Raw genomic sequence first — 57,671 nt, forward strand, 5'->3', positions numbered from 1 at the left:
CGCGCGTCGCTGCGCAGGCGCGGTCTCCTCGACGCCGACGGCCGGCTCACCGCCGCCGGCCGGGCCGAGGCCGCCGACCTGGCCGACCGCCGCGAACTGTGGCGGGCCTGGCTCGCCCACGGCGCCGAGGTCCGGCTGCCCGACGCCCGCGAGCCCGACCCGGTCGACCTGCGCGCCAGCCTCGGCGACGACGCCGTCGCCCAGTTGCGCGCCCTCGCCTCGGGGGAGAAGTCATGAGCGACGCGCTGGTGATCGTGCTGGTGGCCGGGCTGGTGGGCACGGCGGCCGGGCTGCTCGGGCCGTTCCTGGTGCTGCGCAGGATGGCCCTGCTCTCGGACGCGGTCAGCCACGCCGTGCTGCCCGGGATCGTGGCGGTGTGGCTGGTCGCCGAGACCCGCGCCCCGCTGCCGGTGGTGATCGGGGCGGCCGCGTTCGCGGTGATCTGCGTGCTCGGCATCGACGCGCTGCGGGCCACCGGCCTGGTCGCCTCGGACGCGGCCATCGCCCTGGTCTTCCCCGCGCTGTTCTCGCTGGGCGTGCTCGGGGTGACGCGGTTCGCCGAGGGCATCCACCTCGACCTCGACTCGACCATCTACGGCGAGCTGGCCTTCGTCCCGTTCGACACGATGTCGCTGCTCGGCGTCGAGGTGATCCGCCCCGCGGTCGTGCTGGCCGTCGTCGTGGCCGTGAACCTGGCCCTGGTGGCGCTGCTGTGGAAGGAGCTCAAGGCCACCACGTTCGACCCGCAGTTCGGCGCGGTCGTCGGGCTGCGCCCGCGGTTGCTGTCGCGGTTGCTGCTGCTCGCGGTGGCGGTGACGGCGGTGGCCGCGTTCCAGGCGGTCGGCGCGATCCTGGTGGTGACGATGCTGATCGTCCCGGCCGCCACCGCGTACCTGCTGACCGACAGCCTCAAGGTGATGGTCGGGCTGGCCGTCGGCGTGGGGTGGGTGGGCGCGGTCGCCGGCCACACCATCGCCCTCGCGGTGGACAGCAACATCGCCGGCGCGATGGGCCTGGTCTGCGCGGCCTGCTTCGTGTTGGCCCTGGTCGCCTCCCCCCGCTACGGTGTCCTCGCCCGGCGCCGCCGACGCCGCCGGGCGCCCGCGACCCCGTGAGCTCAGCGCCGCGCAGCGCGCCCAGCTCGGCAGTCCGCTCCACCAGGTCGACCGCCAGGCGCTGCGCGTCCGCGACGTTAGCCTGGGCGGGTGGTGTGGCCCGACACGGATTTCCCGGCCGATCCCTACCCCGGTCCCGTCCCGCCCGGCTCGTTCGCGCACGTCGACGGGATGGCCCACGAGATCGACGCGGACGGCCGAGTCGCCGGCCTCCCCCTGGACGACTGGCTCGCCGAGCGCGACGCCCCGCCGAGCGCCGCGCGCGTCCCGGTCCTGGCGTACGGCTCCAACCGCAACCCCAGCAAGATCACCTGGCTGCGTAGGGAACTCGGCCTGGGCGAGGACCCGGTGGTCGCGCTGCGGGTGCGCACCCGCGGGGTGGCCGCGGTGTGGGCGGCCGGCCTGCGCTTCCGCGACGGCCAGCGCCCCGCCGTGCTCGCCGCCGCGCCCGGCGCCGTCGAGTCGCACTCGCTGTGGCTGGCCACCGCCGAGCAGATCGCGGTGCTGGACCGCTGCGAGGGCCGCGACGACCGCTTCCGCCTCGCCCGCCTGCGCACCGGCACGGTCGAACTGGACGGCGGGGTGTTCGGCGCTGCCGGCATCGTCGAGGCGCCGTGGTGCTACCTCGGGCACTCCGCGATCCGCCACCCGCTGCTGGTCGACGGCGCCCCCGTGCGCTGCGCCGACGTGCCCCAGGCCGAGGCCGCCGGCCTGGACGGCGAGGCCGGCCCCGGCGACGGCCTGGACGCCGAGACCGTCGTCGGCACCCCGCACCCCGACGAGTGGCCGGCCGCCCTGTTCACCTACGGCCTGCTGCAGCCCGGGCAGTCCGGATGGCCGATGGTGGCCCCGCACGTCGACGGAGCCCCGTACCGGGCACGGCTACCAGGGCAGGTCCGCGACACCGGCCAGGGCTGGCCCGCCTGGCTCCCCGACGCCCCCGGCTCCACCCCCGGCACCCTCATCCCCCTGCGCGACCCGCAACGCCTGCTCCCCGCTCTGGACGAGTACGAGGGCCCCGACTACGAGCGCATCCGCGTGGCGGTCCCGGGGACCGGCACGATCTGCTGGGCGTACGCGTGGCGGGCCCCCGCGCGGTCGTTCCCCGTGCTGGCGGACGGCTGGCCACTGCGCTGACCCGCCCGGCGGACCCCCGTCGATAACCACGTGGTGGTTATAAACAAGGCCATTCGATCACGACAAGTTCGTTCTCGACGGCACCCTCAGCGGCGGAACTCGCCGGCGGTGACGGCGCGGACGAACGCCGACCACTCGGACGGGGCGAACACCAGCGCCGGGCCGGCGCCGTGGTCCTTGCTGTCGCGCACGCCCACCCGGCCGCTGTCCAGGAACGCGACCTCCACGCACGCGCCCTCGTTGTTGCTGTGGCTGCTCTTCCGCCATCGAGCGTCCGGCAGATCCGCGCTGTTCATCGCTCCAGCCTCCTGATGCCCGCCAAGAGGAGGCCCCTGCTGACGGAGCCGTCCTCGTCGCCAACCTCCTGGAGGATATGCCGGAACACCGCCTCGAAGCGCTCAACTTCCTGCTGTTTGTCCAGGTAGAGCGCACCTGTCACACCCTCGATGTAGACGATCGGCGGCTCGACCTCACGCCCACCGCGAGCCTTCGGGAATCGGAGAATGGTGAACGGTCCGGAAGTCACCCCTTCGTGGATTCCGATGGCGAACGGCACGACACGCAACTCGACGTTCGGCAGCTCACTCAGCTCGACCAGCCGCATGAGCTGATTTCGCATCACTCGCGGGCCACCGACAGCGCGATGCAGGATGGCCTCGTTGATCGCGACCGTCAGCGTGGGCCGAGCGGTCACCCGGGTCAGCACCGCCTGTCGTGCCACCCGCAGCCCGACCCGGCGCTCGATCTCGTTCGAGTCCAGATCCGGCTTGTAGGTGGCGAAGATCGTCCGGATGTAGTCGGCGGTCTGGAACAGCCCGGGCACCAACTCGGACTCGTAGAAGCGCATGTCGCTGGCCGCCGCCTCCAGGCCGATGTAGAGATCCAGCCAGTTCGGGATGACGTCCCCGTACGAGTGCCACCACCCCCGCCCCTTCGTCTCCTTGGCCAGCGCCTTCAGCGCCTCGGTCAGCTCCTCGGCCACCCCGTAGATCCGGCACATGGCCTCCACGTCGTGGCTGCGCATCGACGTCTGCCCGGTCTCGATCCGCCAGATCTTCGGCTCCGACCACTCCAGCGCCTCCGCCGCCGCCCGCACCGTCAGCCGGGCCCGGCCGCGCGCATCGCGCAGGTGCCGCCCGAGCTGTCGGCGCGGCACCGTCGAGCCGGTCGCCGCCGTGTCGGTCACCGCCGCTCACCTCGCATGTCCCGGAAACCTTTCATTCGATCTGAAAGACTCGTCCCGCGCGATCTGCAAGGAAATTGGTCCTTCCGAGCGACTGTCGATCGCGCATTCCCGGACAATTCTTGCACGCCCGTCACAGCCGGTGCTGAACTTCTCCACGCATCGCAACTGTCGCGATCGGACAGACCTCGGGAGGGGAACTCGTGACGGCCGGACCATCTGCCAGCTGGATCGCCGAACAGGGAATCGGAACCGCACACAACGTCCCGGACGCGCGCGTTCCAGGACCCTCGCGCTGCTATGCGGCGGGCCTGTGCGGCCGCGTCTTCCTCCCGGCCGCCCTCAGCGCCCCCCTCGGCCGCCCCTGCCCGCTGTGCACCGCGGCCGTCGAACTCGCCGCCCGCCGCACACCCGTACCCCGGCCGGCGCGGAGCGCCCCCACCCTCCGCGCCGGTCGGTCCTCCCGAGCCACGACGTGAACCGAGAAACGACGTGAGCCGCGACGAGGAACGCGCCGCCGAGGCCCGCCGCTCCTGCATCGAGGTCGCGGCCGACTTCGTCGCCGCCCAACCCGACGGCCCCCGGCGCGCGCTGGCCCTGCACAGCCGCCGCCCCGACGGCACCTGCGCCGGCTGCCGGACCACCCCCACCCCCTGGCCCTGCACGACCGCCACCATCGCCCGCCTCGCCGAACTCCCGTCGAAAACGACGTTGTCGTGATCAACAGGCCCTGTTGATCACGACAAGTTCGTTCTCGACGGGACCGGTCGTCCGCGGCGGACACGGCGGGGTGGACGAGAGCGCGCTCGATCGCCCTCCCGCGGCGGCCACGCTCGGCGGCCGAGCTGGACGAGAGCCGCGTTCGTACGGCGGGGCTGGACGAGAACCGCTCTCGTGCGGCCGGCCGCAGCGAGAGAGGCCGTCCTCGCAGGGCTGGCGTGTCCTGGCAGAGCCAGTGGGGACGTCGCAGCGCGCCGGCGGGCTGCGAGGCCACACCTGGTGCTGCGAGGCCACACCTGGTGCTGCGAGGAAACCGGCCGGCCCGACCTCGCAGCACTCGCGGAGAGTCGCAACTCCGGTCAGGTCGGCGCAGCGCTGGTGAGGGACGTCGCAGCGCTGGCAGGGTGGTCGCAGCACTGGTGGAGCGCACGCCAGCCGGAAGCGCGCCCACGCACGCCTGGTCGGCCTCGTCGCAGAGTCCTCATGGTCTTCGCAGGTGCTACGGCGCCTGCGAAGACCTCACCGCCCCTGCGAGGACGCCCCCGCCCCCGGGGCGGGAGCGTCCTCGCAGCGCCGGGTGAGTGCTCGCAGCGCTAGCGGGAGATGTCGCAGCGCTGGCGGGGACGGCGCAGCGCGCCGGCGGGCTGCGAACACACACCCGGCGTTGCGAGCACACCGCGAGGGCTGCGAGCCCGGCCGGCGAGGCGGCGCGCAGCGCCGCGAGCCGAGCCGAGCCAGTAGGCCCGGTAGCGCCCACAGCCCACCCCGAGTGCTCCCCTGCTTGAGCCGAGGTCCCCGCTGGAAGCCCCGCCGGAGGCGCGGTAAGCCGAAGCGTCACTGGGCGACGCGACCAGCCGGCGTACAGGCGCCTTCGGCCCTGTCATGTCCAGGCGAACAGTGGGTCCAGGCGGGTGGGGTCAAGTGCCTCCGCGGCGCGCGACCTCTGATCAAGCAGGGCCCCCTCGCAGGGGTGTGGGCGCGCTACGCGCGCCCCAGGCTCGCGCCTGCGGCGCTCACCCACGCCCGCTTCGCGGGCGACACGGCCGCACGAGCGCGGCTCTCGTCCAACCTCGCGGGTCCGCGGCCCCGCCGCCTCCGGGACGGTCAGGGTTCTGCGTAGAGCCAGTCGAGGAACCGGTAGTCCCGCGGGTCCCGGTCGCGCAGCAGCACGTTGCGCACCACCCGGAACAGCCCGTCGCAGTGCCACAGCTCGCCCCAGTCGTGCACCCGCGTCTGCACCAGCGTCGCCCGGGGGATGCGCTCCTGCTCGTACTCCCGCAGCGCCGCATCCCAGTCCCCGGGATGCGCCGCGACGCGGTCGGCCAGGCACTGGGCGTCCTCCAACGCCTGGCACGCCCCCTGCGCGAAGTACTGCAGCATCGCGTGCGCGGCGTCCCCGGTCAGCGCGAGCCGGCCGTCGACCCAGCGGCGGATCGGTGCCCGCTCCCGCACCGGCCACGTCCGCTCGCGGTCGAGGTGGGCCATGGCGTCGAGCACCTGCGCGCACGAGCCGGCGAAGGCCTCGTCGAGCTCCTCGGGCGTGCCCCGCGTCGTCGACGTCCGGAAGACCGCGACCTGGTTGAAGATCTCGCCGCGGCGCAGCGGGTACTGCACGAGGTGGCGGTCGGGTCCCACGTAGACGACGACGTCGTCGAGGGTCAGCCCGCTGGTGTCCAGCTGGGAGACCGGCAGCACGCCGCGGTAGGCCGTGTAGCCGGAATCGATGGCGTGGTCGTCGCCGAAGTAGCGGCGCGCCCCCGAGCGCAGCCCGTCGGCGGCGATGACGGCCCGGCCCCGGTCGCGGCGCCGGGAGCTCACCGCCTCGGCGTAGCCGGGGCCCTGCTCGACGTCGGTGACGGCGGCGGCGGTGACCAGGTCGACGCCGGCGGCCCGGCAGGCCTCCAGCAGGATCGAGTGCAGGTCGCCGCGGTGGATCACGATGTAGGGGGCGCCGTAGCGGCGCTCGGCGTCGACGAGGTCGAGGTGGGTGAGCTCGGCGCCGTCGACGGCGTCGCGCATGACGAGCCGGCGCGGCACGACCCCGCGGGCGACGACCTCGTCGAGCAGGCCCCACGAGCGCAGGATGCGGGTGGCGTTGGCGGCCATCTGCAGGCCGGCGCCGAGCTCGCCGAACCGGTCGGCCGCTTCGAGGACGCGCACCCGCCGGCCGGCGCGGGTGAGCGCGAGGGCCGTGGACAGGCCGCCGATGCCGCCACCCACGACCACGGCGTCGACATCGGGCATCGGCCACCACCTCGGTGCGGGTCCCACCGGTGATCGTCCCCACGGTACCGACAGCTTCGCCCGAACACAGCAGCAAGATCGCATCGCCGCTCGGCCGTCACGCCGGGTGCGGGGCAGCGAATAGGCTGCGGGCGTGTACTCCGCCGACGCCGGGACGTCGCCGCCCCCCTCGACCACCGTCCTCATCTCCGGGGCGGGCCCGGTCGGCCTCGCCGCCGCCGTCGAACTGGGGCTGCGCGGGGTCGAGTGCACGCTCGTCGAGCCGCGCGCCACGGTCTCCCGGTCGCGCCCCCGGGCCAAGACGATCAACGTCCGGACGATGGAGCACCTGCGCCGCTGGGGCCTGGCCGACCGGCTCCGCGCGGCCGCGCCGCTGCCCGTCTCCTTCTCCCAGGACGCCGTGTTCTGCACGTCGCTGAGCGGCCACGAGCTGTCGCGGTTCACCGGGATCTTCGGCATGGTCGCCGACGGCGACCGGTTCGCCGAGCTGGGCCAGCAGGCACCGCAGTACCTGCTGGAGGAATTGCTGCGCGAGGTCGTCGGCGAGATCCCGGCGTGCACCCTCGTCACCGGGCACTCGGTCGTGGACCTCGACCAGGACGCCGACGGCGTCCGCGTGGCCGTCGAGGGGCCCGACGGGGCCCGCAGCACCGCCGAGGCGCGGTACGTCATCGGCTGCGACGGCGCCCGCAGCGCCGTGCGCGACGCCATCGGCTCGGCCTACGTCGGCGAGCACGCGCTGCGCCCGAACTTCGGCATGGTCTTCCGCGCCCCCGAGCTGTGGGAGCACGTGCGGCACGGGCCCGCGGTGCACTACTGGACGGTCAACGAGCAGGCCCCCACGCTGATGGGTCCGCTCGACCGGGACGGCACCTGGTGGGTCATCGCGTTCGGCGTCGACCGGGAGTCGGGCCTGGCCGACCCGCAGCGCATCGTCGACGGCCTGGCCGGCGTCCCGGTGCCGGCCGAGGTGCTGTCGACGGACCCGTGGACGGCGCGGATGGAGCTGGTCGACCGGGCGCACCGGGGTCGGGTCTTCCTGGCCGGCGACGCCGCCCACCTCAACCCGCCCTTCGGCGGGCACGGCTTCAACACCGGCCTCGGCGACGCCGTCGACCTGGGCTGGAAGCTGGCCGCGGTGCTGGCCGGGTGGGGCGGGCCGGGCCTGCTGGACAGCTACGAGGCGGAGCGGCGGCCGATCCAGGAGAAGATCATCGAAGCGGCCGTGCGGAACATGCGGACGCTGTCGTCCGAGCTGCTCACCGACGACCTCGACGACGACGGCCCGGCGGGCGAGGCCGCCCGGCGGCAGGCCCACGAGCGCATCCAGGCGACCAAGGCGTCCGAGTTCCACGCCCTCGACCTCGTCCTCGACCTCGGCGTGCACGGCTCGCCGGTGGTGGCCGCCGACGCGGGCGGCGGCGACGGCCCGCGCGCGGGCGAGCGCCTCCCACACGCCTGGCTGGACGACGGGCGCTCGCTCTACGACGTCCTCGGGCCCGACCACACCCTGCTCGTGCGCGTCCCCGACGGGGCAGCCGACGCGCGGGCGGTCGCCGAGGCCTTCGCGTCGCGCGACGTGCCGCTGGCGGTCGTCGAGCACGTCGACGGCAAGCCCGGCCCGGCCCTGCTGCTGGTGCGCCCCGACCAGCACGTCGCGTGGCGGGGCGACACCGCCCCGGCCGACCCGGTGGCCCTCGCCGACCTGGTCAGCGGGCGCGGGTGAGCACCACGGCCACGGCCGTGGTGCTCACCCGCGCCATCAGTGCTTGAGCAGGCGGGCGACCTCGGTGCGCAGCTCCACGAACTGCGCGCTCCCCCGGGTGGTGATCTGGTCGCGCTCCGCGGGCAGGTCGACCGGCAGCGTGCGGACCACCCGCGCCGGCGACTTCGACAGCACGAGCACCCGGTCGGACAGGTAGACGCTCTCGTCGATGTCGTGCGTGACGAGCAGCACGGTCATCCCGTGCTCCGAGCGCACCCGGCGGACGAGGTCCTCGAGGTCGGCCCGGGTCTGCGCGTCCACCGAGGCGAACGGCTCGTCCATCAGCATCAGCGCCGGCCGGTAGGCCAGGGCCCGGGCGATCGAGACCCGCTGCTGCATGCCGCCGGAGAGTTGCCAGGGGTACTTGGCGCCCTGGCCCTCCAGACCGACGTCGGCCAGCGCCTCGGCGACCCGGGCCCTGCGCTCGGCCCGGCCGACCCGCGACCGCAGCGGGAAGGCGACGTTCTTCTCCACGCTCAGCCACGGGAACAGCGAGCGGCTGTAGTCCTGGAAGACCACCGCCAGGTCGTCCGGGACGCCCTTGACCCGGTCGCCGTGCAGCACGACGTCGCCGGAGGTCGGTTCGTGCAGGCCGGCGATGGCGCGCAGCAGCGTCGACTTCCCGCAGCCCGACGGCCCGACGATGCAGACCAGCTCGCCCGCGCCGATCTCGAAGCTCACGTCCTCGATGGCCGCGGCGACGCCGGGGTCGTCGCCGTAGCGGTGCGCCAGGCCGGAGACCCGCAGCATCGGGGTCGCCGCGCCCTCCTTCCGGAGCGCATCGGACGTCACTTCCGGCCCGGCTGCCACCGCAGCACCCGCCTCTCCACGACCAGCAGAACGCTGTTGAACAGGTAACCCAGCACGCCGAGCAGCACGACGACCGCCCACATGGCGGGGAAGTCGAACGAGCTCTTGGCGATGTTGAGCTGGTAGCCGAGCCCGTCGACGGCGCCGAGCAGCTCGGAGATCACCATCAGGATGAGCGCCAGCGACAGGCTGACCCGCAGCCCGGCGAACACCTTGGGCAGGGCCGCGGGCACCACCACGCCGAACACCCACTGGCGGCGCGGCAGGCGGAACGCCCGCGCGGTCGCGTACTGGGTGGGATCGACCGAACGGGCGCCGTCGACCGAGTTGAGGATCAGCGGCCAGATCACCCCGAAGACGATCGTGGCCACCTGCATGGGCGTGCCCAGGTTGAACACCAGCAGGAACACCGGGGCCAGCACGGGCGGCGGGATGGCCCGGAAGAACGCCAGCAGCGGGCCGACGTAGTCGAGGGCCTTCGCCGAGCGCCCCAGCGCGATGCCGAGCGTGACGCCGACGACGACCGCGATCAGCCAGGACCCGAACATCCGGCCCAGGCTGGGCAGCAGGTTGTCGATCGCGACGTCGGTCAGCAGCGGCCGGCCGGACTCGCCGACCAGCCACCCGTCCCAGACCTGCTGGGCGATCCGGCTGGGCGGCGGGAAGAACGCGCTGGCCGCCGACGCCGCGGCCACCTGCCAGACCGCGACGGCGGCCACGAACACGGCCCACCGCTGGGCGAAGCCGGCCAGCCAGCTCGTCGTCCTGCGGCGCCCGCGGGCCGGTGTGGCCCGCTCCCGCACCGCGTCGACCGTCGCGGTCACCGGCCCACCTCCTCGGACCAGCCGAGCCACTGCCGCTGCGCGCGCTCCAGGCCGAAGTTGACCACGTAGCCGATGATGCCGGCGGTCAGCGCCCCGGCCAGTACGACGTCCATCGCCCCGCCACCGCTGCGCGCGATGGTGATGAACTGCCCCAGCCCGCCGCCCTGGCCGCCGGTCAGCAGTTCGGTGGTGACGACGACGATGAGCGCGATGGCCGCCGAGAGCCGGATGCCGGTCATCACGAACGGCGCGGCCGAGGGCAGCGCGACCCGCCGCAGCACGGCCATGCGCTTGAGGCCGAACGAGCGGGCGGCCTCGATGCGCTGCGGCTCGATCTCGCCCAGTGCGTAGACGGTGTTGAACAGGATGGGCCAGACCGAGGCGTAGACGGCGAGGCTGATCTTCGAGCTGGGCCCGCTGCCCAGCAGCACGACCGCCAGCGGGATCAGCGCGACCGAGGGGATCGGGCGGAGGAACTCGACGAGCGTCTGCGTCGCCCGGCGCAGGAACTCCACCTGGCCCAGGACGAGGCCGACCGGCACCGCGATCGCGGTGGCCAGTCCGATCGCGATGAGCCAGGCCAGCAGCGTGGCGAGGACGTCGGCCCGGAACGCCGCGTCGGAGGCGACGAGCTCGCCGAGGCGAGCACCGACCTCCGACGGCGGCGGCAGGAACTCCCGTCTGACCAACCCGGTGCGGCTGACCAGCTCCCACAGCGCGAGGAAGCCGACCAGCCCCACCAGTCCACGCATCCAGCGCGGCATGCTCAGCCAGCCGCCGGGAGGCGGTCGAGGAGCGGAGCGACGTCGACCGGCGCGGGCAGCACCTCGAACTGCAGCATCAGGTCGGCCATCCGCTGCAACCGGGTGGCGTCCAGCGAGGTCAGGTAGTTCGGCAGCGAGATGAGCGCCGCCGTCGGGGCGTCGATCTTGGTGTAGGTCGGGAGGGTCTGCTCCACGATCGACCGGTCGGACAGGTCGGCGATCGCCTTGGTCAGCGCCCGCTGCACGGCGGCCAGCGTGTTCGGGTTCTCCTCGGCGAACTTCGCCGTGGTCACGCCACCCGAGTGCGGGATGTCGGCGGTGGGCCCGGAGGCGACGTCGAGCAGGTTGACCGCGCCCATCGCCTTGGAGGCGCCGGTGATGAACGGCTCCACCATGACCGCGGCGTCGACCTGGTTGTTCTGCAGGGCCGGCAGCATGTCCGGGAAGGCCATGTCGACGAGCTGCACCTGGTTGGCGTCCACGCCGTTGGTCTGCAGGGCCGACCGCACCAGGATCTCGTTGACGCTCTTCAGGGTGTTGATCGCGATCTTCTTGCCGACCAGGTCCTGCGGGGTCTTCACCGGCGAGTCCGGGCGGACCAGCATCACGAAGTTGTTCACGCCGGCAGCGGCGCCCGGGTAGACGATCTTGAACTCGCCGACGCCCTGGGCGGTCGTCCCGAGGACGGTCGGCCAGTTGTTGTACGCCATGTCCAGCTCGCCGTTGAGCAGCGGCGTCGTCGCGGCCAGACCACTGGGGAACGGCACCAGCTCGACGGTCAGGCCCTCCTCGGTGAAGTAGCCGGCGTTCTGCGCACGCGCGATGGCGACCGAGTCGGCGATCGGCAGGATGCCGAACTTGATGCTGGTCTTCTCCAGGCCGTTGGCGCCCTGCTCGCCTTCGGCGGGGGCATCGGAGCCCCCGAGGGCGCTGCAACCGGCGACCGCGACGAGCAGAGCGGCGGTGCCCATCGCGGCGAGACGGCTGCGGAACCGGCCGCGCGGCCTGCGGACGGGGGACACTGACATCGGGGGGCTCCTGTCACGCGGCCGGGTGGGAGCCGGCCTCTATCTCGGGTCTGGGACGCGGCCGGGCCGCGATCGTCGAACGGCAGCCTCGGTCGTCGGCCGGTCGACGCTGACTCGACCCCGGCGCGCACGAGGCGCCGGGAACATAACTGACCTCTTCTGGTGCAACGCCTGTTCGTACCGCAGAGTCACTGCGATCCACCAGACAGGCCGACGATCAGCACCTCGAATGGCGTAGTTGTGCCAGCCGTCCGACGCCCGACGAGCAACCGCAACCACTTGCCGAATGGCCCTTCGACCGGCTTCTCCAGGTGACTGTATGCTTCCGCGCCGTGCGTCCAGAAGAGTGATGCGTACTCCCCCCTACGCTGCGCTCGCTCTCCGATTACCGACCGAGAGGGCTACATGACGTGAGCATCCAGGCCGGATCTCCTCCTGGAGCCACAGGTGGCTACCCCTTGTCGGGCCGTCCCGGCAGCGGGTACCCGTCGGGCCCAGAGCAGCCCCCAGCAGCCCCGAGTGCGCCGCCGCGCCCCCCACGCAGCGGTAACACACAGTGGCGACTCCGGAACTGGCGCCTGCGCACGAAGCTGATCGTCGTGCTGCTCGTGCCGCTGGTCCTGGCCGGCGTGCTCGGCTGGCTGCGCGTCGCCGCGACCTCGCAGTCGGCCTCCGACCTGAACGCGCTGGTCGACCGGGTGGCCCTCGGTCAGCAGGTGTCCGAGCTCACGCACCAGCTGCAGAACGAGCGCAGCGAGGCCGCCAAGTTCGTCGCCTCCGACCGCCGCGAGTTCCGCCCCGACCTCGACGACCAGATGGCCCGGGTCGACCAGACCGTGGGCGTGGTGACGAACGCCTCACCGGACGACTTCGGCCCGGCGGCCTCCCGGCTGGCGCGCACCGCGCAGATCCGCCTGCAGAGCCTGCCGGCCCTGCGCGAGGCGGTGCTCGACACCCGCTACCCGACGGCGCAGGTCAACGCGTCCTACACGCAGCTCATCGACGCCCTGCGGGCGCTCGGCCGAGCCGTGTTCACCACCCCCGACCTGCAGCTGCGCGCCCAGGCCGACGACGTCGTCCTGCTCGGCGAGGTCAAGGAGCAGGTCCAGCGCCAGCACGCCGCGCTGCTGCCGCTGCTGGTCAACGAGGGGGGCACCACCGCCGACCAGCTGCAGGCCCGCTCGACCGACGCACAGCTCACCGCGGCGCTCGCCCAGTTCGCCGCCTCCGGCCAGCCCAGCTCCCGCGACCTGTACGCGCAGGTCGTCAGCGGCCCCGACGTCGACAACCGCGAGCGCATCGAGACCAGCGCCCTGACCGCGGTCACCATCGGCGCGCCGGTGGTCGACTCCGCGATCGAGTGGGACGACTCGGCCCAGGTCGTGGCCGACCTGGCGCGCGACGTCGAGAGCCGGCTGCAGGAGCAGCTGCGCACCGACGGCGCCGACCTGGCCACCGCCGCGAGCGCGGGGGCGCTGCGCGACGGTGTGATCGTCGCGGTCGCCGTGGTCATCGCGCTGGTCCTGCTGCTGCTGGTCGCGCAGGCGATCATCCGGCCGCTGCGCTCGCTGCGGAACGCGGCGTTCGACGTGGCGCAGACCCGCCTGCCGCAGGCGATCGAGCGCGCGCAGAACGCGGAGAGCCAGGACGTGGTCGCCATCGAGCCGATCGACGTCAACACCCGCGAGGAGATCGGCGAAGTGGCGCGGGCGTTCGACGCGGTCCACGCCGAGGCGGTCCGGCTGGCCTCCGAGCAGGCGCTGCTCCGCGCGAACGTCAACGACATCTTCGTCAACCTGTCCCGGCGCAGCCAGGGCCTGGTGAAGCGGCAGCTGACGCTGATCGACAAGCTGGAGAGCGACGAGCAGGACCCCGACCACCTCGGCGACCTGTTCCAGCTCGACCACCTCGCCACCCGCATGCGCCGGAACAACGAGAACCTGCTGGTCCTCGCGGGCGCGGCCGAGCTGCGCCCGCGCCGGCGCAAGCCCGTGCCCGCCGACGACGTCCTGCGCGCCGCGGTGTCGGAGGTCGAGGACTACCAGCGCATCGTCGTGCGCCGGGCGCCGAACGTCTCGGTGGCCGGCCCGATCGTGAACGACCTCGTCCACCTCGTCGCCGAGCTGCTGGACAACGCCACCTCGTTCTCCCCGCCCGCCTCGACGGTGGTGCTCTCGGCGACGATCGACAACGCCGACTCGCTGGTCGTGGAGATCAGCGACTCCGGCGTCGGGATCGACCCGCCGACCCTGGACATGATCAACCGCGAGCTCGCCAACCCGCCGACGGTCGACGTCGCGGTGTCGCGGCGCATGGGCCTGTTCGTGGTCGGCCGGCTGGCGCAGCGCAACGACGTGCGCGTCCGGCTGCAGCCCGCCTCCTCCGGCCAGGGCCTGGTGGCCGTGGTGTCGGTGCCCAGCATGTTCCTGCTGACCGCGGAGCAGGCCGCCGCGGCGGAGATGGGCACCTCGGAGATGCCGGCCCCCGAGCGCTCGTTCAACGGCGCCGACCACGGCGGGCGCCCGCAGACCGGTCCGCAGCCGCGCCAGCAGGCGCCCCGCCAGCAGGACTGGTCGCTCGGCGGGCCGGACCGCCAGGTCCCGCCGTCGCTGCCGCGGCCGTCGGCGCCGATGGTCCCGGCCCCGCGCCAGGGCAACGACCCGCGGGTGAACGAGTGGGTCGACTTCGAGGTGCCGGGCGCCCGCCAGGCCCCCGGGGCCCCCGACGGCCGCACCGACCAGTACCGGCCCGGCCCGCCGCCGCGCCAGGAGGAGCGGCGCACGGACCAGTACCGGCCGAGCCCGCAGCAGCAGGCCCCGCAGCAGCAGGCCCCCCAACAGTCGGCGCAGCAGTCGGCGCCGCACATGCCGCCGGTGCCGCAGGGTCCGCAGGCGCAGCCGCCGATGCCCCGCCAGCCGCAGTCCGGCACCGACCCGCTCACCGACCTGTTCGAGGCGGTGCAGAGCGGCCCGGCCGAGACCGAGCGCGAGGAGCCGATCTACGACGAGGTGCGCTCGTCGTGGTTCAAGATGCGGGTCGGCGGCGAGGACGGCGGGCCGGACCAGCCGCCCGCCGGCCAGCACGGCCCGACGCAGAACGGCCCCGCCCAGCAGGGTGGGCCCGGCAACGGCCGCGGCCCGGGCCGGAACGGCAACGGGCACGGCGGCAACGGCCAGGGTGACAACGGTCACGGCGGCAACAGCCAGGGCGGCAACGGCCGCACCGCCCGTCCCGCTCCCCCGACCGCCCTACCGGCCGCTCCCTCGGCCCCGGTGCCGACCGGCGCGTCGCAGAGCGGTGGGAACGGGTCGACGGACGACGCGCCCCCGGCCCCCGCCCCGGCGTTCGCGCCCGCCCCGTCCCGCGCCGCGAGCCGGACCCCCGCCCGCACCCCGGCGCCGAGCTTCGAGCCCAACCGGCCGGCCGAGACCCCCGCCGGGGTACAGGCCGCCGAGGAGGCCCCGCTGGACTGGGGCCCGGTGGAGAACGGCTGGCTCGCCGCCCGCCAGTTCTCCGAGCTGGTCAAGGAGCACCTCACCGAGAGCGGGCTGCCCAAGCGCAACCCGCGGTCGCGGCTGATCCCGGGCTCGCTCGGCGGCGGCACCCCGACGAACGGCGACGAGCGGCCCGAGCGGCCGCGCGACGCCGAGGCCGTCCGCGGGCGCCTGACGGAGTACCAGCGCGGCCTGCGCCACGGCCGCTACGCCCAGGCCGCCGGCGAGGAGCCCGACATGGCCGAGCAGCACGCCGGCGGCCAGCACGGCGGGGGCTCGCAATGACCGCCCCGAGGACGAACACCGCGACCGGGGGCAGTGGACGCCGCCGCAGACCGTCCGCATGCGGACGCCAGCCGCGATGACCGGGGAGCACGAGGGGGGTCGGCCCGGTGGCTGACGACTTCGACGATGACGCCGATGCCGTCCCCCTGGTGCGCCCGTACAGCCGCACCGGGGGCCGGACCCGCGCCAACATCGAGTTGGCGATCGAGACGCTGATCTCGACGACCGACGCCGGCCGGGCCCGCGTGGCCCACATGGACGGCGCCCACCAGCCGATCGCCGAGCTGTGCCTGCAGTCGCGGTCGGTCGCCGAGGTCTCGGCGCTGCTGCGCATCCCGCTGGGGGTGGCCAGGGTGCTGGTGTCGGACATGGTCGGCATGGGCCTGGTCGTCGTGCACCAGACCACCAGCAGCGCCGACGCCGACCCCGCCGGCCGCCCGAGCTTCAACCTCATGGAGCGCGTGCTCGCCGGCCTCCGAGCCCTCTGACCCACCCTCTCCCCTCCCCGCACCCCCGTCCCGTTTGTCGGGAAAGCCACCATCAGGACGTCGGGTGTCCTGATGGTGGCTTCCCGACGCCCCTCCGGGGGAGGGAGCCCGGAGGGCGGGGCGGAGCGCGAGGGGGTCAGGCCCCGGCGGCGACGGATGGGACGGGGGCGGTGGGGAGTGCGGTGGGGAGTGGGATCCGGTAGAGGCGGGCGGCGTTGCCGCCCAGGACGGCCGCGACCGCGGCGGCGTCCCACCGCGGGAAGCGGGCCACCAGCTCGCCCGGGAACCGGTAGGCGGCCAGCTCCCGCACCAGCCGGCCGGGCCGCACCATCGGGTAGCCGCTGCCGAACAGCAGCCGCCCCGCCCCGAACGCGGCCAGCAGCGCCCCGAACGCGTGCGCGAACCCCTGCGATCCGGTCCAGGGCAGGATCTCCGACAGCACGACGTGCACGTTCGGCATGACCGCCAGCTCGCACAGCCTGCGGGTGGGCAGGCAGCCCGCCCCCAGCACGAACCGGACCTGCGGCAGCGCCGCGGCCAGCTCGCAGAACTCCCCGGTGTCGAAGCCGGGCGGGGCCACCCTGGCCTCCGCGCTCGCCCGCACCGGCCGGGCCGCGCCGGCGCGCACCGGCTCGGCCCACCGCGGCACCACCGGCGGGCGCACCCGAACCGGCGCGCCCGGCGGCTCGGCGTGCCGCCACGGCGCCTGCCGGGTGGACGGGCCAACCCCGATGTGGACGACGTCCGCCCCGGCCGCCGCGCACCGGGCCAGCACCGTGCGCAGCCACGGGTCCCCGAGCGCGAGCCGCCCGGCCGGTCGGCCGCGCTCGCACAGGGTGATCCCGCGCAGGTCGAACCGGCGCACCCGCGGGGTCAGCCCGCGGGCCCCCGGCTGGCCGCCGCCGGGGTCCAGCTCGCCGGAGAGCACGAACCGGTCGGGCATCCAGCCGGCCATCTCGGCGTGCCACTCCAGCGGGCTGAAGCCCAGCACGAACAGCTCCCCGAGCACCACCGGCTGCAGCACGGCCCGGTCGACGTAGCCGTCGCCGAACACGTCCCGGTTGAGGCTCCGCTCGGAGACCCGCTCGACCTCGTGCGGCGGCACCCCGGCGCCGTCCAGCTCGCGGTGGCGGCGCAGCAGGTGGATCGCGTAGGACTCACCGGCGGGGGCCGCCTGGTTGTGCGGGCTGGCGTCCCAGATGTGCACCTGGGCGTCGACCACCGGGACGAGCCGGCCCCCGACGGTGTACACCGCTAGCCGACCTGCGGGCCCAGACCCAGCGACTGCGGGGTGCTGGAGTCCGGCGACGGTTGCGGGATGCCCTCGTCGAGCGGCCCGAACTCGGTCATCAGCGCCTTGTTCCAGGGCGTCTGCTCCTCGGCGACCAGCGAGTTCGTGGTCAGGATCAGCCCGGCCGACGAGGCGCCGTTCTGCAGCGCCGAGCGCACCACCCGCAGCGGGTCGATGATGCCCAGCTCGATCATGTTGCCGTAGCGGCCCTCCAGCGCGTCGAAGCCGTGGTCGACGCCCATCTCGGTGACCTGCTTGACGACCTCCGAGCCGTCGTGGCCGGCGTTGGTGGCGATCAGGTGCACCGGCTCGCTGAGCGCCCGGCGGACGATGTCGACGCCGATCTCGTAGTCGCCGGAGACGTCCATCTTGTCCAGCGCGGGCTCGGAGTGCAGCAGCGCCGACCCGCCGCCTGCCACGATCCCCTCGGCCATCGCGGCCCGGGTGGCCTGCAGGGAGTCGTCGACGCGGTGCCGGATCTCCTTGAGCTCGGCGTTGGTCGGCGCGCCCACGGTGATGATCGCGGCCTTGCCGGACAGCCGGGCGATGCGCTCGGTCAGCCAGTCCTCGTCGGTGCCCAGGCTGGCCCTGGCCATCTCGGCGCGCAGCTGGGTCAGCCGCCGCTCGACAGCGTCCTTGCCGCCCTGCCCGCCGATGATGACGGTGTGCTCGTTGGTCGCCCGCACCTGCGCGGCCCGGCCCAGGTGCTCGACGCCCATCTGCTCCAGCGCGAACGACGACGCCTTCGAGTGCACCTTGCCGCCGCACAGCGCGGCGATGTCCTCCAGCAGGTGCACCCGCTTCTCGCCGAAGCCGGGGGCCTGGATCGCGGTGACCTTGATGTGGCCGTTGACGTGGTTGTGCACCAGCATCTGCAGCGCGGTGCCCTCGACCTTCTCGGCCACGATGACCAGCGGCCGGGGGTCGCGCATGATCTTCTCGAGCACCGGCATCAGCTGGCGCACGTCGTTGATCTTCTCGGCGCTGAGCAGGATGTAGGGGTCGTCGAGCTGGGCGGTCATGCTGCCCGGGTCGGTGACCAGGTACGGCGAGACGTAGCCGTTGTCGAACTCGAAGTCCTCGACGAAGTCGACCGAGAGCCCGAAGACCGGCCCGTCGTCGACGTTGATCACGCCGTCGTCGCCGACGGTGTAGAGGGTGCGGGCCACGACCTCGCCGATGAGGTCGTCGTCGTTGGCCGAGATCGCCGCCACCCTGGCCAGCTGCTCCAGGTCGTCCACCGGGTGCGCGACCGTGGCCAGGTGCTCGACGATCGCCGCCACCGCCATGTCGATCCCGCGCTTGACCAGCACGGGGTTGCCGCCGGACGCGATGGCCCGGTTGCCCTCGCGGACGATCGCCTGGGCGAGCACGGTGGCCGTGGTGGTGCCGTCGCCGACGGTGTCGTTGGTCTTGATCGCGGCTTCCTTGACCACCTGCGCGCCCATGTTCTCGAACGCGTTGCGCAGGTGGATCTCGCGCGCGATGGTCACCCCGTCGTTGGTGACCTCCGGCGTGCCGGTGATCTTCTCCAGGATGACGTTGCGGCCCTTGGGTCCCAGCGTGGACTTGACCGCTTCGGCCAACTGGTCGACACCCGCCTTGAGCAGGTCGCGGGCTTCCTGTCCGAACTTCAGTTCCTTGGCCACGGGTCCTCCTGGGGACGTCATCGTCTGCTGCGCGGGAGTGGGACGAGCGAACGCGCCCGGCCGCCGCCGCACGCCGGTTTGCGCGGGCGACGGCCGGGGAACTGCGAGTGGGTGCGCTAGTCGCGCGAGACCTCGGGCGGGAGCATGTCGCCGATGAACTCGGCCGCTTCCTCCAGGTTGCCGAACATGACCGTCCGGTCATCCATGTGGATCATCTTCCCGTAGTGCGTGGACATGTTCTCCTCGAACTCGGAGGCGTCGTAGAAACCCTCCTCCTCGCCGAGCGCCTCGGAGATCTCGTCGTAGACGAAATCCATCCGGCCCACGCAGTCGACCCGGATCATCGACGGCAGGTGGGTCACCGTGACGTTCTCCTGGCGACTCATCACGTCGGCGACGACGACCCCGATCTGGTTGTTCATCAGGGTCACGCCGGCCTTGTTGGACGCCGTGCTGTCGGCCTTGAAAGGGCTCTCGGCGGTCTTGAACCGGGTCACTGCTTCAGCTCCTTCGGGGTCTCGAGTCCGAGGTCGGCGACGATCGCGGCGAACCGGTTCTTGGCCCGGTCCAGGCTGTCCTCGAAGCGCGGCGGCTTCGCGTCGGGCATGCTCCACAGCGGCTGCATGGCCCGCGCCGCTTCCAGGCACTGCGGCACCCAGTCGCTGAGCCAGCCCTGCATGAGCACCTTGTTGTGGTCGGCGAACTCCCGGTCCTGGGTGAGCGGGCCGAAGCAGGCCTGGGTCCAGCGCAGGTCCCGGGCGGAGAAGTCGTGCTCGGCCGCGCCGACCACGGTCGGGGTCACGTAGTCGCCGTTCTGCGCGGCCGCCTGCATCACCAGGTTGCTGCGGAACAGCTCGCCGATCAGCGGCTCGAACACCACGTTCGTGGCGAACACCGACTCGCCCCAGTCGTCGTCGACGGCGGTCAGCTTCTCGGTGACCTTGCGCGCGCCCTGCCACGCCGGGTCGTTGTTCCAGGCGTCCAGGTGCGCGGCGCCGTCGAAGCCGGGGATCTCCTCGGTCAGCGTCATGTTGTAGAGCGCCAGGTCCTGCGCGAACCGGATCTTGTGCATGCTGTTCACCGCCATCGCGGTGTTGTGCATGTTGGTCGGGCCGGAACGGTTGCAGGCGGCGAACACGTAGAGCCCGAGGATGTGCTCGATGTGCATCCAGGCGCCGACGTTGCGCTCGACGAAGCGCACCCAGTTCGGCGTCCACTGCTCGAACGACTTGCCCTCGCGGGCGTTGTCGATGTTCTGGTTGACCTGCCGGACGACGTTCGCGTTATAGCGGTAGAACGTCATCTCCCATTCCTCGTTGGGATCCCGGAACTCGTGCCAACCGTGCGCGGGCCACTGCTTCACCTGCATGCCGCCGCTGCCCGGTCCGCGCTGCGGCTCGGGCTCGTCCACGCCCCAGGCCTTCAGCTTGGTCCAGTGCAGCGGGTAGCCGGCCTCGCCGTTGGCGAAGCCGTAGATCCAGCCCTGGGACAGGTAGTGCCGGGGGTCGGGCTGGACGTCGACGGTGACGTCCTCGTAGTGGGTCTGCTTGCGCTTGGCCGGCTCGTAGTAGTTGTAGCGGCGGGCACCCGGCCCGGAGTCGGGGAACTCGCGGGCCCCCGCCTCGGCGTCGGTGAACTGCGGCTTGGGGACGCTCCGCTCCGGGCGTTCGGTGCCTGCAGTCGTCGCAGTCATGAGTCCTCGCCTTCCTGCTCACGCACTCCCTCGCTGTCGCTCGGTCGGCGCTTCGCGGTGCTCTGTGCCAATGGTTCGTTCGTAAACTCACTCACCGGTAGTGGTGAACTTGTCGTAGAAGATGTTGTCCTCGCGCACTCCGAGCCTGGTCAGAGCCGGTATGGCGGCGTCGACCATCGGGGGCGGGCCGCACACGTAGGCGTCGCGGCCGGCCAGGTCGGGCTCGCACCGGGCGAGCACGTCGGTGATCAGACCGACCTCGCCGGCCCAGTCGTCGGTGTCAAGGGGCTCGGACAGCGCCGGGACGAACCGGAACCCCGGCAGCCGCGCCTGCAGGGCCCGCAGTTCCTCCTCGAAGCACAGGTCGCGGCGCTGGCGGGCGCCGTAGTAGAAGACGGCCTGCCGGTCGACGCCGCGGTCGGCCATCGACCGCAGCAGGCCGAGCACCGGCGCCATGCCGGCGCCGCCGCCGACGAACACCAGCGGCGAGGTCCGGCTCTCGCGCAGCGTGAAGGTGCCGAACGGCCCCTCCACCTCAAGCCGGTCGCCGACCGCCACCTTCGTCGCGAGGAACTCGGAGAACAGGCCGTTCGGGTAGACCTTGATCACGAACTCGAAGACCCCGCCGTCCCGGTCGGGGACGTTGGCCATCGAGAACGAGCGGCTCTCCTCGGTGTCGGGGACGGTGATGTCCAGGTACTGCCCGGGGAAGAACTTGATCTCCGCGGGCTCCACCAGCTTCAGCACCAGGTGGCGCAGGTCGTGGGTGACCGGCTCGTTGGACACCACCTCGGCCACGCCCTTCCGCAGCGGCAGGCCCGACCGGATGATCTCCTCGTCGTAGTTGAGCAGCTCGATGACCAGGTCCTCGTAGGCGTGCGCCCGGCAGAGGAGCGTCGAGCCCTCCTCCTTCTCGTAGTCGGGCAGCGCGAACGTCGAGTACTTGTCGAGCTCGATGTCCTCGCCCTCGAGGACGAACGACTTGCAGGCCGCGCACTGCCCTTCCTTGCAACCGTGCATGAGCTGGACGCCCTGCTCGGCGGCGGCGCGCAGGATCGTCTGGTCCTCGTCGACCTCGATCTCGATGCCGACCGGCTCGAACCGGACGACGTGCTTCTCACCCATCGTGCTGACTCCCCGCCTCTCGCGACGGTCGTGGCTGGACGAGGGCATGGCGGGGGAAGGACCGACGATGGCGTCGTCGGCCCCTCCCCCTCGCCTGACCCGCGCTCAGGCGCTGGTGGGCGCCGGACGGCCGGCGGGGCCCTGCTGGTTGTAGTCGGCCACGTAGGCCGCCCGCTGGGCGTCGGTCATCTCGTTGAACAGGACGTTGGGGCTCTGCAGCGGCGGGCAGCGCCGCATGTGGTCCAGCGTCCACATCTTCTTGGGGTCGAGGTCCAGGTGCGGCTGGGCCGTCATCGTCTTGCCGTCGTCGCGGACGAAGCCCATGTCGGAGACCACGTCGGCCCAGTTCCAGCCGTGGTAGAGGGTCTCCCACTCGCGCTTGCCGACCAGCCGGCCCATGTTCGGGGTGTCCCGGCCCTGGTAGCTCGGGCGGAACGCCTCGACGTCGGTCCAGCGGCACACCTCGTGGCAGTAGGTGCGGTGCTGGCCGTCGACCTCGGCGGTGACCATGTCCTCACGGACCAGGCACGGGACCATGCAGGTCCAGCACCGGGCCGGGTAGACGTAGTCGACGTCCTCGAACACGATCGGGTTGTGCCCGTTGGGCGTGGCCAGCCGGTTGTAGTTCTCCCACCAGGCGCCGTACTTGTCGTACCAGCCCGGGTACTTGTACTCGAACCACTCGAAGTCCGTGTCGGTCATCGCGTCGATGCGCCAGTAGTTGGCCAGCCAACCGGTGGCGAAGAACTGCGCGACCTCGTGGACGTAGCCCTTCTCCCAGATCTGCTTCCACGACTCCTCGATCAAGTCGTGCGGGATGACCAGGCCGTACTTCTCCAGCGGCACCAGGTACGACCGGTAGTAGTCGTCGTAGATCCAGCGGCGCCACATCTCGGCGTAGGACTCGCGGTCCTTGCGCCGGTCCTTGGTGCCGTACTCGATGAACGTGCCGATGGCCGCGTCCACCACGCGGTGGTTGTTCCACCACGCGTAGCGCAGGTCGCGCTCGAGCAGCTGGCGGTTGTCCTCGTCCGACAGCGCCATCAGCAGCGTGGCGTAGCCGTTGGAGATGTGGCGCGACTCGTCGGACTGGACCGAGTGGAACACCGTGGGCAGCAGGTAGTCACCGTTCGCGGCGGCCTCGGCGGGCATCGCCACGAACAGGGTGTTGGTGAACGCCGTCTCGGCGACGATCGTCAGGTAGATGCTGGCCGCGGTGATCGCGTCACCGGTGATGAACCCCTCCGCGAACTGGCGGCCGATGGTGCCGCAGTAGTCGCCCTGGAAGTTGCGCAGGCTGTTGTTGAAGCCGGCCGGGTCGATGTAGTTGTTCATGTACAGGCGCTTGAGGTTCTGCTGGATCGTCGAGTGCCGGACCTCGTCGATCATCTGGATCGCCTGGCCGTTGTGCAGCTCCGGGTTCGGGACCACGTGGAACAGCATCGGCATCGAGCGCGCGGCGGAGATCTCCGGCAGCGGGATGATGGACAGGAACAGCTTCTGCCACTCCAGCCAGCGCTCCTGCACCTGGCGGAACATGTTGCCGCGGATGGCACCGTCGGAGGCACCGTAGACGCGGTGGTCCTTCTCCTCCTGCATGGGGAAGTACGACCGCAGGACCTGCTTGAGCGGGTCCTTCTTCGACGCCTTCCGGAAGGTGTAGTCGGTGCCGTACTTCATGTACGGCTCGTGGTACTGCGGCTCCCAGGCCAGTTCCTGGATCTTCTGATGAGCCTTGGCGAGACTCTGCCGACTCACGTCGTCTCCTCACTGCTGTGGTGTGCCGAGCACCGCTGCGCACGGCGCGGGCGCGCGGAACGGGCGCGTGGTCTGCCCCCTCCGGCTGCCGGTCCGGCGCGGGTGGGCCGGCGGTGGAGGTGGGACCCGAGACGGACGGGCGTCGGGCCGGTGCGCGGGCCGACCGGCGTCCGGATGTCTCGTGCCCCGAATCACACCGCCCCGCCGCAGCTCACGGGGTCTCAATATGAGACTCTGGGCCCCACTCTCGTGCCCTGTTCGGCGCGCTCGGCGGCCGGTACCGTTCTGGACAGCTGATTCCGCAGAGCCGCGGAGCGCCGGCTACGCCGAGGAGGGCAACCAGTTGGTCCGCCCGAACTACAGATCCCACGCCGGATCGTCGCAACGACCCGAGCTGGCCGTCGACGACCTCGTGCGTGCCCGGACCTCGTTCCTGGTGGACCACTCGGTCGAGGAGGGCACGGTCCGCGACACCATCCTCGCCTCCTGGACCAGGTCCCAGGAGTGGGACGTCGCCACCGACGACGTCGAGCTGTCCTGCGAGTACGACTCCGACCCCGACTCGCCACTCGTGCGCGCGGCCAAGCCCGTCATCGGCGACGTGGCCGACCAGCTGGCCACCGAGCCCGTCAGCGTCATCCTCACCGACGCCGAGGGCGTCGTGCTCGCCCGCCGCACCGGCGACTCCACGCTCAACCAGCACCTCGACAAGGTCTGGCTGGCCCCCGGCTTCTCCTACGCCGAGCGCTACATCGGCACCAACGGCATCGGCACCGCGCTGGAGGGCCGCGGCCCCGTCCAGGTCTACGGCCACGAGCACTACGTGGAGAACCTCGCCGACCTGGCCTGCGCCGGCGCCCCGATCTGGCACCCGGTCACCGGCAAGCTGATGGGCGTCGTCGACCTCACCTGCTGGCGCCCCGACGCCGGGCGCTTCATGGCCATGGCGGTCAGCCGCATCGCCCGCCAGATCGAGGGCGCGCTGCTCGACCAGTCCGGCCCCCGCGAGCTCGCCCTCCTGCACGACTACCTCACCGCGTGCCGGCGCGGGCGCGGCGCCGTCCTCGGCGTCAGCCCCGACCTGGTCATGATGAACGACCAGGCGCGCGAGCTGATCGACCCGTCCGACCAGGTCGCGCTCGTCGCCGGGGCCATCGAGGCGCTGAACTCGCCGAGCCGGCTCACCCTCGTCGACCTGCCCAGCGGCTCGGTCGCCCGCGTGCAGGGCCGCCCGAGCTGGACCGAGCGCGGCGGCGCGGGCGGCGTGCTGCACGTCCAGCTCGCCGCCCCCGACCCGAAGCCCGCCGCGCACACCCCGCACGCCCTCCCCCAGCCCGCGCTACCCGCGGCCGTCGGCTCCGGCCTGCGCTGGACGAAGTGCTGCCAGGCGGTCGACCGGCACTTCCAGAACCGCGAGTGGGTGGTCCTGGAGGGCGAGCCGGGCACCGGCAAGACCACCGTCGCCCGCGCCACCCACCAGGCCCGCACCCCCGCCGCGCACCTGCGCGTCCTCGACGCCGACGACTACGGCGCCCGCTGGATCGCCGACATCATCGAGGAGCTGGAGACCGGCGGCGGCACCCTGGTCATCACCCACGTCGACCGGCTGCCCGCCGAGGGCCGGCAGGCCCTCGGCGACGCCCTGGAGCCGCACCGCGAGTCCACCGACCCCGAGCGCCCCTGGGTCGTGGCCACCGTCGACTCCGGCCGCGGCCCCGCCGAGCTGCTGGAGCTGTTCCCCCGCACCGTCCCGGTGCCCCCGTTGCGCCACCACGTCGAGGACGTCGCCGAGCTGGTCCCGCACCTGCTGGCCCGCCTCACCCGCAGCCACGACCTGACCTGCTCGCCCGACGCGCTGCGCGTCCTGATGCGCAACCGCTGGCCCGGCAACGTCGAGCAGCTCTACCAGGTGCTGCGCAAGACCGTCGCCCGCCGCCGCTCCGGCGAGCTGGTCCCGGCCGACCTCCCGGCCGAGGCCCGCGCCGTCACCCGCCGCGTGCTGACGCCGCTGGAGGCCATCGAGTGCGACGCCATCGTCGACGCGCTGCTCGACAACGCCGGGAACAAGGCCGAGGCGGCGCGGCAGCTGGGGATGTCCCGGGCGACGATCTACCGCAAGATCCGCGGCTACGGCATCTCGGTGCCCGGTCCGGAGGCCGGCGGGCGGGGCTGACCCTGGTCGGCGGCCCGGGCATCGGCCAGCAGCCGCAGGCTCAGGGCCGCGGCCCACGTCCAGATGACCGCGCCGCCGGCGAGCATGAGCCGGAAGTCCTGGGCCGGGAACGCCGCGAACCCGAGGACGTAGTACGCGAGCGCGGCGACCACGCTGTAGGCCGCCCACCCTCGCCGTCCGGCGCGGGCGAACCGGCGAGCGAACACCAGGCAGGCCACGCTGAGGGCGACACCCATCCCGACCGGCGCGACGTTGTGCAGGAGGCCGTGCCAGCTGGTCTCGCCCAGGCCGGCGGGGGTTCCGGGCGGGAACCCGTCGGCCGGGTCGGTGCGGAACACCCCGGCCCAGATCAGCGCCACCCCGTAGACGCCCAGGAGGGCGGGCCCCCAGGTGCGCCCGGTCGATCCCGGGCGCAGCACCCGTGCCGTGCCGATCGCGGACGCGACCACGAGCAGGCCGCTGACCAGGAAGTTGACCGTCTGGATCCAGCCCTGCTCGCCCAGGCTCAGCATGCTGAGGGGGTGCCGGCGCGGATCGAACCCGTCGCGGGTCGTCGCCTGCGCCAGGATCAGCAGGACGAACAGCGGGCCGGCGACGACACCGCAGGCGAGCAGGATGCGGGTCGCGCGCGACGGTGCGGCCGCCGCGCGGGCAGCGGGTGGGGACGCGGGGTCGGAGGTGCGGGAGGCGTCTGCGGACATGGGTCGACTCCTGTCGTGGTCGTGCCGGGAAGGGGGTGCGCGGCTGCGCAGCGTGCGGACGCCCGTCGCGCCGTCGGGGCACGACGAAGCAGCCGGCGCGACGGGACACGGCTGACCGCGGCAGGACGCGACGGCACGCGCGGGGCGTCCGACGGGGACGCCGCGCGTCGACGAGGGCGGGGAAGGTCGGCCGGGGCCACGACGGGCCGGGCCGGAGCGGGAGGTGGGGCTCAGGTGGGCGGGCGGTCGCCGGCGACCGCCGTGGTCGGTGCGGGGCGCCGGCCAGCCGCCGGGCGGCTCAGCGGTAGAGCGATTCGCCGGTCTCCAGCAGGGTCTTCAGGTCGCTGAGGGTCTGGCTCCAGCCGCCGCCGGCGCCGGGGGTCCGGCCGGCGCCCTGCGCGGCCGTTCCCGGTGCGCCGGTGACGTCGTGGACGACGGTGAGCGTGCAGACCCCGTCGCCCTCGTCCTCGATCTCGTAGCTGAGCCGGGTGAAGCCCTCGTCCAGGAACAGCGCGCGCCAGGTCTGCACGAGCCGGCGCGGCGGGTCGGCCTCGACGACCTCGCCGTCGATCACGACGTCCGGGGCGCCGTGCTGCTTCATGGCGTCGCTGGCCAGGCCCCGGTAGGCGCCGCCGGGTCGCAGGTCGTACTCGACCGGCGACTGGTAGCCGAACCGGACCGTCCACTCCGGCCGGGTGATCGCATCCCAGATCGCCTGCGGGGTGGTCCTGATGTGCACCCGGTAGACCTGGACGTCCCCGGGGTCGTCGGTGGCCCGGGTGCCGGTCTCAGGGTGGGTCGATGAGGTCATGGCGCTGCTCCAGTTCGGTCTTGAGGTCGACGAGCGCCGTCACCGGCCGCTCGGTGTACTTGTCGATCCACCGGTCGTGGATCAGCTGGATCGGCACCGGGTTGAGGAAGTGGAACTTCTCCCGGCCCGACCGGCGCGTGACGACGAGCCCGGCCCCTTCGAGCACGCCCAGGTGCCTGCTGACCGCCTGCCGGCTCATCTGCAGGCCGGCCGTCAGCTCCCGCAGCGTCTGGCCGTCCCGGGCGTACAGCCGGTCCAACAGCTCGCGACGGCTCCCGTCGGCGAGTGCGTTGAAGACGGCGTCATCGTCTCGCACCGGGACGAGAATAGGCAACAAAAATGTTGCCTGTCAACGGCTCGGCCCCGCTCGCGTCATGCGCACCGGTGACACCTGCCCCGGTCGCCGATGACGGCCGGACCGGGCGCCCCGCGGCGAACGCCCGTTAGGGTCGGCCCATGTTGGAGATCGGGGGGCTCAGCAAGCGGTTCGGTCCCGTGCAAGCGCTCGACGGCGTCACCTTCTCGGTGCGGCCGGGCGAGGTGTTCGGATTCGTCGGCAGCAACGGCGCGGGCAAGACCACCACCATGCGGATCGTGCTCGGCGTGCTGTCCGCCGACGCCGGGGAGGTGCGCTGGCAGGGCCGGCCGGTGGACGCCGACCTGCGCCGGCGGATCGGCTACATGCCCGAGGAGCGCGGGCTGTACCCGAAGATGAAGGTGGGCGACCAGCTGCGCTACCTCGCCCAGCTGCACGGGCTGCCCGCCGCCGAGGCGCAGTCCGCGGTCGAGCGGTGGACCGAGCGGCTGGGGGTGTCCGGCCGCCTCGGCGACGAGGTGCAGAAGCTGTCGCTGGGCAACCAGCAGCGCGTGCAGCTGTCCGCGGCACTGGTGCACGACCCCGAGGTGCTGGTGCTCGACGAGCCGTTCTCCGGCCTCGACCCGACCGCCGTCGAGGTGATGAGCAGCGTCCTGCGTGACAAGGCGGGCACCGGCGTGCCGGTGATCTTCTCCAGCCACCAGCTCGAACTGGTCGAGCGGCTGTGCGACCGGATCGGCATCATCTCCGCCGGCCGGATGGTGGCCACGGGCAGCGTCGAGGAACTGCGCGCCCGCGACGGCCGGGTCGTGCTCGACGTCGAGGGCCCGCCGCCCGGGTGGGCCGACGGGCTCGCCGGGGTCGAGGTCCTCGACGCCCCCGGCCCGGCCACCCGGCTGCGGCTGCACCCGGACACCGACGACCAGCAGGTGCTCGCCGCCGCGGTCGCCGCCGGTCCCGTGCACGAGTTCCGGCGGTGGCGACCACCGCTCACCGAGCTGTACCGCGACGTCGTCGAGTCCTCCGTCCCGACGGCGGTGCCGGCATGAGCGAGCTGGCGAGCGGACCAATGACCACAGCACCTCTGCGCGAAGCGCCGAGCTCGCGCAGCGAGGGGGAACGATGAGCGCACCACTGACCGCGAGCCAGGCCGTCGCGCTGGTGGCCCGCCGCGAGTTCGTCACCCAGGTCAAGTCGCGCAGCTTCGTCATCGGCATCGTCTTCACCCTGGTGATCTTCGCCGTGGTGGCCGGCGTCGTCGTGTTCATCTCCTCGCAGACCGAGGAGCACACGCTCGGCATCACGCCGAGCGCGAGCGGCCTGCAGCCCACCCTGGAGCAGCTCGCCGCGCAGCAGGACGTCACCCTGCGGGTCGTCGACGTCGACGAGGACGCCGGGCGCGCCCAGGTCGCGGGCGACGAGCTCGACGCCCTGCTCAGCGGCGGCACCGCGGGCTACCAGCTGCTCTACCGCGACGCCGTCGACTCGTCCCTGACCCCCGTGGTCGCCGCCGCCGCGCAGCAGGCCGCGCTGAGCACCGCGCTCACCGACGCCGGCGTCGACCCGGCGACGGTGGCCGCCAGCGCCCAGGTGGACCCGACGACGATCGAGCCGGTCGACCCCGAGCGCGGCCAGCAGCTCGCGGTCGCGCTCGGTGGCACGTTCCTGCTGTTCATGGGCCTGCAGTACGCGGCGGGCGTGGCCGGCGGGGTCGTCGAGGAGAAGCAGAGCCGGGTCGTGGAGCTGCTGCTGGCCACCATCAAGCCCTGGCACCTGCTGACCGGCAAGGTCATCGGGATCGGCGCGGCCGGGCTGCTCACCATGGTCATCCTGGGGGCGATCGCCGGTGGCATCGGCGCCGCGGCCGGCCTGCTCACCCTGCCGACGGCGGCCGTCGGGATGCTGGTGATGGTGCTGGTCTGGTACCTGATCGGCTTCTTCCTGTTCGCCGCGGTCTACGCGGCGCTGGGCTCGACGGTCTCCCGGCAGGAGGAGCTGCAGCCGCTGATCGCGCCGATGGTCTTCCTGGTGATCATCCCGTTCATCCTGACGCTCAACCTGCTGCCCAGCGACCCCCGCAACCCGATCCTGGCGGTCCTGTCGTACGTGCCGTTCCTCTCCCAGACGGTCATGCCGGCGCGCTACGCGCTGGGTGTCGCGCCGTTGTGGGAGGTGGCGCTGTCGGCGCTGATCGCCGTGGCCGCGATCGCCGTGGTGGTCCGGGTCGCCGCGCGGATCTACCGCAACTCGATCCTGCGCACCGGCGCCCGGGTCAGCCTCCGCGAGGCCCTGCGCTCGCGCTGACCCGGTACCCCGTCGAGAACGACGTCATGGGATCGCCAAGGCCGAAGTCGATCCCACAGCGTCGTTCTCGACGGGACGGTCAGGTGGAGGTGCGGCGGCGGGGGGTCCACTCGGTGAAGCCGGCGGCGCGGGCGTCGGCCGCGGTGCGGAACCAGAACTCCGCGCGCGTGCGCCCGAAGTACGGGCTGTCCGGGCCGTGGAACAGCTCCGAGCCGGACTTGGCCTTGATCGTGTACTCCGGCCCGGGGGGCGAGCCGTCGGGCTCGGCGAGCGCGGCGGCCGTCGGGACCTCCAGGACCGCCCGCCGGGCCCGGCGTCCGCCCGGCGCGTCGACGACCGGGAGCTCCATCGTGGGCGACTCCACCGGAGCGGGCGCCAGCACCGGCTGGGGAGCGGCGGCGGCCGGGCGCGGCGGGGTCGCGTCCGGCATGAGCGGGGGGCGCCCCGGGGCGGGCGCGGGGATGGTGTCCCGCGCGGGCCGGGACCGCGCGACGTAGACCACCCCGCCCAGCAGCAGGAGCAGCAGCAGCCAACGCAGGCGGTGCGACGACGAGTCCTCTGCCATGGGCCCGAGACTAACCCGGCCGCGCACCGCCGCCGACCCGTCACCCGCGGACGGCGCGCCGGTTGCGGTCACCGGCGGGCGGCCTTGACCCGTTCGTAGCGCTCCAGCGCCTCCTGCCGCTCGACCTTGTGGTCGACCATCGGCTCCGGGTAGCCCGTCGGCGGCCCGTCGGGCAGCTCCCACGGCGTGTGCACGGCCCTGCCCGGCACGCCGCGCAGCTCGGGCACGAACCGGCGCACGTAGTCGCCGTCGGGGTCGAACCTCAGCCCCTGGGTGACCGGGTTGAACACCCGGAAGTACGGCGCGGCGTCGGTGCCCGTGCCCGCGGTCCACTGCCAGCCGTGCTGGTTGGAGGCCAGGTCACCGTCGACCAGCATGCCCATGAAGTGCCGCGCACCCCACCACCACGGCAGGTGCAGGTCCTTGACCAGGAAGCTGGCGGTGATCATGCGCACCCGGTTGTGCATCCAGGCCTGCTCGCGCAGCTGGCGCATCCCGGCGTCGACGATCGGGAAGCCGGTGCGCCCCTCCCGCCACCGGTCGAACGCGGCGACGGCATCGTCACCGGAGGCCGGCGGCAGCGCGTCGAAGGCCTTGTCGTAGTTCTCGCGCGCCGAATCGGGCCGGTGGAACAGCACGTCGGCGTAGAAGTCCCGCCAGGCGATCTCGCTGCGGTAGACCTCGCTCGACCTCCCCCGCTGCCGCGCCACGTCGGCCAGCAGGGTGCGGGGGTGCACCAGCCCGTACTTCAGGTACACCGACATCCGCGAGGTGCCCTCGACGTCGGGGCGGTTGCGGTCGTCGCCGTAGCGCTCGACCGCGTCGGACAGGAACGCCCGCCACTGCCGCAGCGCCGCCGCCTCGGACGCCCCCGGCAGCTCCGCGTCCACGGGCTCGTCGTCGGGGATCGGCACGGCCCGCGGGCCGCCGTCCCCGCCGGACGGGTCGAGCCAGTCGACGGTGTCCGCGGACGTCTCGGCCGGCTCCCGCCAACCGTGCTCCAGCCAGGCCCGGCGGAACGGCGTGAACACCCGGAACGGCTGGCCGTCGTCCTTGCGCACCCTCCCGGGCGCGACGGCGTAGGGCGAGCCGGTGCGCACGAGCTCGCGACCGGCGTCGGCCAGGCCCTTCGCCACGGCCTCGTCGCGGCGGCGACCGTACGGCCCGAAGTCCGCGGCGACGTGCACCGAGGCGGCGTCCACGGCGGCGGCGACCCGCGGCACGACGTCCGCGGGGTCGCCGCGCACGACGAGCAGCCGGCCGCCGAGCGACTCGTCGAGCGAGCGCAGCGCGCGGTACAGGAACGTGAGCCGCGCCCCGCCCGACGGCGTGACGAGCGCCGGGTCGAGCACGAACAGCGCCAGCGCGCGGTCGGCGGCGTCGGCCGCGGCGAGGAAGGTCGGCTGGTCGCCGACCCGCAGGTCCCGCCGGAACCAGACCACCGCCGACCGCGCGCCTTCCGCCATGTGGCGACGCTAGTGCGCCCGAACGGAGGGCGCGCGGCGAAGCGGGACGCTCGTCAGCGGTCGCCCATCGGCACGTACGGGCGCTCGGTCGGTCCGGTGTAGACCTGGCGCGGGCGACCGATCTTGGTGGTCGGGTCGTTGATCATCTCGCGCCAGTGCGCGATCCAGCCGGGCAGCCGGCCGAGCGCGAACAGCACCGTGAACATCTTGGTCGGGAAGCCCATCGCCCGGTAGATCACGCCGGTGTAGAAGTCGACGTTCGGGTAGAGCTTGCGCTCGATGAAGTAGTCGTCGGCGAGCGCCTTCTCCTCCAGCGCCTTGGCGATGTCCAGCAGCGGGTCGGTGACGCCGAGCTTGCCCAGGATCTCGTCGGCGCTCTGCTTGACGATCTTGGCGCGGGGGTCGTAGTTCTTGTAGACGCGGTGCCCGAAGCCCATCAGCCGGGCGCCCTTGTCCTCCTTGTTCTTGACCCGCTTCACGAACGACTCGACGTCGCCGTTCTCCTCGGCCTGGATCTTCTGCAGCATCTCCAGCACCGCCTGGTTCGCCCCGCCGTGCAGTGGGCCGAAGAGCGCGTTGATGCCCGCCGAGACGCTGGCGAACAAGTTGGCCTGCGACGAGCCGACCAGGCGCACCGTGGAGGTCGAGCAGTTCTGCTCGTGGTCGGCGTGCAGGATCAGCAGCGTGTCCAGCGCCTTGGCGAAGGCCGGGTCGACCTCGTAGGGCTCGGCCGGGAACCCGAAGGTCATCCGCAGGAAGTTCTCCACCAGGCCCAGCGAGTTGTCCGGGTAGAGGAACGGCTGGCCCACCGACTTCTTGTAGGCGTAGGCCGCGATGGTGGGCAGCTTGGCCAGCAGCCGGACGGTGGACAGCTCGACGGCGTCGTTGTTGAACGGGTCGAGGGCGTCCTGGTAGAAGGTCGACAGCGCGCTGACCGCGCTGGACAGCACCGGCATCGGGTGCGCGTCGCGCGGGAAGCCCTCGAAGAACCGCTTCAGGTCCTCGTGCAGCAGCGTGTGCCGGCTGATCTTGGTGCTGAAGTCGGCGAGCTGGTCCTCGCTGGGCAGCTCGCCGTAGATGAGCAGGTAGCTGGTCTCCAGGAAGGTGCTCTGCTCGGCCAGCTGGTCGATCGGGTAGCCGCGGTAGCGCAGGATGCCCGCGTCGCCGTCGATGTAGGTGATGTCGGACTTGCACGACGCCGTGTTGCCGAAGCCGGAGTCCAGTGTGACCAGCCCGGTGGCCGGCAGCAGTTTGCTGATGTCGAAGGCGGACGCTCCCTCGGTGGCGGGGCTGATCGCCATCTCGTGCTCGCCGCCGGGGTGGTGGAGCACGGCGGTCTTGGTGTCGTCGGCCATGTGGAGGTTCCCTCGCACTCGGTTCGTTGTCCCGTTTCCTCTGGTGACCTGCCACGCTAGTGCGCCCGAGGTGGGACGCGCCGGACGAGCCGTGTGATCTACGGCGTCGCGTCGCGACACGAACGGGTCCGCGGGCGGCGGCGCCGCGCCGCTCGCGTCACGACTTGTTCAGCCGCTCCGGGTCGACCTGGACGCGGCCGACGACGTAGTAGTTGACCGCCCACAGCACGACGCCGACGGCCAGCAGGACGCCGGCCACCGCGAACTGCTGCAGCGGGCGACCCGACAGCGGCGTGGCCAGGAAGCCGCACAGCACGATGCCCAGCCACGGCGTCCAGGCCGGCGCCCGGAAGTGCTCGTGCTCGACCTCGTCCTTGCGCAGCACCAGCACCGCGATGTTGACGATGGTGAACACGGCCAGCAGCAGCAGCGCGGTGGTCCCGCCCAGCAGCGAGATGTCGGCCGAGGCCACCAGGATGATGGCGATCACGCTGGTGAACAGGATCGACACCCACGGCGTGCGGCGGCTGGGGTGCACGGTGCCGAACTGGCGCGGCAGGATCCGCTCGTTGGCCATGCCGTAGAGCAGCCGGCTGGCCATCAGCATGTTGATCAGGGCCGAGTTGACCACCGCGAACAGCCCGATCACGGCGAACACGCCGAGGGGGAAGCCCGGCGCGCCCGCCTCCAGCACCCGGAACAGCGCGTCGCTCTTGGCCGCGGCCAGGTCCTCCGCCGGCACCAGCAGCGACGACAGCACGGCGACGACCACGTAGATCAGCCCGGCGATGCCCATCCCGAGCAGCATCGCCCGCGGGAAGATCCGCACCGGGTTCTGGCACTCCTCGGCCATGTTCACCGAGTCCTCGAAGCCGACCATCGCGAAGAACGCCAGTGAGGTGGCCGCGGTGACGGCCAGGAACGCCGTCGAGTCGCCGGTGTCGATCTCCACCAGGCGCGCCGGCTCCCCCTGCCCCTGCATGACGGCGTACACCCCGACGCCGATGATGAGCAGCAGGCCCGACAGCTCGATGCAGGTGAGCACCACGTTCGCCTTGACCGACTCGCCGACGCCCCGGAAGTTGATCAGCGCGAGGCCGGCGATGAACGCCGCCGCCACCGCCCACGTCGGCAGCTCGACGAACTGGCGCAGGTAGGTGTCGCCGAACGCCTTGGCCGCGGTGGCCGCCGAGGTCACCCCGGAGGCCATCACCGTGAAGGTGACCATGAAGGTCAGGAAGTTGATCCCGAACGCCTTGTGCGTGTACAGCGCCGCCCCGGCCGCCCGCGGGTACTTCCCGACCAGTTCCAGGTAGCTGAACGCGGTCAGGAACGCGACCACGAACGCCAGCAGGAACGGCAGCCACAGCGCCCCGCCGATCTCGGCGGCCACCGACCCGGTGAGCGCGTAGATGCCGGTGCCGAGGATGTCGCCGATCACGAAGAACAGCAGCAGCTTCGGGCCGATCGCCCGCTTGAGCTCCGGCTGCGCGGGTGCCGTGCTGGTGTCCGCCATGGACGAATGGTGAACCGCGTCACGTCATTCGTCATCTTCTGATCAGGTGGACGTCCACGCCCGGCGGACCGGCCGCTCAGGCGCGGCTGGCGACCGGCGCCCGGTACCTCCAGAACACCGGGAACGCCAGCACGACGGCCACCGACGCCACGACTACCGCCACCCCGCCGATGGTCGCCGCGAGCCCGGGGCCCGCCCAGTCGGCGGCCGGCCCGTGCCACAGGTCGGCCAGCCGCGGGCCGCCGGCCACCACGACGATGAACAGCCCCTGCATCCGCCCGCGCATCTCGTCGGTCGCCACGACCTGCAGCATCGAGTTGCGGAACATCGAGCTCACCAGGTCGCCCGCCCCGGCGACGGCCAGGAACAGCACCGCCAGCCACAGCGAGCCGGCCAGCCCGAACAGCGCGACGCCCAGGCCCCAGACGCCGATCGAGATCGTCACCGCGACGCCCTGGCGGCGCACGCCCGTCAACCGCCCGGAGAACACCCCGGCCAGCACCATCCCGATCGGGATCGCGGCGAACAGCAGGCCGTAGGCGAGCCCGCCGCCGGGCGGGTCGCCGAAGCTCTCCTGGGCGATCTGCGGGAACACCACGCGCGGCATCCCGAAGCCCATCGCCACGACATCGATCAGGAACGACACCAGCAGCACCTTGTGCATGAGGGCGTAGCGGAACCCCTCGGCCACCTCGCGCAGCCCGGCCCGGCGCCGCGCCCCGTCCTGCCCCGGGTCGGGCGGCATCACCGGCAGCCGCCACGTCGCCCACAGCGTGGCCAGCAGCAGGATCGCGTCGACCAGGTACAGCGTCGGGAGCCCGATGACCGGGATCAGCACCCCGGCCAGCAGCGGCCCGGCGATCGCCCCGGCCTGGAACACCGTCATGTTCAGCGCGTTCGCCGCCGGGATCTCCTCGGTCCGCAGGATCCGCGGCAGCACGGCGTTGCGGGTGGGCTGGTTGACCGCCAGGAACGCGGTCTGCACCGAGAACACCGACAGCACGACCCACACCCCACCGGCCCCGGTCGCCGCGGTGACCCACAGCGCCAGCGACGACAGCGCGATCCCGGTGCCGGTGACCAGCAGCAGCGTGCGCCGGTCGACGGCGTCGGCGATCGCCCCACCCCACAGCCCGAACACCACCAGCGGCACCAGCCCGAACAGCCCGGTCAGCCCGACGTACGCCGACGACCCGGTGAGCTCGTAGATCTGCGCCGGCACCGCCACGACCGACAGCTGCGCCCCGACGACGGTGACCATCCCGGCGACCCAGAGGCGGCGGTAGGCCGGCGTCTTCAGCGGCGTGGTGTCGGCGAGGGCCCCGCGCACCGCGCGGGCAACGCGGCGTGTGACGGGCTCGCTCGCACGGCCGGGGCCGGGGGGCGCGTCCGGGGGGACCTGGGTCGGGCGGGTGGGTTCCTCCGGGCCGGACGCTGTCACCCGGTCAGTGCTACCACCGCCGTTCGCGCGCGGCCTCCCGGTTAGCGGTGACATGCCCCGCATCCGTGCGGCGGAAACGGGCACTCGCGACGATCCGGGCGCAGCTCAGGGGGGCGGGCCCGGCGCGTCCCGGTCCGCCAGCTCGTCGGCCGCCCCCCGCCCGGCCTCCGCCACCTTGCCCAGGAAGTCGGCGATCACCTCCAGCTCCGCCGCGCCGTACCCCGCGCAGATCCCGTCGAGCGCCGACCGCATGCCGCCGTAGAGCCGGTAGACCTCGCCGACGCGGTCGCGCCGGACGCGGACGGAGACGCCGCGGCGGTCCGCGGCGTCGGGATCGCGCTCGCGGACCACCCAGCCGGCGCGCTGGAGCCGGTCGAGGATGCCGGTCATGGTCGCGGGGTGCACGCTCGCGAGCCGGGCCAGCTCGCTGGGGCCGACGGGGCCGTGCCGGGCGATGAGGTCGAGGCAGACGCGGTCGGCGTCGCGCAGCCCCAGCCGCCCGCTGACGACCTGGTCGAGGACCGAGAGCTGGGCGTTCGCGGCGCGCAGGCCGTCGCGGATGGCGCCGGCCAGCTCCCGGGACCGCCGATCCCGGCCAGATGATACGGAACTCATAATTTATGTACTCCATGCTACCGTTGCCGCGACACCACAACACTGCCCTCGGAGGGCAATCGTGACCGATCCCAGCCGCAGCACCGCACCCCGCGCCCGCACCATGCGCTTCCAGGGCGTCGTCAACCGCATCGTCCGGGGCCTGCTGGCCGCGCCCCTGCTCTCGCGCGTCGTCGGACAGCGCCTGATCAGCGTGCACGTCGTCGGCCGCAAGTCGGGCCGCCGGTTCACCGTGCCCGTCGCCTACACCCGCCACCACGGGGCGCTGCTGATCGGCACCTCCTTCGCCTGGGCGCGCAACCTGCGCACCGGCGAGCCCGTCGAGGTCCGGTACCTGGGCAAGCTCCGGACGGCCGACGTGCGCGTGCACACCGACGAGGCCGACGTCGTGCGCCGCTACGACGCCATCGCCCGCGACAACCGCCAGTTCGCCGCGTTCAACGGCATCGGCTTCGACGCCGACGGCGCACCCCGGGCCGAGGACCTGCACGCCGCACGGGCCAGCGGGGCCCGCGTCCTGGAGCTCACCGTGCCGAGCTGATCAGGGCGCCAGGCGCTTGACCGTCCAGGTGCGGTCCAGGTCGTCGCGCTCGAAGCGCAGCCGGTCGTGCATGCGGTCGGAGCGGCCCTGCCAGAACTCGACCGAGTCGGGCACGATCCGCCAGCCGCCCCAGTGGCCGGGCAGCGGCACCTCGTCCTGGCCCTCGAAGCGGTGGGTGATGGTGGCCAGCGCGTCGTCCAGGACGCGGCGGTCGCGCACCACCACCGACTGCGCCGACGCCCACGCCCCCAGCTGCGCGCCGCGCGGGCGGCTCGACCAGTAGGCCAGCGTCTCGGACGGGTCGACCATCTCGACCGTGCCGCGCACCGTCACCTGCCGGTGCTGGGCGTACCAGGGGAACGTCGCCGACGCGTAGCGCGTCGACCGGATGTCGTGGCTCTTGGCCGACGTGTAGTTCGTGAAGAAGGCGATGCCGCGGGCGTCGAAGCCCTTGCACAGCACGGTCCGCGACGACGGGCGCCCGTCGGTGCCGGCCGTGGCCAGGACCATGGCGTTGGGCTCCACCACCTCGGCGGCCACCGCCTCGGCGAACCAGGCGGCGAACTGCTCGTGCCAGGTGGCGGCCAGGTCGGCGACGTCGAGGCCGGCCGTCTCGTAGTCGACCCGCATCGCAGCCAGGCCCTGCTCCGCGCCCGGACTCCCCGTCGTGGTGCTGTCCACCCGGCCACGCTAGGCGGACGACCACGCAGCCGACAACGCCGGTGACCGATCCCACCCGCATGCCCCGTTGCCACGGACCAGCGGCGGGGGCAGATTGGCGCCAACCGCGTGCATCCTCTCGTCGCCCGTGGCCAGCCCCGATCCGTGCACCGGGACCCCGGCCGGAGACGGGCGATCCTCCGGTCGTGGTCGCCACCGGCGGCCCGGCCGGCGCCTGTCGGGGACCACGATGAGGAGGACACAGGTGTCCACTGCACCGACCACCGAGACCGCTGGGACGACGCCGGCCGCACCGGACGTACCGCCGCCCCCGCCCGGGTTCAAGTCGGGACTCGAGGGGCACGTCGCCTTCCGCACCGAGATCGCCGAGCCGGACAAGGACGGCGGCGCCCTGCGCTACCGCGGCGTCGACATCGAGGACCTCGTCGGCAAGGTCAGCTTCGGCAACGTGTGGGCCCTGCTGGTGGACGGCCGGTTCGGGCCGGGCCTGCCCCCGGCCGAGCCGTTCCCGATCCCGGTGCACACCGGCGACGTCCGGGTCGACGTGCAGGCGGCGCTGGCGATGCTCGCCCCGTACTGGGGCTACCGCCCGCTGCTCGACATCTCCGCCGACGAGGCCCGCGACCAGCTGGCCCGTGCCTCGGTGATGGCGCTGTCCTACGTGGCCCAGTCCGCGCGCGGGATCGGCGTGCCGGCCGTGCCGCAGAGCCGCATCGACGAGTGCTCGACCATCACCGAGCGGTTCATGACGCGCTGGCGCGGCGAGCCCGACCCGGCGCACGTGAAGGCCGTCGACGCGTACTGGGTGTCGGCCGCCGAGCACGGCATGAACGCCTCCACCTTCACCGCCCGCGTCATCGCCTCCACCGGCGCCGACGTGGCCGCCTCGATGTCCGGCGCGATCGGCGCCATGTCGGGCCCGTTGCACGGCGGCGCACCCGCCCGCGTGCTGCCGATGCTGGAGGAGACCGAGCGCACCGGCGACCCCGCCGGCCTCGTCCGCGGCATCCTCGACAACAAGCAGAAGCTGATGGGCTTCGGCCACCGCGTCTACCGCGCCGAGGACCCGCGCGCCCGCGTCCTGCGCCGCACCTGCCAGGAGCTGAACGCACCCCGCTACGAGGTGGCCGTCGCGCTGGAGCAGGCCGCGCTGGCGCTGCTGCGCGAGCGCCGCCCCGACCACCCCATCGAGACCAACGTCGAGTTCTGGGCCGCGGTCATCCTCGACTTCGCCGAGGTCCCGCCGCACATGATGCCGGCCATGTTCACCAGCGCCCGCACGGCCGGCTGGTCGGCGCACATCATGGAGCAGAAGCGGGAGAACAAGCTGGTCCGCCCGTCGGCCCAGTACATCGGCCCCGGCCCCCGCCGCCCCGAGCAGGTCGACGGCTGGACCGAGATCGCCCGCACCTGACCGCCCCGTCCCACCCGCCCCGTCGAGAACGAAGTTGTCGTGATCCACAAGCCCTGTTGACCACGACAACTTCGTTCTCGACGCGCAGGCCCGGGCGCGAGCGGGCGGAGACCCTAGGGCTTGCCGTCCGACTCGGCGCCGGCCCCGGCGGCCACGCCGGCGTCCTCGGGGTCGGGGTCGGAGGTCTCGGGGTCGGAGGTCTCCTCGGCGGCGGTCTCGTCGACGGCGACGGCCTCCGGGGCGGCGTCCCCGGTCAGTGAGCCCTTCGGGGCCAGCAGGAACGCCCCCAGGTACAGCGCCGCCGCCACCAGCAGCAGCCCCGGGAACCCGACGAGCAGCGCCGCGTACTCGATGCATCCGCCGACCATGGCGCCCAGCAGGTTCGCCCCGAAGGCGCCGGTGGCGTCGGAGGTCTCGGTGAAGCGCTTCGCGAACACCACGTTCGCCGCGAAGATCGGCAGGAACGCGATCACCACCGCGGCGACCAGGCGCACCGGGACGGGCAGCGCCAGCAGCCAGGACTCGGGGATCAGCCAGCTCAGGGCCAGTCCGCCGAACAGCACCGCGTACATGACCTTCAGCGGAGGCGTGCGGAACCGGCGGGTGATCTCGACGGCGGCCAGCACGGCGATCAGGACGCCGGCCGAGACGATCGAGTTGACCACCCAGGTGGTGCCGAACAGCAGTGCGAACCCGGCGATGGACTTGGTCTGCAGCAGCAGGAACCCGGCGCCGAGCAGGAACAGGTCGGCGTAGGGGCGCATCCGGCGGTAGGTGCCCACCGGGCGCTCGCCGCCGGGCTCGCGCCTGCCCCGCCCGACCAGCGCGACCGCGGCCACGCTGAAGGCCAGGATCAGCCCGATCGTGACCAGGTACAGCGACGGGATGGTGGCGCCGAACAGGTACAGGAACGGCCGCGAGTCGGTGGCCGGCGCCGGGGTGTTCTCGGTGGCGCCCGCCCACTCGGGGCCGCAGGACTGGTCGGCCGGGGTCAGACCGGTGGTGATGACGGCCTGGCCCAGCTCGCCGCCGACGACGTCGACGCAGGGCTTGTGCCCGAAGACCGTCTCCGCGGTGAGTGCGAGCCGGTCGATCAGCCAGCCCTCGCGGTAGTAGTTGTACATCGCCAGCGCGCCGCCGGGGTTGAGGTGCTCGCGGGCGGCGGCGAAGGACTCCTCGGTGAACAGGTAGCTCTCCAGGCGCAGCGAGCTGGCGCCCTGCACGAGGGTCAGGGAGTCGGGCAGCGCGAAGAGGATGCGGTCGTAGGTGCGGTCGGTGCGCGACAGGAACGCCCGGCCGTCGTCGACGTGCGTGGTCACCCGGGGGTCGTCGTAGGGGCGGTCCGGGTGCTTCTCGCGGCCGACCTGCAGCAGCCCCGGGTCGATCTCCACGGCGTCGACGTGGCGGGCGCCGTTGGCCAGCGCGATGGCCACGTCGGTCCCGCTGCCCGCGCCGATGATCAGGACGTCCTCGAAGTCCTGGCCGATCGCGCGCTCGTAGGGCAGCGCGTACTGCGGCTCGAACTGCACCCGGGCCGCGGCCGGGATGGCCTGCTGGTGGGGCACGCCGTTGGCGGAGATGTCGACGATCGGGATGCCGTTGGACTCGCGCTCGCTGGTCTGGATCTTGTAGTACGGCGACCACGAGGCGCCCGGGGTCATCGACTCGGCGCGCAGCTCGCCGACCATCAGCGCCGAGGGGATCACGACGAGTAGCGCGCCGATCGCCACCCCGGAGCGGGTCGGCGCCGGGATCAGCAGCACGCCGAACAGCACGGCGACGATCAGGCCCCACCACATCGGCGGCGCGCCCAGGAACGACAGCCCGGTGAACGCGACGATGCCGATCAGGCTGCCGATCAGGTCGAACCGGTAGGCCGTCAGCCGCGGCAGCTTGGTGAAGCACTTGCCGACCAGCTCGGCCGGTCCCGCGGTGATCACGGCGGCGGCGGCGAACACGATCGGCAGCACGACCCAGGTGGGCGGGCCGGTGGTGAACAGGCTGGTGAAGTAGATGACCGAGTCGTCCTGGCCGCGGTCGACCGTCACCGGGAACGTCACGATGAACAGCACGAGCACGCCGAGGGTGATCGGCGAGTAGAACGGCCGCACGGTGGCCCGGTCGGCGCGCAGGAAGCCCAGCCCGATCCCGAGGAACGACCCGAGCAGCACGAAGTTGGAGAAGTAGCTCAGGTGGACCACGTTGGACCCGGTCCAGCGGATCAGCGCCAGCTCCACGAACAGCATCAGCGCGCTGGAGAGGACCAGGCGGGTGCGCACCCCGATGAGCGGGTTCTTCGGTGGCGCGGGGCTCGTCGCGGGAGCGGACATGGCCCAGCAGCGTACGGGTGTCCATCGAACGACCGACGGCGGTTCCCACCGAGCGTTCGTCCCGGCCACGTCGTCGGCGCAGCACGCTGCTCTCATGACGGATGCAGCGATCAGCGTGCGGGGGCTGCGCAAGCGCTACCGGGGCTCGCGGCGGCCGGCCGTGGACGGCGTCGACCTCGACGTCGCGCGCGGCGAGGTGGTCGCCCTGCTGGGGCCGAACGGCGCCGGCAAGACGACGACGGTGGAGATCCTGGAGGGCCACCGCGACCGCGACGACGGCGAGGTGGCGGTGCTGGGCACCGATCCCGCCGATGGCGGGCGGACCTGGCGGGCCCGGATCGGGGTGGTCACCCAGTCGGCGACCGACCTGCTGGAGCTCACCCCGGCCGAGGCCGTGCGGCACTTCGCCCGCTACTACCCCGACCCCCGCGACCCGGACGAGGTGCTGGAGCTGGTCGGGCTGGCCGACGCGCCGCGCGCGGTCGTGAAGCTCTCCGGCGGGCAGCGGCGCAGGCTGGACGTGGCGCTGGGCATCGTGGGGCGCCCCGAGCTGCTGTTCCTCGACGAGCCCACCACGGGCTTCGACCCGCAGGCCCGCCGCGACTTCTGGCGGCTCGTGCGGGCGCTGGCCGCGGAGGGCACCACGATCCTGCTGACCACCCACTACCTGGAGGAGGCCGAGGTGCTCGCCGACCGGCTCACCGTGATCACCGACGGGGTGGTCGTCGCCGAGGGCAGTCCGGCCACGCTGGCCGGCCGACAGTCCCGACCGGCGCTGGTCGGCTGGCTGGAGGACGGCCGGCCGCGCACGGAGGCGACGGCGACGCCGTCCGCGCTGGTCGCCGCGTTGGGCCAGCACTTCGGCGGGGAGGTGCCGGGGCTGAGCGTGCGCCGGCCGAGCCTGGAGGACGTCTACCTGGAGCTGCTGTCGGCCGCGGCGCCCGAGCCGGCCCTGGCGACCGCCGGGGGTGCCCGATGACCGCGCTCGCCCCGCCCCGGCTGCCGACGATCCTGCCGCTCGGGCTGGCCCGCGGCGCCCTGGAGCTGCGCCGGTTCTTCCGCAGCCGGGAGACGGTGGTCTTCACCTTCGCCCTGCCGACCGTGCTGCTGGTGCTGCTCGGCTCGGTGTTCGGCGACCACGCCGAGGCCCAGGGCGTGACCTCGTCGCAGGTGCTGGCGGCCGGGATGATCGCCGCCGGGATCATGTCGACGACGTTCGTCAGCCTGGGCACCGACATCGCCGGCGACCGGGACGACGGCACGCTCAAGCGCCTGCGCGGCACGCCGATGCCGGCCGCGGCGTACTTCATCGGCAAGGTGGTTCTCGTCGCGGTGACGACGGTGGCCCAGATCGTGGTCATGCTGACCGTCGCCGTCGCGATGTTCGACCTCTCGCTGCCCGACACGGCGGGCGACTGGCTGACCTTCGCCTGGGTGTTCGCGCTCGGCGTCGTCGGCTGCTCGCTGCTGGGCATCGCGATCTCCAGCCTCGCCCGCACGGCGCGCAGCGCCAGCGCCGTCACCCAGCTGCCCTACCTGGCGCTGCAGTTCATCTCCGGGGTGTTCGTCAACCCGATCACCGCGCTGCCCACCGGGCTGGTCGTGACGGCCTCGTTCTTCCCGGTCAAGTGGATGGCGCAGGGCTTCCGCTCGGTGTTCCTGCCCGACAGCATGGCGGCGTACGAACCGGCCGGGACCTGGGAGCTGGACCGGGTCGCGCTGGTGCTGGGCGCCTGGTGCGTGATCGGGTTGGTGCTGTGCCTGACGACGTTCCGCTGGCGGCGCGGTCAGGACGGGTGACCCTGGTGGGAGCGGCATTGCGCGAGGAGCGGGCGGACAGCGGGAGCGTGCTGCTGAGCTTCTGGCTCTGGGACGCGTTCTTCGCCGGCGCGACGATCCTCACCGCCGTGCTCATCGCGCTGGAGGACCGGCCGCCCGCCGCCAAGGTCGGGTCCATCGCAATCGTCGTCGCGATCAGTCTGGCCTGGCCGGTGCGCGGGCGCCGGCTGGCCCTGGCCGTGCACGACCGGCCGGTCACCGCGGGCCGGCTGGCGTTCTGCGCCGTGCTGGGGATCGGGATGGTCGCCGCGGTCGCGCTGGCCGACTCGGCCAACTGGGCAGCGTTCGTCGTGTACTCGCAGCTGTTCTGGCTGCTGCCGCTCGGCCCGGCCATCGCCGGGGTCGCCGTGCTGACGTTCCTGGCCCCGGTCGCCGGGGCCCTCTCCCGCGGGCAGGGAGTGCTGTTCGACCTGCTCCCGCCGCAGGCGCTGTTCATGACCCTGTTCGGGATCCTGGTCGGCATCTTCATCACCCGCCTCGCCGACGAGAGCACCCGGCGCGCCGCGCTGATCGCCGAGCTGGAGGCCAGCCAGGCCCAGGTGGCGGAGCTGTCGCACGTGGCGGGGGCGGCGGCCGAGCGCGAGCGGCTGGCCGGCGAGATCCACGACACCCTCGCCCAGGGCTTCACCAGCATCGTCACGCTTCTGCAGGCCGCGCAGGCCCAGTTCGACGCCGACCCCGCCGCCGCCCGCCGGCACGTCGACCTGGCCGTGCGCGCCGCGCGGGAGAACCTCGGGGAGGCCCGCCAGCTGGTGGCGGCGGGCGCGCCCGGCGAGGCCGCCGCCCGCTCGCTGGCCGACGCCGTCGGGCGCACCGCCGACCGCTACGCCGAGGAGACCGGCTCCCCCGCGGCCCGCACCGTGCACGGCACGCCCCGCAAGGTCTCCGCCGAGACCGAGATCGTGCTGCTGCGCGCCGCCCAGGAGCTGCTGGCCAACGCCCGCCAGCACGCCGGCGCCGGGCGCGTCGAGGTCGACCTCGACTACACCGACCCCGACGCCGTCGCCCTCGCGGTGACCGACGACGGCCCCGGCTTCGACCCCGACGCCGTCGACGAGGGCAGTTTCGGGCTGCGGATACTGCGCGGGCGGGTCGAGCGGCTCGACGGCGAGGTCGACCTCGACCCCGGGCCCTCCGGCACGACCGTCACCGTCACCGTCCCCACCGCACCCACCCCCCAGGAGGTCAGGTGATCGACGTGCTGGTCGTCGACGACCACGTCATCGTCCGCCAGGGCCTGCGCGGCATGCTCGCCGCCGAACCCGACCTCGACGTCGTCGGCGAGGCGGGCTCCGGCCCGGAGGCCGTGGCCATGGTCGGCGCGCACGCCCCCGACGTGGTGCTCATGGACCTGCGGATGCCCGGCGGCGACGGCGTGGCCGCCACCACCGCCATCACCGAGCAGCACCCCGGCACCCACGTCGTCGTGCTCACCACCTACGACACCGACGCCGACATCCTGCGCGCGGTCGAGGCAGGCGCGGCGGGCTACCTGCTCAAGGACTGCTCGCAGGCCGAGCTGACCTCGGCGATCCGGGCCGCCGCCCGCGGCGAGACGGTGCTCACCCCGTCGGTCGCCGCGCGGCTGGTCAGCCGGATGCGCGGCCCGCAGCCGGAGTCGCTCTCGCCGCGCGAGGTGCAGGTGCTCGGGCTGGTCGCGGTGGGCCGCACCAACGCCGAGATCGGCCGCGAGCTGCACATCACCGAGGCGACCGTGAAGACGCACCTGCTGCGCACCTTCAGCAAGCTCGACGTGTCCGACCGCACGGCCGCGGTCACCGTCGCGCGCGAGCGGGGGCTGCTGAGCTGAACGAGGGCGCAGGAGGAGACTGGAGGCCGTGACCGCTTCGACCGCGACCGACCTCCAGATCCCCGCCGACCTCCTGCCCGCCGACGGCCGCTTCGGCTCCGGGCCCTCCAAGGTCCGGCCCGAGCAGCTCACCGCGCTGTCCGGGGCAGGCGCGGCGCTGATGGGCACCTCGCACCGGCAGAAGCCGGTGAAGTCGCTGGTGGGACGCCTGCGAGCGGGGTTGTCGGAGCTGTTCTCGCTGCCCGAGGGCCACCAGGTCGTGCTGGGCAACGGCGGGTCCACCGCGTTCTGGGACGTCGCCGCTTTCAGCCTCGTGCGCGAGCGCGCCCTGCACCTGACCTACGGCGAGTTCTCGGCGAAGTTCGCCGAGACCACCAAGGGCGCCCCCTTCCTGGCCGACCCGGTCGTCGTCGCGGCCGAGCCGGGCAGCGCGCCCGCCCCGCAGGCCGACCCGTCCTGCGACGTGCTCGCCTGGGCCCACAACGAGACCTCCACCGGCGTCGCGGCGCCCGCCGTGCGGCCCGCGGACGCGGTCGACGGGCAGCTCGTCGTCGTCGACGGCACCTCCGGCGCCGGCGGCCTCCCGCTCGACGCGAGCCAGGTCGACACCTACTACTTCGCCCCCCAGAAGGGCTTCGCCTCCGACGGCGGGCTGTGGATCGCGCTGATGAGCCCGGCCGCGCTGGAGCGCGTCGCCGAACTGGCCGCCGGCGACCGCTGGATCCCGCCGTTCCTGTCGCTGGCCACCGCGGTCGACAACTCGCTCAAGGACCAGACCTACAACACCCCGGCCGTGGCCACGCTGTTCCTGATGGCCGAGCAGGTCGACTGGATGCTCGGCCTCGGCGGGCTCGACGCCTGCGTCGCCCGCACCGCGGAGTCCTCCGGGCACCTGTACGCATGGGCGGAGGCCAGCGAGTACGCCACGCCGTTCGTCGTCGACCCGCAGCACCGCTCGCAGGTCGTGGGCACGATCGACTTCGCCGACCCGGTCGACGCCGCGGCCGTGGCGAAGGTCCTGCGCGCCAACGGCGTCGTCGACACCGAGCCCTACCGCAAGCTGGGCCGCAACCAGCTGCGCGTCGGCATGTACCCGGCCGTCGACCCGGCCGACGTGCGGGCCCTCACCGCCTGCATCGACTGGGTCGTCGAGCACCAGTCCTGACGCACGCCTCCCCCGCGCCGGAGTTCAGGAAAGCCACGATGCTGCCCCCAGAGTTCAGCATCGTGGCTTTCCTGAACCGGGGCCGGGGGCGGGTGGATCACGGTCCGGCATCATGGGGCGCGCTCCGGTGATCGACATGGAACGCTGCGCGCACGGAGGAGAGCCAGCCCGCCCGCACCGCCGGGCACCCCACGCGCCGGAACCGGCCTTTCGGGTCCGGCGCGCCTCCGTCGTGGGTTGCGATCCGGCAACTACCGTCACCCGGACGGGGAGAGACAGCGGGGAGGCCGACCGATGCGGGCGCTTCGGGTCGTCGGGATCCTCGAGCAGGACGGGGAGTTCTCCGTCGTGCTCGAGGACGCGGACCGGCGCGAGCGCTACACGGTCCCGGCGGACGAGAAGCTGCGTGCGGCCGCTCGTGGAGACCTGACCCGTCTCGGACAGATCGCGGTAGAGGTGGAGAGCCAGTTGCGCCCACGAGAGATCCAGGCCCGTATCCGCGCCGGAGCGTCCGTGGAGCAGGTCGCCGCGATGGCCGGGGTCCCGCTGCAGAAGATCGAGCGGTTCGCCTACCCGGTCCTGCTGGAGCGCTCGCGCACCGCCGAGGTCGCCCAGCGGGCCCACCCGGTCCGCGCCGACGGCCCCGACCCGCGCATGCTCGGCGACGTCGTCGCGCACACCTTCGGGCTGCGCGGCCAGGAGTACGCCGACTTCGAGTGGGACTCCTGGAAGGGCGAGGACGGCAAGTGGGTCGTCTGCCTGTCCTGGCACGCCGGCCACTCCGACATCCGCGCCCACTGGACGTTCCAGCCCGGGGCCAACGGCGGCACCGTCACCGCCGTGGACGAGAACGCGTTCGACCTGGTCGAGGGCCTGCCTGCGCGCCCGCTGCGGCCGGTGGGCCCGGTCATCGACATGGCCCGCCCCGACGACGCCGGCCCCGCGCCCGCTCCCGTGCCCGAGCTGCGCGCGGCCGCATCCGGGTCCGACCGGCGCGGCCCCGAGCCCGCCTACGACCGCGCCCCCACCCGCACGGCCCCCGAGCCGCGCCGCCCGGCGCCGCCCACGCAGCGCCAGGCCCCGGTGGAGCCGCGTCCCGAACCCCAGCCGGCCGGTCACGAGTACGGCCCCCCGCAGGGCTACGCGGACTCCCCCCGCACGCCCGAGCGCCCCGCCGAGCGCCCGGTCGAGCAGCGGCGCGCCCCGCAGCCCCCGGTGGAGCGCTACGAGCGCCCGGCCGCGCCGCCGGCCGCGCCCGAGCCGCCCACCGAGCCCGTCGACGTCGTCGAAGAGGCCGCCCCCGAGGAGGTCGTCGCCGAAGCCGTCGATGAGGTCGTCGAGGCCGCCCCCGAGGCGCCGGTCGAGGACGAGGTGGTCGCGCCGGTCGAGGAGCAGACCCCCGAGGCGCCCGCCGTCGCGGAGGAGCCCGAGCCCGTCGCCGCCGAGCCGGAGCCCGCCCCGGAGCCCACCCCGGCCCCGCGGCAGGAGGTGGCCCCGGCCGAGCCCGCGGCCGCCCAGGAAGCGCCGGCGCCCGAGCCCGAGCCCGAGCCCGAGCCCGAGCCCGAGCCCGAGAAGGCTCCCGCCGAGCCCGCGGCGGCCGCCGCCGCGGACAAGCCCAAGCCCCCGGCCCGTCGCACCAAGAAGGGCAAGCCGGTCATGCCCTCCTGGGACGAGGTCCTGCTCGGCGTCCGCGGCCAGCACTGACCGTCGACCACCCACCGTCGAGAACGAAGTTGTCGTGATCGACAGGGCTTGTTGATCACGACAACGTCGTTCTCGACGGAAGCTCGGCGGCGTCAGGCGAGCATGTCCAGCAGCAGCGCCACCCACGCGGCGACCAGGCCGGCGGCGGTCCCGATCGCCGGCCAGCGCCAGAACGGCACACGGCGCAGCAGGTAGAGCGACGGCGCCAGGCCGAGCGCGACGAGCAGGTTCGCCGGCACCCACAGCAGCCCGAACGCCTGGGCGAACGCCTTGCTCAGCGCCACGTCCGCGATCGTCACCATGATCGCGAAGAAGGCCGAGATCGTCAGACCGGTGGCCCACGGCGTCGGGCCCGGCGGGTGCGCGGCCAGCCGCGGGTCCGGGCCGCCGACCCGCACCGACTCCGTCTCCCCCGTGCTCGGGTCGGTGAACTCGACCGGTCGGCCCAGCACGTCGGCCACCCGGCCGGCCAGCTGCAGGCCCCTCCTGCGCACCAGCGCCTTCTCGTTCGGACCGCCCGAACGGGCCGTCAGCAGGGCTAGCGCCGACCACTCGCGGACGGCGGCCTGCAGCTCCGCTGGCAGCGGGGCGTCCCCCGGCTGCCGGTCCCCCAGTTCCAACCCCGTGCCCCCCGTGGGCCGCGCGTAGCACGGTCGACCCCGACCGTTGCGCTCGGCGCACAAGCCTACGGGTGTCCCACGGTGTGGAAAGCGACGGCCGCGGCGGTCGCCACATTGAGCGAATCGACGCCCGCCGCCATCGGGATGCGCACCCGCAGGTCGGCCGCGGCCATCGCCTCCGCGGACAGCCCGGGCCCCTCCGCGCCCAGCAGGAGCGCCACCCGCTGCCCGGCCAGCCCCGACCCGGACAGCGGCAGCGCATCCGGCGCCGGGGTCAGCGCGGCCACCCGCAGTCCGGCCGCGCGCAGCCCGTCCAGCGCGCCGGGCCACGGCCCGTCCAGCTCGGTGAACGGCACCCGCAGCACGTGCCCCATCGACACCCGCACGCTGCGCCGGTACAGCGGGTCGGAGCAGCGCGGCCCCAGCAGCACGCCGTCGACGCCGAGCGCGGCGGCGTTGCGGAACAGCGCGCCCAGGTTCTCGTGGTCGTTGACGCCCTCCAGCACGGCCAGCAGCCGCGCGTCGCGCACCAGGTCGTCGACCGCCGGCCGGGGCGCCCGGTCGGCCACCGCGAGGACGCCGCGGTTGAGGTGGAAGCCGACGGCCTCGGCCATCGTGGCGGCGTCGGTGACGTAGGCCGGGACGTCCAGCGCGTCGAGGTCGGCCCCGAGCTCGTCGAAGCGGCGGGCCACGCCCAGCAGCGACCGCACCGGGAACGGCGAGGCGATCAACCGCCGGACCACGACGACGCCCTCGGCGATCACCAGGCCGCGCCCACCCGGACGGTCAGGTCGGCGGTCGGCGGTGGTGAGGTCGCGGTAGTCGTCGAGGCGGGGGTCGGCCGCCTCGGCGACCGGGATGAGGGAGGCCACGAGCGGAGATCGTTCCAGGCCCCACCAGGGCGGGCGTCCCGGTCATCCGGTCGGCCGTAGCGGTTGGATCACGGTTGTGTCACGGTGGACAACCGCTCGGGGCTCGGCCGCTCCGCTGCTGTTCACCGCCCGTCGGTGACACGATCTCGGTGTCGCAGTGGGCGGCAGCGAAGGCCGGCCCCCGGCGGGTGTCGCCCGGGACCAGGGAGGGCAAGGCGCGTATGGGCCAGGACGTCGACCGACGCGCGTTCAGTCGACGGGACCGCCAGCACTACCGGGCGAAGGTGCAGAGCTGCCTCGACGCGCTCGCCGAGATGCTGCGCAGCCACCCGTTCGCCCACGACGAGCCGATGACCGGGATCGAGGTCGAGCTCAACCTGGTCGACGAGACGCTGTCCCCGTCGCTGTCCGGCAAGGCGGTCCTGGAGGCCATCGGCTCCGCCGACTTCCAGTCCGAGCTGGGCCGCTGGAACATGGAGCTCAACCTGCCCCCGCGCCCGCTGCCCGGCGACCAGTGGCGCCACCTGGAGCACCAGTTGCTCGACGAGCTCGCGGTGGCCGGGGCCAAGGCCCGCGACTGCGGCTCCCGGCTGGCCGTGATCGGCATCCTGCCCACCCTCCGCCGCGACGACCTGGTGCTCGACTCGCTCTCCGCCGACGAGCGCTACCGCATGCTGAACGAGCAGATGCTCAGCGTCCGCGGCGAGCCGATCCGCCTCGACATCACCGGCGACGACCCGTCGGGCCGCCACGCGCTGGCCCCCGACCGGCTCTCCGCCGACTTCGACTCCATCGCCCCCGAGGCTGCGTGCACCTCGATGCAGCTGCACCTGCAGGTCCACCCCGACGAGTTCGGCGGGTACTGGAACGCCGCCCAGTGCGTCTCCGGGGTGCAGCTCGCCGTGGGCGCGAACTCGCCGTTCCTGCTGGGCGCCCGGCTGTGGGCGGAGACCCGCATCCCGCTGTTCGAGCAGTCCTGCGACGTGCGCACCCCCGAGCTGCGCAACCAGGGCGTGCGCCCCCGGGTGTGGTTCGGCGAGCGCTGGATCACCTCGATCCTGGACCTGTTCGAGGAGAACACCCGCTACTTCCCGGCCCTGATGCCGGTCACCGAGGACACCGACCCGCAGGCCGACGTCGAGGCCGGGCGGGTGCCCGGCCTCGACGAGCTCAAGCTGCACAACGGCACGATCTGGCGCTGGAACCGCCCGGTCTACGACGTCGCCAACGGCGAGCCGCACGTGCGGGTGGAGAACCGGGTGCTGCCGGCCGGGCCGACGGCCGTCGACATGGTGGCCAACGCGCTGTTCTTCTACGGCCTGCTGCGCGCGCTGACCGACGCCGAGCGCCCGCTGTGGAGCACGATGTCGTTCGAGGCCGTGGAGGAGAACTTCACCACCGCCGCGCGCCACGGGCTGGAGGGGCCGCTGTACTGGCCGGGCTCGGGCTGGATCCGCCCCGACGAGCTGGTGCTGCGCAAGCTGCTGCCGCAGGCCGCCGAGGGCCTGACCCGCTTCGGCGTCACCGGCCCGGTCATCGACCGCTACCTCTCGGTCATCGAGCAGCGGTGCGCCCTGCGCCGCACGGGCGCCTCCTGGCAGGTCGACGCGGTGGCCGCGCTGGAGGCCAGGGGCGCCGACCGGCACCGCGCACTGCGCGGCATGCTCGACCGCTACCTGGAGTCCTCGGAGGCCAACGAGCCGGTGCACGCCTGGGCCCTCCCGGCCTGAGCCCCGTGCCGGTGCGGCTGCGCGGACACCCCGGCTTCCGCCGGTTCTGGGCCGCGAGCACCGTCTCCGACCTCGGCACGCGGGTCGGCACCGTGGCGCTCGGGGTGCTGGTCGTGGTCGACCTCGGGGGGTCGGCCGCCGACGTCGGCCTCGTGCAGGGCGCGACGATGCTGCCCCACCTCGTGGTCGGGTTGTTCGTGGGCGTGCTGGCCGACCGCGTCCGGCGCAAGCCGCTGCTCGTGGCCACCGACCTCGGCCGGGCGGTGGTGCTGGGTTCGGTCCCCGCGCTGTGGGCGGTCGGGTGGCTGGACGTGCCGGTGCTCGTCGCGATCATGGTGGTGTTCGGGCTGCTCTCGGTGCTCAACGCGGCCGCCCACCAGTCGTTCCTGCCCCGGCTGGTGCCCCGCGCGCTGCTGCACCGGGCCAACGTCCGGCTCGACCAGAGCGACGCCGTCGCCCAGACCTCCGGCCCGCTGGTCGGGGGCGGTCTGGTCGCGCTGGTCGGCGCCCCGGTCACGGTCCTGGTCGACGCGCTGAGCTACGCGGTGTCCGGGGTGCTCACCGCACTCGCGCCCGCGAGCGACCCGGTGCCGACCCCGACCTCCCGGTCCGTCCTCGCCGAGCTGCGCGAGGGGGTCGACTGGGTCTACCGGCACCCCACGCTGCGCCCGCTGGCGCTGTCCACGCACACGTGGTTCCTGTTCCACGCCGTCCTGAACGCCACCTACGTGCCCTACGCCCTGCTCGACCTGCGGCTGGACGCGGTGGGCCTCGGGGCGACGCTCGCGCTGGCCGGCGTCGGCGCGCTGGCCGGCAGCTCGGCCTCCGAGGCGGTGGGCCGGCGGATCGGGATCGCGGGGACGGTCGCCGCGTCCCACCTTGCGGAGGCGGCCGGCTTCGCGATCGTGGCGCTGGCCGGCGCCGCCGACGTGCCGGCGGTGCTGGTGCTCGCGGCCGGCGGCCAACTGCTCTACGGGTTCGGGATGGGCCTGGACAACCCGATCACGCTGTCCTACCGGCAGTCCGTCACGCCGGACCGGCTGCAGGGGCGGATGAACGCCACGATCCGCTCGGTCAACCGGGCCGCGGTGGTCGTCGGCGCGCCCCTCGGCGGGCTGCTCGCCGACGCGGCGGGCGCCCGCACCGCGCTCTGGGTGGGTGCCGCGGGGATCGCCGCGACGGGGGTGCTGCTGCTGTTCAGCGGCCTGCGGACCGCTGTCCACGACACCGGCGCACCACCGGAGGGCTGAGCCGGCGTTCGCGATCGCAAACTGATCGTCTCCGTTCGGCCCCGACGGGCCGGCGGGCGTACCTACAGTCGGTCCCGTTCCCGCCGGAGCCGGCCCGCAGACCCGGGCCGCCGGCCCGCCGCCAGCACCGCAGGCGCCCCACCGCTCGGTCGGGCGCGGCCCTCGCACGCCCGTCGACGGGAGAGACCCATGCCTCAGCGACCCGCACCGACCCCGATCGCCCCTCGGTGAGCGCCGTGTCCCGTTTCCGCCTGTTCGGCCGCCCGCCCGAGCCCACCTCCGACACCGCCGCGCCGCAGTGGTCGCCGACCTCGTCCGGCCCGCCCCCTCCCGTCCCCGGCCGGCCCGCCACCGGCGTGTTCCCCGCCGTGCCCGGCCCGTCCACCGGCCTGTTCACCGCCGTTCCGCCACCTGCCGGCTCGGACGGCGCCGCCAGCCCGTTCGGCGGTCCGCCCCCCGCGCCACCGCGCCCGCACGGGCCACGACGGCGCTACCCCGGCGACCCGCCCACGAACCCCTTCGGGTACCCGCCGGTGGCCGGGCCGGCCGCCGGATCGCGGACCGGCGCCGTCCCCGGCAGCGCCGGCCCCGCCCCCCACCCCGACCGCGCCGAGGCGACCGCCCTGGCCGGAGCCTTCGCCGCCGACTACCTGTCCTGGGACGAGGACGACCCGGCCCGCCGCGGCCGCGTCCTGGCCACCTACCTGCCGGCCACCGGCACCGACCCCGCCCGCCTGGGCTGGTCGGGCCGCGGCCGCCAGCGCGCCGAGTTCGTGCTGCCCGGGCGGGTCCGCCCGGACGGCGAAGGCCGCGTGCTCGTCGACGTCCGCGTGCGCGTCACGCCCTACCGGCCCGTCGGCCCGGAACGCCCGGCGGGCGCCGCCGAGCGCGACGCGGCCGGCGATGTCGGCGGCATCCCGGCCGCGGCCCCGGCCCCCACCGCACCCGGCTGGCGCAGCATGGCGTCCTGCTGGGTGCGGCTCACCGTGCCGGTCGTGCTGGACGGCGAGCGGCTGCTGGTGGACGCCTGGGAAGAGCTGATCGGCGCCGACCTCCCCCTTCCCGGCACCCCCGAGCCCCGGCCGGAGCCCGTCCCCGAGGACCACGCCCTCGACGACGACGAGCCGGTCGTCCAGCCCGCCGCCGGGGCGCTGCGATGACCGCCGCCACCCGCAGCCCCCTGGTCGCCGGGATCGACGCCGGCGTCGGCACCAGCACGCTGGCCGCGGCGCTGCACGCCCGCGACGGTGGGGTGCTCGCCGGTGAGGCCGACGTCGTCGTCTGCGCCGCCACCGAGGAGTCCCTGCGCGCGGCGGCCACGGTGGCCTGCCCCGGCTCCGGACCCCGCCCGGTGCTGGTCGTCACCGGCGGCCCGCCCGCGGCACCGGTGCCACCGGCCGTCCGCACCCGGTACTGCGCGGTGGTCGAACTGCCCCGCATCGACGACTGGGCCACCGCCGCTGCCGACGTGCTCGGCGTCCCCACCGACCGGCTGAGCCCGCCGCTGCGGTCCTACGCCGAAGCGCTGCAGACCCTCGTCTCGGCCCTGCTCGGCGGCGGGCTGCTGGCCGCGAGCGGCCCGCCGATGGTGATCCGCCCCCGGAAGGCCGAACCGTGGCGGGGAGCGGCCCTGCACGCGGTCGGCCTCCCCGACGACCTCACCGCACCCGCCCGCCCCCGCCGTCCCGCCGCCGCCCCGTCCCGCACCCCCGGCCGCCACCGCGCCGAACAGCCCCACCACCCCGCCCCGCCCGACGAGAACCGCTCCCGCCCCGACAGCGCAGAACGGCGCCAGACCCGCACCACCCGGCCGCCCCGTCGCCTCACCGACGCCCGCTCCGCGCCGAGCCGGCCCGTCCGCGCCGCCCGGGACGAGGACGACGAGGCCATCGAGGCGCGCAACATCGCCGCCGACCGCCGGCCCGCGGCCCGGGGACGGGCGGGGTGAGCCGTGTCCTCCCCCATCCGTGGTCCGCTCCTGGCCGTGCCGGCCCTCGTCGTCGCGCTGCTGGCGGCCGTGCTGCTCGGGCCGGTCCCGGCGGCGGCCGCACCCGCCGCCGGGACCGCGACCGACGTCGTGTCCGGCGTCGAGGCCACAGTCGTGCCGGCGCCCGCGCGCGACGCGCTGCCACTGATCACCGAGCTCACCGCGACCGCGTGCCCGGAGCTGCCGCCCGTGTGGGTGGTGGCCCAGGTGCAGGCCGAGTCGGGCTGGGACGCCGGGCTCACCGCCGACCGGTCCGGTGACCGCGCCGGGCTCCTGCAGCTCGACCAGCGCACCTGGACCGCAGCGGGCGGGGCGCCGTGGCCGGCCGACCCGCCACCGCCCGGCTCCGAGGTCACCACCGCGGCCTCCCACCTGCGGGTGGGCATCGGGTGGACCTGCGCGAACCTGCGCGCCGTCAGCGCCCACCTCGAGGAGACCGGCAAGCCCACCGCACCGCTGGACGCGATGCTGGTCTGCCACATCGCCGGGTGCGACCGGGTGACCGGGAGCGCGACCGGCGTCCCCGAGCCCGGTGAGGCCGAGTGCCCCCGGCGCTGCGCCCAGGTCGTGCACCGCTACCTGGCCGCGGTCCACGCCAACCTCGACCGCTTCGCCGCCGCGACCCCCGTCCCGGCCGCTCCCGCGCCCGACCCCGCCGCCGTCGCCGCGGTCACCCGCGGTCCCGCCGACCCGACCGCCTGGACCGGCGGCGCCACCGGCTGCACCCGCTCCGACCCGACCGGCGGCGACTGCCTCACCGGCGCCACCCGCCACGGCTTCGACGAGGTCGCCGACGCGTTCGGCGGCTGGGAGGACGGCCCGTCCATCCGTTCGGCCGGCTGCTGGGACGCGCACGCCTGGAACCCCCGCAGCGACCACCCGCGCGGGCGGGCGTGCGACCTGTTCGCCGGCGAGCAGGGGCGCTTCGCGAAGGGCGAGGACCTCGACGACGGCTGGCGGGTGGCGGGGTGGCTGCGCGCCAACGCCGACGCGCTGGAGGTCAAGTACCTGATCTGGCAGGGCCGCTACTGGGACCCGGGCGTACGCGACCAGGACGGCTGGGGCCGGCGCTACACCGGCGGCGGCGTCTACGACGTCCGCGACGCCACCGGCGGCCACTACGACCACGTCCACGTCAGCTTCCGGGAGTGACGCCCGTGCGCCGCATCCGCCCGACCCTCGCCGTCCTGGCCACCCTCGCCGCTGTGCTCGCCGTCCTCGGCGTGGCGCAGTTGGGCGGCGGCTCCGCCCGGCTGCCGCCCTCCGGCGAACCGCCGCCGGGCGGGGTGCTCAGCGCCGACGACCGCCAGGCGCTCGACGCCCGGCCCGTCGACCGCGGCGCACCGCCACCGCCGACCGACCCCGACGTCGACCCGGCCGACTCCGCCGCGGTCGCCCGCGCCTACCTGACCGCCGCCCACTCCGCCCACCCCGACGACGCCGGGCGCACCAACCTGCGTGCCACCGCGTACGCCGCGCCCGACAGCCCGCCGGCCGCCGTCGGCGTCCTGGTGCTGGACCCGCCGCCTGCCGGGACGGAACGCACCGCGTCGGTCACCGGGCTCGACCTGATCGCCGTCGCGCACGGCGAGGACCGGGCCCACGGGCACGGCGCCGGCCCCGAGGTCCGGCGCGGCTACCGGGCCGCGATCGAGACCACGACCGGGGCGCCGGGCGGGCCGGTCGTGCGCGAGCAGCTGGTCCGGCACGTCGTGCTGGCCCGCCAACCCGACGACACCTGGCTGGTCGCCGCCGAGTCGACCGCCACCCCCGACCTCTCCGCCGGAGAGCACCGACTGGAGCCGAGATGACACGCGACGACCTGATGCGCCGCGGCCTGGCGGCCGGGCTGACCCTGCTCGTGCTGATCGGCGGCCCCGCCGTCGCCATCGCCGCGACCGCGCAGTCGCCCCCCGAGGCCGTGCAGTCCCACGCCAAGCACGACGACCACTCCGACGACCACTCCGACGACCACTCCGACAAGCACTCCGACAAGCACTCCGACAAGCACTCCGACGACACCCGCGACTCCGACGACGAGACCGACGAGCGCTCCGCCGGGGACACCGACGGCACCGACGACGCCACGGCCGGCAGCGCCGAGGTGGCCGGGTTCTCCACCAGCGCGGCGGCCGCGCACGGCTGGGGCACACCGAACCGCGTCGACCGCTTCTCCGACGGCCTCGGCGAGGACTGGAACCTCTACGACGGCCCCGGACACCAGGGCAACGGCGTTCGGGCCCCGGACGCCGCGACCGTCGACGACGGCGTGCTCACCATCACCGGCAGCCCCGACGGCACCACGGCCGGCATGTCGTGGGGCGACGGCCAGAAGTACGGCCGCTGGGAGGGCCGCGTCCGCGCGCCGGAGGCCGACGACGCCTATCACGCGCTGCTGCTGCTGTGGCCGGACGCGGAGAACTTCCCGATCGGCGGCGAGATCGACTTCATGGAGATGCTCGACGGCGACCGGCAGACCACGAACATGTTCCTGCATTACGGCGAGGACAACTCGCAGATCAGCGGCGAGGTCGAGGTGGATGCCACGCAGTGGCACAACTGGGCGCTGGAGTGGACCCCGGAGTCGATCACCGCGTACCTGGACGGCGAGGAGTGGTTCCGCACCACCGAGCAGGACATCTTCCCGCCCGGCGCGATGCACCTGTGCATCCAGCTCGACTGGTTCCCCGACAGCGACGACGAGCGCTCGCGGACGTCGCGGATGGAGGTCGACTGGGTGATGCAGTACCCGATCGACGACGAGATCAGCAACGACACCGGCACGACCGACGACACCGACCGCAAGAGCGACGACGACCGCAAGAGCGACGACGACCATGGGGAGAAGGACGAGCACCGGAAGGACGAGCACGGCACCGACCACCACGACGACGACTACGACCACCGCGGCGGCCACGACCTCAACAGCGACGACCGCTGACCGGGGAGCGCCGGACGGCACCCGGCGCTGGACCCCGTTTGCGATCAACGGCACGGCTCCCGCCGGGAACGGCGACCCGCCCGGCGCGTCGGCGCCGGGCGGTGTCGTCCCGGCGACACCGCCGGGGCGCTGGCCGCACGCCCGTGCGGCT

The 57,671-nt window shown here is 73.7% G+C and carries 51 protein-coding genes; 25 read left to right on the forward strand and 26 right to left on the reverse strand.

Features of this window, described 5'->3' with window-relative positions:
* The 3 genes from KIK08_RS01660 to KIK08_RS40800 form a co-directional block, all read left to right on the forward strand.
* Nucleotides 1–237 (forward strand): hypothetical protein (locus KIK08_RS01660; protein WP_214401149.1); only part of this gene is annotated, 237 nt, incomplete at its 5' end.
* Nucleotides 234–1,115, forward strand: coding sequence for a metal ABC transporter permease (locus KIK08_RS01665; RefSeq protein ID WP_214401150.1), 882 nt, complete (start codon nt 234–236; stop codon nt 1,113–1,115). The genes KIK08_RS01660 and KIK08_RS01665, both read left to right, overlap by 4 nt.
* Nucleotides 1,116–1,205: 90 nt before the next feature.
* Nucleotides 1,206–2,252 carry a gamma-glutamylcyclotransferase gene (locus KIK08_RS40800; protein ID WP_308257326.1) on the forward strand — a complete coding sequence of 349 codons (1,047 nt, stop codon included), beginning with the start codon at nt 1,206–1,208 and terminating at the stop codon, nt 2,250–2,252.
* Between the two features lie 86 nt (nt 2,253–2,338).
* Here the strand turns inward: KIK08_RS40800 and KIK08_RS01675 are convergent, their stop codons facing one another.
* On the reverse strand, nt 2,339–2,548 hold the full coding sequence (locus tag KIK08_RS01675; RefSeq protein WP_214401151.1) for a DUF397 domain-containing protein: 210 nt from the start codon (nt 2,546–2,548) through the stop codon (nt 2,339–2,341).
* Complete coding sequence (locus KIK08_RS01680) at nt 2,545–3,438, reverse strand: helix-turn-helix domain-containing protein (protein WP_308257327.1); 894 nt, start codon at nt 3,436–3,438, stop codon at nt 2,545–2,547. The genes KIK08_RS01675 and KIK08_RS01680 overlap by 4 nt, the downstream gene beginning before the upstream one ends.
* 489 nt (nt 3,439–3,927) lie before the next feature.
* Here KIK08_RS01680 and KIK08_RS01685 point away from each other — a divergent pair, with 489 nt between their 5' ends.
* Nucleotides 3,928–4,155: a hypothetical protein gene (locus KIK08_RS01685; protein WP_214401152.1), complete on the forward strand. Its 228-nt coding sequence runs from the start codon at nt 3,928–3,930 to the stop codon at nt 4,153–4,155.
* Nucleotides 4,156–5,259: 1,104 nt separating this feature from the next.
* Here the strand turns inward: KIK08_RS01685 and KIK08_RS01690 are convergent.
* Entirely contained in the window at nt 5,260–6,399 is a 1,140-nt protein-coding gene (locus tag KIK08_RS01690) for an FAD-dependent oxidoreductase (RefSeq protein WP_214401153.1), read from the reverse strand.
* Nucleotides 6,400–6,532: 133 nt separating this feature from the next.
* Here KIK08_RS01690 and KIK08_RS01695 point away from each other — a divergent pair, with 133 nt between their 5' ends.
* Nucleotides 6,533–8,125 (forward strand): FAD-dependent monooxygenase, encoded by a 1,593-nt coding sequence (locus KIK08_RS01695; RefSeq protein WP_214401154.1) that lies wholly within the window; start codon nt 6,533–6,535, stop codon nt 8,123–8,125.
* A 36-nt stretch (nt 8,126–8,161) separates the two neighbouring features.
* On the opposite strand, the gene KIK08_RS01700 is transcribed toward KIK08_RS01695, so the two are convergent.
* The 4 genes from KIK08_RS01700 to KIK08_RS01715 are packed head-to-tail and all read right to left on the reverse strand — an operon-like array spanning nt 8,162 to nt 11,590.
* Nucleotides 8,162–8,914, reverse strand: coding sequence for an ABC transporter ATP-binding protein (locus KIK08_RS01700; protein ID WP_214401228.1), 753 nt, complete (start codon nt 8,912–8,914; stop codon nt 8,162–8,164).
* Nucleotides 8,915–8,952: 38 nt separating this feature from the next.
* A complete protein-coding gene (locus tag KIK08_RS01705) occupies nt 8,953–9,798 on the reverse strand; it encodes an ABC transporter permease (RefSeq protein ID WP_308257328.1) in 846 nt (281 codons plus the stop codon).
* Nucleotides 9,795–10,550, reverse strand: a complete 756-nt coding sequence (locus tag KIK08_RS01710; protein ID WP_250556111.1) for an ABC transporter permease — start codon at nt 10,548–10,550, stop codon at nt 9,795–9,797. The genes KIK08_RS01705 and KIK08_RS01710 overlap by 4 nt, the downstream gene beginning before the upstream one ends.
* Nucleotides 10,551–10,564: 14 nt before the next feature.
* Nucleotides 10,565–11,590, reverse strand: a complete 1,026-nt coding sequence (locus KIK08_RS01715; protein WP_214401156.1) for an ABC transporter substrate-binding protein — start codon at nt 11,588–11,590, stop codon at nt 10,565–10,567.
* Between the two features lie 599 nt (nt 11,591–12,189).
* Between KIK08_RS01715 and KIK08_RS01720 the strand changes: the two genes are divergently transcribed.
* Both KIK08_RS01720 and KIK08_RS01725 read left to right on the forward strand, forming a co-directional pair.
* Entirely contained in the window at nt 12,190–15,369 is a 3,180-nt protein-coding gene (locus KIK08_RS01720) for a sensor histidine kinase (RefSeq protein WP_214401157.1), read from the forward strand.
* Nucleotides 15,370–15,476: 107 nt separating this feature from the next.
* Nucleotides 15,477–15,857: a DUF742 domain-containing protein gene (locus KIK08_RS01725; RefSeq protein ID WP_214401158.1), complete on the forward strand. Its 381-nt coding sequence runs from the start codon at nt 15,477–15,479 to the stop codon at nt 15,855–15,857.
* A 136-nt stretch (nt 15,858–15,993) separates the two neighbouring features.
* Here the strand turns inward: KIK08_RS01725 and KIK08_RS01730 are convergent, their stop codons facing one another.
* The 6 genes from KIK08_RS01730 to KIK08_RS01755 form a co-directional block, all read right to left on the reverse strand.
* The gene (locus KIK08_RS01730; protein WP_214401159.1) at nt 15,994–17,109 is read right to left on the reverse strand and encodes an amidohydrolase family protein; all 1,116 of its coding nucleotides are present in this window, start codon (nt 17,107–17,109) and stop codon (nt 15,994–15,996) included.
* A gap of 2 nt (nt 17,110–17,111) precedes the next feature.
* Complete coding sequence (gene groL, locus KIK08_RS01735; protein WP_214401160.1) at nt 17,112–18,797, reverse strand: chaperonin GroEL; 1,686 nt, start codon at nt 18,795–18,797, stop codon at nt 17,112–17,114.
* Between the two features lie 116 nt (nt 18,798–18,913).
* A complete protein-coding gene (gene mimD, locus KIK08_RS01740) occupies nt 18,914–19,294 on the reverse strand; it encodes a propane 2-monooxygenase effector subunit MimD (protein WP_214401161.1) in 381 nt (126 codons plus the stop codon).
* Nucleotides 19,291–20,490 (reverse strand): aromatic/alkene monooxygenase hydroxylase subunit beta, encoded by a 1,200-nt coding sequence (locus KIK08_RS01745; protein WP_214401162.1) that lies wholly within the window; start codon nt 20,488–20,490, stop codon nt 19,291–19,293. Before KIK08_RS01745 ends, mimD begins: the two co-directional genes overlap by 4 nt.
* An 87-nt stretch (nt 20,491–20,577) precedes the next feature.
* The gene (locus tag KIK08_RS01750) at nt 20,578–21,615 is read right to left on the reverse strand and encodes an FAD-binding oxidoreductase (RefSeq protein WP_214401163.1); all 1,038 of its coding nucleotides are present in this window, start codon (nt 21,613–21,615) and stop codon (nt 20,578–20,580) included.
* 105 nt (nt 21,616–21,720) lie between these two features.
* Nucleotides 21,721–23,373, reverse strand: a complete 1,653-nt coding sequence (locus tag KIK08_RS01755) for a ferritin family protein (RefSeq protein ID WP_214401164.1) — start codon at nt 23,371–23,373, stop codon at nt 21,721–21,723.
* Nucleotides 23,374–23,716: 343 nt separating this feature from the next.
* On the opposite strand from KIK08_RS01755, the gene KIK08_RS01760 reads away from it, so the two are divergent.
* Nucleotides 23,717–25,546 (forward strand): sigma-54-dependent Fis family transcriptional regulator, encoded by a 1,830-nt coding sequence (locus tag KIK08_RS01760; RefSeq protein ID WP_250556112.1) that lies wholly within the window; start codon nt 23,717–23,719, stop codon nt 25,544–25,546.
* Here the strand turns inward: KIK08_RS01760 and KIK08_RS01765 are convergent.
* From KIK08_RS01765 to KIK08_RS01775, 3 genes are all read right to left on the reverse strand, one after another.
* Nucleotides 25,501–26,247 carry a DUF998 domain-containing protein gene (locus tag KIK08_RS01765; RefSeq protein WP_214401166.1) on the reverse strand — a complete coding sequence of 249 codons (747 nt, stop codon included), beginning with the start codon at nt 26,245–26,247 and terminating at the stop codon, nt 25,501–25,503. The genes KIK08_RS01760 and KIK08_RS01765 overlap by 46 nt on opposite strands.
* Nucleotides 26,248–26,545: 298 nt before the next feature.
* On the reverse strand, nt 26,546–27,058 hold the full coding sequence (locus KIK08_RS01770; RefSeq protein ID WP_214401167.1) for an SRPBCC domain-containing protein: 513 nt from the start codon (nt 27,056–27,058) through the stop codon (nt 26,546–26,548).
* Nucleotides 27,036–27,374 carry an ArsR/SmtB family transcription factor gene (locus KIK08_RS01775; protein ID WP_214401168.1) on the reverse strand — a complete coding sequence of 113 codons (339 nt, stop codon included), beginning with the start codon at nt 27,372–27,374 and terminating at the stop codon, nt 27,036–27,038. The genes KIK08_RS01770 and KIK08_RS01775 overlap by 23 nt, the downstream gene beginning before the upstream one ends.
* A 140-nt stretch (nt 27,375–27,514) precedes the next feature.
* Here KIK08_RS01775 and KIK08_RS01780 point away from each other — a divergent pair, with 140 nt between their 5' ends.
* Complete coding sequence (locus KIK08_RS01780; RefSeq protein WP_214401169.1) at nt 27,515–28,423, forward strand: ABC transporter ATP-binding protein; 909 nt, start codon at nt 27,515–27,517, stop codon at nt 28,421–28,423.
* 73 nt (nt 28,424–28,496) lie between these two features.
* Entirely contained in the window at nt 28,497–29,678 is a 1,182-nt protein-coding gene (locus tag KIK08_RS01785; protein WP_214401170.1) for an ABC transporter permease, read from the forward strand.
* Between the two features lie 79 nt (nt 29,679–29,757).
* On the opposite strand, the gene KIK08_RS01790 is transcribed toward KIK08_RS01785, so the two are convergent.
* From KIK08_RS01790 to KIK08_RS01815, 6 genes are all read right to left on the reverse strand, one after another.
* The gene (locus tag KIK08_RS01790) at nt 29,758–30,243 is read right to left on the reverse strand and encodes a sunset domain-containing protein (RefSeq protein ID WP_214401171.1); all 486 of its coding nucleotides are present in this window, start codon (nt 30,241–30,243) and stop codon (nt 29,758–29,760) included.
* Nucleotides 30,244–30,311: 68 nt separating this feature from the next.
* The gene (locus KIK08_RS01795) at nt 30,312–31,709 is read right to left on the reverse strand and encodes a cryptochrome/photolyase family protein (RefSeq protein WP_214401172.1); all 1,398 of its coding nucleotides are present in this window, start codon (nt 31,707–31,709) and stop codon (nt 30,312–30,314) included.
* A 53-nt stretch (nt 31,710–31,762) separates the two neighbouring features.
* A complete protein-coding gene (locus KIK08_RS01800) occupies nt 31,763–33,064 on the reverse strand; it encodes a citrate synthase (RefSeq protein WP_214401173.1) in 1,302 nt (433 codons plus the stop codon).
* 157 nt (nt 33,065–33,221) lie between these two features.
* Nucleotides 33,222–34,580, reverse strand: a complete 1,359-nt coding sequence (locus KIK08_RS01805; RefSeq protein WP_214401174.1) for an APC family permease — start codon at nt 34,578–34,580, stop codon at nt 33,222–33,224.
* Nucleotides 34,581–34,656: 76 nt separating this feature from the next.
* Nucleotides 34,657–35,910 carry an MFS transporter gene (locus tag KIK08_RS01810; RefSeq protein WP_308257329.1) on the reverse strand — a complete coding sequence of 418 codons (1,254 nt, stop codon included), beginning with the start codon at nt 35,908–35,910 and terminating at the stop codon, nt 34,657–34,659.
* Nucleotides 35,911–36,126: 216 nt separating this feature from the next.
* Nucleotides 36,127–36,636 (reverse strand): MarR family transcriptional regulator, encoded by a 510-nt coding sequence (locus KIK08_RS01815; RefSeq protein WP_214401176.1) that lies wholly within the window; start codon nt 36,634–36,636, stop codon nt 36,127–36,129.
* A gap of 61 nt (nt 36,637–36,697) precedes the next feature.
* Between KIK08_RS01815 and KIK08_RS01820 the strand changes: the two genes are divergently transcribed.
* Nucleotides 36,698–37,177 (forward strand): PNPOx family protein, encoded by a 480-nt coding sequence (locus KIK08_RS01820; RefSeq protein WP_214401177.1) that lies wholly within the window; start codon nt 36,698–36,700, stop codon nt 37,175–37,177.
* Here KIK08_RS01820 and pdxH read toward each other — a convergent pair whose 3' ends face one another.
* The gene (pdxH, locus tag KIK08_RS01825) at nt 37,178–37,858 is read right to left on the reverse strand and encodes a pyridoxamine 5'-phosphate oxidase (RefSeq protein WP_308257330.1); all 681 of its coding nucleotides are present in this window, start codon (nt 37,856–37,858) and stop codon (nt 37,178–37,180) included.
* Nucleotides 37,859–38,102: 244 nt separating this feature from the next.
* Here pdxH and KIK08_RS01830 point away from each other — a divergent pair, with 244 nt between their 5' ends.
* Nucleotides 38,103–39,272 (forward strand): citrate synthase 2, encoded by a 1,170-nt coding sequence (locus KIK08_RS01830; RefSeq protein ID WP_308257332.1) that lies wholly within the window; start codon nt 38,103–38,105, stop codon nt 39,270–39,272.
* Nucleotides 39,273–39,385: 113 nt separating this feature from the next.
* On the opposite strand, the gene KIK08_RS01835 is transcribed toward KIK08_RS01830, so the two are convergent.
* Nucleotides 39,386–41,602: a spermine/spermidine synthase domain-containing protein gene (locus KIK08_RS01835; protein WP_214401179.1), complete on the reverse strand. Its 2,217-nt coding sequence runs from the start codon at nt 41,600–41,602 to the stop codon at nt 39,386–39,388.
* 94 nt (nt 41,603–41,696) lie between these two features.
* Between KIK08_RS01835 and KIK08_RS01840 the strand changes: the two genes are divergently transcribed.
* The 6 genes from KIK08_RS01840 (at nt 41,697) to sepH (ending at nt 48,120) form a co-directional block, all read left to right on the forward strand.
* Nucleotides 41,697–42,581 (forward strand): ABC transporter ATP-binding protein, encoded by an 885-nt coding sequence (locus KIK08_RS01840; protein WP_214401180.1) that lies wholly within the window; start codon nt 41,697–41,699, stop codon nt 42,579–42,581.
* The gene (locus tag KIK08_RS01845) at nt 42,578–43,402 is read left to right on the forward strand and encodes an ABC transporter permease (RefSeq protein WP_214401181.1); all 825 of its coding nucleotides are present in this window, start codon (nt 42,578–42,580) and stop codon (nt 43,400–43,402) included. Before KIK08_RS01840 ends, KIK08_RS01845 begins: the two co-directional genes overlap by 4 nt.
* A complete protein-coding gene (locus tag KIK08_RS01850; RefSeq protein WP_214401182.1) occupies nt 43,399–44,634 on the forward strand; it encodes a sensor histidine kinase in 1,236 nt (411 codons plus the stop codon). Before KIK08_RS01845 ends, KIK08_RS01850 begins: the two co-directional genes overlap by 4 nt.
* Nucleotides 44,631–45,251 (forward strand): response regulator, encoded by a 621-nt coding sequence (locus KIK08_RS01855; RefSeq protein ID WP_214401183.1) that lies wholly within the window; start codon nt 44,631–44,633, stop codon nt 45,249–45,251. Before KIK08_RS01850 ends, KIK08_RS01855 begins: the two co-directional genes overlap by 4 nt.
* Nucleotides 45,252–45,279: 28 nt before the next feature.
* On the forward strand, nt 45,280–46,416 hold the full coding sequence (gene serC, locus KIK08_RS01860; RefSeq protein WP_214401184.1) for a phosphoserine transaminase: 1,137 nt from the start codon (nt 45,280–45,282) through the stop codon (nt 46,414–46,416).
* A gap of 294 nt (nt 46,417–46,710) precedes the next feature.
* Nucleotides 46,711–48,120: a septation protein SepH gene (gene sepH, locus KIK08_RS39430; RefSeq protein WP_250556113.1), complete on the forward strand. Its 1,410-nt coding sequence runs from the start codon at nt 46,711–46,713 to the stop codon at nt 48,118–48,120.
* 92 nt (nt 48,121–48,212) lie between these two features.
* On the opposite strand, the gene KIK08_RS01870 is transcribed toward sepH, so the two are convergent.
* Together KIK08_RS01870 and KIK08_RS01875 are read right to left on the reverse strand one after the other, a co-directional pair.
* On the reverse strand, nt 48,213–48,740 hold the full coding sequence (locus KIK08_RS01870; protein WP_214401185.1) for a DUF2537 domain-containing protein: 528 nt from the start codon (nt 48,738–48,740) through the stop codon (nt 48,213–48,215).
* 65 nt (nt 48,741–48,805) lie between these two features.
* Nucleotides 48,806–49,612 carry a TrmH family RNA methyltransferase gene (locus tag KIK08_RS01875; RefSeq protein ID WP_214401186.1) on the reverse strand — a complete coding sequence of 269 codons (807 nt, stop codon included), beginning with the start codon at nt 49,610–49,612 and terminating at the stop codon, nt 48,806–48,808.
* A 221-nt stretch (nt 49,613–49,833) separates the two neighbouring features.
* On the opposite strand from KIK08_RS01875, the gene KIK08_RS01880 reads away from it, so the two are divergent.
* The 7 genes from KIK08_RS01880 to KIK08_RS01910 all read left to right on the forward strand — a co-directional run bounded on the left by KIK08_RS01880 (nt 49,834) and on the right by KIK08_RS01910 (nt 57,520).
* Nucleotides 49,834–51,342: a glutamate-cysteine ligase family protein gene (locus tag KIK08_RS01880; RefSeq protein ID WP_214401187.1), complete on the forward strand. Its 1,509-nt coding sequence runs from the start codon at nt 49,834–49,836 to the stop codon at nt 51,340–51,342.
* A gap of 11 nt (nt 51,343–51,353) precedes the next feature.
* A complete protein-coding gene (locus tag KIK08_RS01885) occupies nt 51,354–52,592 on the forward strand; it encodes an MFS transporter (RefSeq protein WP_214401188.1) in 1,239 nt (412 codons plus the stop codon).
* A gap of 227 nt (nt 52,593–52,819) precedes the next feature.
* The gene (locus KIK08_RS01890; RefSeq protein WP_214401189.1) at nt 52,820–53,752 is read left to right on the forward strand and encodes a hypothetical protein; all 933 of its coding nucleotides are present in this window, start codon (nt 52,820–52,822) and stop codon (nt 53,750–53,752) included.
* Complete coding sequence (locus tag KIK08_RS01895) at nt 53,749–54,540, forward strand: P-loop NTPase family protein (RefSeq protein WP_214401190.1); 792 nt, start codon at nt 53,749–53,751, stop codon at nt 54,538–54,540. The genes KIK08_RS01890 and KIK08_RS01895 overlap by 4 nt, the downstream gene beginning before the upstream one ends.
* Nucleotides 54,541–54,543: 3 nt before the next feature.
* Nucleotides 54,544–55,731 carry a VldE C-terminal domain-containing protein gene (locus KIK08_RS01900; RefSeq protein ID WP_214401191.1) on the forward strand — a complete coding sequence of 396 codons (1,188 nt, stop codon included), beginning with the start codon at nt 54,544–54,546 and terminating at the stop codon, nt 55,729–55,731.
* The gene (locus KIK08_RS01905; protein WP_214401192.1) at nt 55,728–56,390 is read left to right on the forward strand and encodes a hypothetical protein; all 663 of its coding nucleotides are present in this window, start codon (nt 55,728–55,730) and stop codon (nt 56,388–56,390) included. The genes KIK08_RS01900 and KIK08_RS01905 overlap by 4 nt, the downstream gene beginning before the upstream one ends.
* Nucleotides 56,387–57,520 carry a glycoside hydrolase family 16 protein gene (locus KIK08_RS01910; protein WP_214401193.1) on the forward strand — a complete coding sequence of 378 codons (1,134 nt, stop codon included), beginning with the start codon at nt 56,387–56,389 and terminating at the stop codon, nt 57,518–57,520. The genes KIK08_RS01905 and KIK08_RS01910 overlap by 4 nt, the downstream gene beginning before the upstream one ends.
* Nucleotides 57,521–57,671: the final 151 nt, after the last annotated feature.

This window comes from Pseudonocardia lacus (genome assembly GCF_018531445.1).
In the GTDB taxonomy this organism is placed as follows: Bacteria; Actinomycetota; Actinomycetes; order Mycobacteriales; family Pseudonocardiaceae; genus Pseudonocardia; species Pseudonocardia lacus.

Coding starts and splice junctions, on each gene's coding strand:
- KIK08_RS01665 (WP_214401150.1), top strand. CDS start 234: ATGAGCGACGCGCTGGTGATCGTGCTGGTGGCCGGGCTGGTGGGCACG.
- KIK08_RS01675 (WP_214401151.1), bottom strand. CDS start 2,548: ATGAACAGCGCGGATCTGCCGGACGCTCGATGGCGGAAGAGCAGCCAC.
- KIK08_RS01690 (WP_214401153.1), bottom strand. CDS start 6,399: ATGCCCGATGTCGACGCCGTGGTCGTGGGTGGCGGCATCGGCGGCCTG.
- KIK08_RS01700 (WP_214401228.1), bottom strand. CDS start 8,914: ATGCTGCGGGTCTCCGGCCTGGCGCACCGCTACGGCGACGACCCCGGC.
- KIK08_RS01710 (WP_250556111.1), bottom strand. CDS start 10,550: ATGCGTGGACTGGTGGGGCTGGTCGGCTTCCTCGCGCTGTGGGAGCTG.
- KIK08_RS01715 (WP_214401156.1), bottom strand. CDS start 11,590: ATGTCAGTGTCCCCCGTCCGCAGGCCGCGCGGCCGGTTCCGCAGCCGT.
- KIK08_RS01745 (WP_214401162.1), bottom strand. CDS start 20,490: ATGACTGCGACGACTGCAGGCACCGAACGCCCGGAGCGGAGCGTCCCC.
- KIK08_RS01750 (WP_214401163.1), bottom strand. CDS start 21,615: ATGGGTGAGAAGCACGTCGTCCGGTTCGAGCCGGTCGGCATCGAGATC.
- KIK08_RS01765 (WP_214401166.1), bottom strand. CDS start 26,247: ATGTCCGCAGACGCCTCCCGCACCTCCGACCCCGCGTCCCCACCCGCT.
- KIK08_RS01770 (WP_214401167.1), bottom strand. CDS start 27,058: ATGACCTCATCGACCCACCCTGAGACCGGCACCCGGGCCACCGACGAC.
- KIK08_RS01780 (WP_214401169.1), top strand. CDS start 27,515: ATGTTGGAGATCGGGGGGCTCAGCAAGCGGTTCGGTCCCGTGCAAGCG.
- KIK08_RS01785 (WP_214401170.1), top strand. CDS start 28,497: ATGAGCGCACCACTGACCGCGAGCCAGGCCGTCGCGCTGGTGGCCCGC.
- KIK08_RS01790 (WP_214401171.1), bottom strand. CDS start 30,243: ATGGCAGAGGACTCGTCGTCGCACCGCCTGCGTTGGCTGCTGCTGCTC.
- KIK08_RS01795 (WP_214401172.1), bottom strand. CDS start 31,709: ATGGCGGAAGGCGCGCGGTCGGCGGTGGTCTGGTTCCGGCGGGACCTG.
- KIK08_RS01800 (WP_214401173.1), bottom strand. CDS start 33,064: ATGGCCGACGACACCAAGACCGCCGTGCTCCACCACCCCGGCGGCGAG.
- KIK08_RS01805 (WP_214401174.1), bottom strand. CDS start 34,580: ATGGCGGACACCAGCACGGCACCCGCGCAGCCGGAGCTCAAGCGGGCG.
- KIK08_RS01815 (WP_214401176.1), bottom strand. CDS start 36,636: ATGAGTTCCGTATCATCTGGCCGGGATCGGCGGTCCCGGGAGCTGGCC.
- KIK08_RS01835 (WP_214401179.1), bottom strand. CDS start 41,602: ATGTCCGCTCCCGCGACGAGCCCCGCGCCACCGAAGAACCCGCTCATC.
- KIK08_RS01840 (WP_214401180.1), top strand. CDS start 41,697: ATGACGGATGCAGCGATCAGCGTGCGGGGGCTGCGCAAGCGCTACCGG.
- KIK08_RS01845 (WP_214401181.1), top strand. CDS start 42,578: ATGACCGCGCTCGCCCCGCCCCGGCTGCCGACGATCCTGCCGCTCGGG.
- sepH (WP_250556113.1), top strand. CDS start 46,711: ATGCGGGCGCTTCGGGTCGTCGGGATCCTCGAGCAGGACGGGGAGTTC.
- KIK08_RS01880 (WP_214401187.1), top strand. CDS start 49,834: ATGGGCCAGGACGTCGACCGACGCGCGTTCAGTCGACGGGACCGCCAG.
- KIK08_RS01895 (WP_214401190.1), top strand. CDS start 53,749: ATGACCGCCGCCACCCGCAGCCCCCTGGTCGCCGGGATCGACGCCGGC.
- KIK08_RS01910 (WP_214401193.1), top strand. CDS start 56,387: ATGACACGCGACGACCTGATGCGCCGCGGCCTGGCGGCCGGGCTGACC.